51 protein-coding genes and 1 tRNA gene (2 of these 52 running past the window's edge) are annotated in these 57,671 nt (G+C 53.5%); 26 read left to right on the top strand and 26 right to left on the bottom strand.

Going from position 1 to position 57,671, the window contains the following annotated elements:
• A protein-coding gene (locus HG15A2_RS19240; protein ID WP_145062383.1) for a sulfite exporter TauE/SafE family protein crosses the window boundary here: on the bottom strand, positions 1–630 show its 5' portion. Its footprint begins 120 nt before the window's first position; 630 of the gene's 750 nt are visible here — the first part of the coding sequence; it begins with the start codon at positions 628–630; its stop codon lies off the left edge, out of view.
• Positions 631–718: 88 nt separating this feature from the next.
• Positions 719–1,894, bottom strand: a complete 1,176-nt coding sequence (locus HG15A2_RS19245; protein WP_145062386.1) for a TIGR03032 family protein — start codon at positions 1,892–1,894, stop codon at positions 719–721.
• Between the two features lie 78 nt (positions 1,895–1,972).
• Between HG15A2_RS19245 and HG15A2_RS19250 the strand changes: the two genes are divergently transcribed.
• Both HG15A2_RS19250 and HG15A2_RS19255 read left to right on the top strand, forming a co-directional pair.
• Entirely contained in the window at positions 1,973–2,209 is a 237-nt protein-coding gene (locus HG15A2_RS19250) for a hypothetical protein (RefSeq protein ID WP_145062388.1), read from the top strand.
• Positions 2,210–2,437 carry a type II toxin-antitoxin system RelE/ParE family toxin gene (locus HG15A2_RS19255; RefSeq protein WP_145062390.1) on the top strand — a complete coding sequence of 76 codons (228 nt, stop codon included), beginning with the start codon at positions 2,210–2,212 and terminating at the stop codon, positions 2,435–2,437.
• Positions 2,438–2,556: 119 nt separating this feature from the next.
• Here HG15A2_RS19255 and HG15A2_RS24240 read toward each other — a convergent pair whose 3' ends face one another.
• Positions 2,557–3,078: a PH domain-containing protein gene (locus HG15A2_RS24240; RefSeq protein ID WP_218932101.1), complete on the bottom strand. Its 522-nt coding sequence runs from the start codon at positions 3,076–3,078 to the stop codon at positions 2,557–2,559.
• 549 nt (positions 3,079–3,627) lie between these two features.
• Here HG15A2_RS24240 and HG15A2_RS24245 point away from each other — a divergent pair.
• A complete protein-coding gene (locus HG15A2_RS24245; protein WP_218932102.1) occupies positions 3,628–3,843 on the top strand; it encodes a hypothetical protein in 216 nt (71 codons plus the stop codon).
• 8 nt (positions 3,844–3,851) lie between these two features.
• Entirely contained in the window at positions 3,852–5,006 is a 1,155-nt protein-coding gene (locus HG15A2_RS19265) for a sterol desaturase family protein (protein WP_218932103.1), read from the top strand.
• Positions 5,007–5,029: 23 nt separating this feature from the next.
• Here the strand turns inward: HG15A2_RS19265 and HG15A2_RS19270 are convergent, their stop codons facing one another.
• The 5 genes from HG15A2_RS19270 to HG15A2_RS19290 all read right to left on the bottom strand — a co-directional run bounded on the left by HG15A2_RS19270 (position 5,030) and on the right by HG15A2_RS19290 (position 17,675).
• Positions 5,030–6,343 (bottom strand): Gfo/Idh/MocA family protein, encoded by a 1,314-nt coding sequence (locus tag HG15A2_RS19270; RefSeq protein WP_145062395.1) that lies wholly within the window; start codon positions 6,341–6,343, stop codon positions 5,030–5,032.
• A 273-nt stretch (positions 6,344–6,616) separates the two neighbouring features.
• Positions 6,617–8,881: an ankyrin repeat domain-containing protein gene (locus HG15A2_RS19275; protein ID WP_145062397.1), complete on the bottom strand. Its 2,265-nt coding sequence runs from the start codon at positions 8,879–8,881 to the stop codon at positions 6,617–6,619.
• Positions 8,882–8,989: 108 nt separating this feature from the next.
• Positions 8,990–10,339 carry a DUF1552 domain-containing protein gene (locus tag HG15A2_RS19280; RefSeq protein ID WP_145062399.1) on the bottom strand — a complete coding sequence of 450 codons (1,350 nt, stop codon included), beginning with the start codon at positions 10,337–10,339 and terminating at the stop codon, positions 8,990–8,992.
• Positions 10,340–10,402: 63 nt separating this feature from the next.
• Positions 10,403–12,802: a DUF1592 domain-containing protein gene (locus HG15A2_RS19285; protein WP_145062401.1), complete on the bottom strand. Its 2,400-nt coding sequence runs from the start codon at positions 12,800–12,802 to the stop codon at positions 10,403–10,405.
• A 595-nt stretch (positions 12,803–13,397) separates the two neighbouring features.
• Positions 13,398–17,675 carry a PQQ-dependent sugar dehydrogenase gene (locus HG15A2_RS19290; protein ID WP_145062403.1) on the bottom strand — a complete coding sequence of 1,426 codons (4,278 nt, stop codon included), beginning with the start codon at positions 17,673–17,675 and terminating at the stop codon, positions 13,398–13,400.
• Between the two features lie 358 nt (positions 17,676–18,033).
• Between HG15A2_RS19290 and HG15A2_RS24250 the strand changes: the two genes are divergently transcribed.
• A complete protein-coding gene (locus HG15A2_RS24250) occupies positions 18,034–18,180 on the top strand; it encodes a hypothetical protein (RefSeq protein WP_218932104.1) in 147 nt (48 codons plus the stop codon).
• A gap of 327 nt (positions 18,181–18,507) precedes the next feature.
• Here the strand turns inward: HG15A2_RS24250 and HG15A2_RS19295 are convergent, their stop codons facing one another.
• The 3 genes from HG15A2_RS19295 to HG15A2_RS19305 all read right to left on the bottom strand — a co-directional run bounded on the left by HG15A2_RS19295 (position 18,508) and on the right by HG15A2_RS19305 (position 29,175).
• Complete coding sequence (locus tag HG15A2_RS19295; protein WP_145062405.1) at positions 18,508–27,588, bottom strand: FG-GAP-like repeat-containing protein; 9,081 nt, start codon at positions 27,586–27,588, stop codon at positions 18,508–18,510.
• 343 nt (positions 27,589–27,931) lie between these two features.
• On the bottom strand, positions 27,932–28,474 hold the full coding sequence (locus HG15A2_RS19300; RefSeq protein WP_145062406.1) for a DUF421 domain-containing protein: 543 nt from the start codon (positions 28,472–28,474) through the stop codon (positions 27,932–27,934).
• Positions 28,475–28,506: 32 nt separating this feature from the next.
• Positions 28,507–29,175: a hypothetical protein gene (locus tag HG15A2_RS19305; protein WP_145062409.1), complete on the bottom strand. Its 669-nt coding sequence runs from the start codon at positions 29,173–29,175 to the stop codon at positions 28,507–28,509.
• A gap of 328 nt (positions 29,176–29,503) precedes the next feature.
• On the opposite strand from HG15A2_RS19305, the gene HG15A2_RS19310 reads away from it, so the two are divergent.
• The 7 genes from HG15A2_RS19310 to HG15A2_RS19335 all read left to right on the top strand — a co-directional run bounded on the left by HG15A2_RS19310 (position 29,504) and on the right by HG15A2_RS19335 (position 34,145).
• Positions 29,504–30,799: a DUF1002 domain-containing protein gene (locus HG15A2_RS19310; RefSeq protein WP_145062412.1), complete on the top strand. Its 1,296-nt coding sequence runs from the start codon at positions 29,504–29,506 to the stop codon at positions 30,797–30,799.
• Positions 30,800–30,901: 102 nt separating this feature from the next.
• Entirely contained in the window at positions 30,902–31,036 is a 135-nt protein-coding gene (locus HG15A2_RS24860; protein ID WP_261342136.1) for a hypothetical protein, read from the top strand.
• A 58-nt stretch (positions 31,037–31,094) separates the two neighbouring features.
• Positions 31,095–32,093 carry an NADP-dependent oxidoreductase gene (locus HG15A2_RS19315; protein WP_145062414.1) on the top strand — a complete coding sequence of 333 codons (999 nt, stop codon included), beginning with the start codon at positions 31,095–31,097 and terminating at the stop codon, positions 32,091–32,093.
• Positions 32,094–32,345: 252 nt separating this feature from the next.
• A complete protein-coding gene (locus tag HG15A2_RS19320) occupies positions 32,346–32,534 on the top strand; it encodes a hypothetical protein (RefSeq protein WP_145062416.1) in 189 nt (62 codons plus the stop codon).
• 309 nt (positions 32,535–32,843) lie between these two features.
• Positions 32,844–33,047, top strand: a complete 204-nt coding sequence (locus tag HG15A2_RS19325; protein WP_145062418.1) for a CsbD family protein — start codon at positions 32,844–32,846, stop codon at positions 33,045–33,047.
• A 119-nt stretch (positions 33,048–33,166) separates the two neighbouring features.
• A complete protein-coding gene (locus HG15A2_RS19330) occupies positions 33,167–33,733 on the top strand; it encodes a PRC-barrel domain-containing protein (protein WP_145062419.1) in 567 nt (188 codons plus the stop codon).
• A 115-nt stretch (positions 33,734–33,848) separates the two neighbouring features.
• Entirely contained in the window at positions 33,849–34,145 is a 297-nt protein-coding gene (locus HG15A2_RS19335) for a GlsB/YeaQ/YmgE family stress response membrane protein (RefSeq protein ID WP_218932105.1), read from the top strand.
• Positions 34,146–34,345: 200 nt separating this feature from the next.
• Here HG15A2_RS19335 and HG15A2_RS19340 read toward each other — a convergent pair whose 3' ends face one another.
• The 11 genes from HG15A2_RS19340 to HG15A2_RS19390 form a co-directional block, all read right to left on the bottom strand.
• Positions 34,346–34,504 (bottom strand): hypothetical protein, encoded by a 159-nt coding sequence (locus HG15A2_RS19340; protein ID WP_145062421.1) that lies wholly within the window; start codon positions 34,502–34,504, stop codon positions 34,346–34,348.
• A gap of 20 nt (positions 34,505–34,524) precedes the next feature.
• Positions 34,525–34,812, bottom strand: a complete 288-nt coding sequence (locus HG15A2_RS19345; RefSeq protein ID WP_145062423.1) for an L-histidine N(alpha)-methyltransferase — start codon at positions 34,810–34,812, stop codon at positions 34,525–34,527.
• A 32-nt stretch (positions 34,813–34,844) separates the two neighbouring features.
• Positions 34,845–35,912, bottom strand: coding sequence for a CBASS cGAMP-activated phospholipase (locus HG15A2_RS19350; RefSeq protein ID WP_145062424.1), 1,068 nt, complete (start codon positions 35,910–35,912; stop codon positions 34,845–34,847).
• A gap of 70 nt (positions 35,913–35,982) precedes the next feature.
• Positions 35,983–36,729 (bottom strand): flavodoxin family protein, encoded by a 747-nt coding sequence (locus HG15A2_RS19355; RefSeq protein WP_145062426.1) that lies wholly within the window; start codon positions 36,727–36,729, stop codon positions 35,983–35,985.
• A gap of 62 nt (positions 36,730–36,791) precedes the next feature.
• Positions 36,792–37,970, bottom strand: a complete 1,179-nt coding sequence (locus HG15A2_RS19360; protein WP_145062428.1) for an NAD(P)-dependent malic enzyme — start codon at positions 37,968–37,970, stop codon at positions 36,792–36,794.
• An 82-nt stretch (positions 37,971–38,052) separates the two neighbouring features.
• Positions 38,053–38,274 (bottom strand): hypothetical protein, encoded by a 222-nt coding sequence (locus tag HG15A2_RS19365; RefSeq protein ID WP_145062430.1) that lies wholly within the window; start codon positions 38,272–38,274, stop codon positions 38,053–38,055.
• Between the two features lie 9 nt (positions 38,275–38,283).
• Positions 38,284–38,688 (bottom strand): hypothetical protein, encoded by a 405-nt coding sequence (locus tag HG15A2_RS19370; RefSeq protein WP_145062432.1) that lies wholly within the window; start codon positions 38,686–38,688, stop codon positions 38,284–38,286.
• A 13-nt stretch (positions 38,689–38,701) separates the two neighbouring features.
• Entirely contained in the window at positions 38,702–40,213 is a 1,512-nt protein-coding gene (locus tag HG15A2_RS19375; protein ID WP_145062434.1) for a mercuric reductase, read from the bottom strand.
• Positions 40,214–40,257: 44 nt separating this feature from the next.
• Positions 40,258–41,031 (bottom strand): TVP38/TMEM64 family protein, encoded by a 774-nt coding sequence (locus HG15A2_RS19380; protein ID WP_145062436.1) that lies wholly within the window; start codon positions 41,029–41,031, stop codon positions 40,258–40,260.
• A 318-nt stretch (positions 41,032–41,349) separates the two neighbouring features.
• Positions 41,350–42,111 carry a hypothetical protein gene (locus HG15A2_RS19385; protein WP_145062437.1) on the bottom strand — a complete coding sequence of 254 codons (762 nt, stop codon included), beginning with the start codon at positions 42,109–42,111 and terminating at the stop codon, positions 41,350–41,352.
• A 69-nt stretch (positions 42,112–42,180) separates the two neighbouring features.
• Entirely contained in the window at positions 42,181–42,672 is a 492-nt protein-coding gene (locus HG15A2_RS19390; RefSeq protein WP_218932106.1) for a DUF302 domain-containing protein, read from the bottom strand.
• 388 nt (positions 42,673–43,060) lie between these two features.
• On the opposite strand from HG15A2_RS19390, the gene HG15A2_RS19395 reads away from it, so the two are divergent.
• From HG15A2_RS19395 to HG15A2_RS19410, 4 genes are all read left to right on the top strand, one after another.
• A complete protein-coding gene (locus tag HG15A2_RS19395; RefSeq protein ID WP_145062442.1) occupies positions 43,061–43,912 on the top strand; it encodes a PP2C family protein-serine/threonine phosphatase in 852 nt (283 codons plus the stop codon).
• A 166-nt stretch (positions 43,913–44,078) separates the two neighbouring features.
• Positions 44,079–44,618: a hypothetical protein gene (locus tag HG15A2_RS19400; RefSeq protein WP_145062444.1), complete on the top strand. Its 540-nt coding sequence runs from the start codon at positions 44,079–44,081 to the stop codon at positions 44,616–44,618.
• 37 nt (positions 44,619–44,655) lie between these two features.
• Complete coding sequence (locus HG15A2_RS19405; protein ID WP_145062446.1) at positions 44,656–44,838, top strand: carbon storage regulator; 183 nt, start codon at positions 44,656–44,658, stop codon at positions 44,836–44,838.
• Between the two features lie 76 nt (positions 44,839–44,914).
• Positions 44,915–46,003: a DUF3179 domain-containing protein gene (locus HG15A2_RS19410; RefSeq protein WP_145062448.1), complete on the top strand. Its 1,089-nt coding sequence runs from the start codon at positions 44,915–44,917 to the stop codon at positions 46,001–46,003.
• 148 nt (positions 46,004–46,151) lie between these two features.
• Here HG15A2_RS19410 and HG15A2_RS19415 read toward each other — a convergent pair whose 3' ends face one another.
• On the bottom strand, positions 46,152–47,264 hold the full coding sequence (locus tag HG15A2_RS19415; RefSeq protein ID WP_145062450.1) for an inorganic phosphate transporter: 1,113 nt from the start codon (positions 47,262–47,264) through the stop codon (positions 46,152–46,154).
• Positions 47,265–47,938: 674 nt separating this feature from the next.
• Here HG15A2_RS19415 and HG15A2_RS19420 point away from each other — a divergent pair.
• From HG15A2_RS19420 to HG15A2_RS24870, 10 genes are all read left to right on the top strand, one after another.
• Positions 47,939–48,784 (top strand): DUF547 domain-containing protein, encoded by an 846-nt coding sequence (locus HG15A2_RS19420; RefSeq protein ID WP_145062452.1) that lies wholly within the window; start codon positions 47,939–47,941, stop codon positions 48,782–48,784.
• Positions 48,785–48,946: 162 nt separating this feature from the next.
• Entirely contained in the window at positions 48,947–50,110 is a 1,164-nt protein-coding gene (locus tag HG15A2_RS19425; RefSeq protein ID WP_145062454.1) for a methyltransferase domain-containing protein, read from the top strand.
• Complete coding sequence (locus tag HG15A2_RS19430) at positions 50,101–50,925, top strand: TIGR04283 family arsenosugar biosynthesis glycosyltransferase (protein ID WP_145062456.1); 825 nt, start codon at positions 50,101–50,103, stop codon at positions 50,923–50,925. Before HG15A2_RS19425 ends, HG15A2_RS19430 begins: the two co-directional genes overlap by 10 nt.
• Positions 50,870–51,922, top strand: a complete 1,053-nt coding sequence (gene arsS / locus HG15A2_RS19435) for an arsenosugar biosynthesis radical SAM (seleno)protein ArsS (RefSeq protein WP_145062458.1) — start codon at positions 50,870–50,872, stop codon at positions 51,920–51,922. Before HG15A2_RS19430 ends, arsS begins: the two co-directional genes overlap by 56 nt.
• Before the next feature lie 102 nt (positions 51,923–52,024).
• Entirely contained in the window at positions 52,025–52,774 is a 750-nt protein-coding gene (locus HG15A2_RS19440) for a sigma-70 family RNA polymerase sigma factor (protein WP_145062460.1), read from the top strand.
• A 16-nt stretch (positions 52,775–52,790) separates the two neighbouring features.
• Positions 52,791–53,051, top strand: coding sequence for an anti-sigma factor family protein (locus HG15A2_RS24255; RefSeq protein ID WP_218932107.1), 261 nt, complete (start codon positions 52,791–52,793; stop codon positions 53,049–53,051).
• 568 nt (positions 53,052–53,619) lie between these two features.
• Entirely contained in the window at positions 53,620–54,087 is a 468-nt protein-coding gene (locus HG15A2_RS19450) for a hypothetical protein (RefSeq protein ID WP_145062462.1), read from the top strand.
• 45 nt (positions 54,088–54,132) lie between these two features.
• The gene (locus tag HG15A2_RS19455) at positions 54,133–55,134 is read left to right on the top strand and encodes a hypothetical protein (protein WP_218932108.1); all 1,002 of its coding nucleotides are present in this window, start codon (positions 54,133–54,135) and stop codon (positions 55,132–55,134) included.
• A 107-nt stretch (positions 55,135–55,241) separates the two neighbouring features.
• Complete coding sequence (locus tag HG15A2_RS24865; protein ID WP_218931927.1) at positions 55,242–55,913, top strand: ISAs1 family transposase; 672 nt, start codon at positions 55,242–55,244, stop codon at positions 55,911–55,913.
• On the top strand, positions 55,873–56,385 hold the full coding sequence (locus HG15A2_RS24870) for an ISAs1 family transposase (protein ID WP_145057890.1): 513 nt from the start codon (positions 55,873–55,875) through the stop codon (positions 56,383–56,385). Before HG15A2_RS24865 ends, HG15A2_RS24870 begins: the two co-directional genes overlap by 41 nt.
• Positions 56,386–56,457: 72 nt before the next feature.
• On the opposite strand, the gene HG15A2_RS19470 is transcribed toward HG15A2_RS24870, so the two are convergent.
• The 3 genes from HG15A2_RS19470 to HG15A2_RS19480 all read right to left on the bottom strand — a co-directional run.
• Positions 56,458–56,530: transfer RNA gene (locus tag HG15A2_RS19470), tRNA-Glu, on the bottom strand.
• A gap of 69 nt (positions 56,531–56,599) precedes the next feature.
• A complete protein-coding gene (locus HG15A2_RS19475; protein WP_145062467.1) occupies positions 56,600–57,541 on the bottom strand; it encodes an ABC transporter ATP-binding protein in 942 nt (313 codons plus the stop codon).
• 108 nt (positions 57,542–57,649) lie between these two features.
• Positions 57,650–57,671, bottom strand: partial view of a hypothetical protein gene (locus HG15A2_RS19480; RefSeq protein ID WP_145062469.1) — the 3' portion only. 2,279 nt of this gene lie beyond the right edge of the window; the window shows 22 of its 2,301 coding nt (coding positions 2,280–2,301); its start codon lies beyond the right edge, outside the window; it ends in the stop codon at positions 57,650–57,652.

The following is a 57,671-nucleotide window of genomic DNA, read 5'->3' on the forward strand; positions in this document are numbered from 1 at the left end:
CGCCGCCATGATTAGCCCCGGTCGCCAGCACACTTGCCCGTAGTAGATGAATACGCCCAGCGCTGTTGCGGTGACGAAAATGGCAACTGCATTCTTCACGGCATTCGCGTTCACCAATTCGCGCGCGTGGAATAAGCCGATGCACAGGAGCATCAGTAGCCCCATGCCGGCTTGAATGAAGCCTACATAGAGGCCGAGCAGGAAAAACATGCCTGCTTCCAGTACAGGCGACTCGATTGCTTGGCGGTCTGCCTCCATCAAGAGCTGCGGCTTTCGCCACACGACTAGCGCCATCAACAAGAACAACACGCCGAAGGCCCGTTTGAACAAGAGCGGATCAAGACTGGCAGCCATCCACGCTCCGGGGATCGTGCCGAGCAGCACCGGTAAAGCCAATCGCCACGTGAGCTGGCTATCCCAATGACCATGTTTGCGAAAAGTGGTGGTCGCGGAAATGTTCGAGAGCAAAATGGCAACGCGATTCGTGCCATTGGCGATTTGCCCGTCGAGCCCACCGAAGAACATAAGCGCCGGCAAAGTGAGAAACGACCCACCTCCGGCAATGGTATTAATCGCGCCGGCCGCAAAGCCCACGGGGATGAGCAGGAGTTCCCAGTGCCAAGGTTGCATGTTGCCTCGAAAAATAGTGTGGCACGACTCTCCGAGTCGTTGGTCATTGGCCGCTAACATACGACTCGGAGAGTCGTGCTAAAATAAACTAACTCCGCAAATCCTCGGGCACATCGGCCAGTGCGGCGTCGTCGAGCACATACGCGCTACCGACAATCTTCGGATCGTGGTTCACGAGGTCCGGGAAACGGATGCCGGGCAGCACTTCGACGGCAAAAATTTCTTGCACGCCCTCTTCGAATTGGCAGAACGCAACGGTTTGGCCCGTTTCGATGTTGACAACCCACACGCCGCAGTTACGTTCTTCGGCTTTTTCGAGCCGTTCGACTAGTGGAATGCCGCTGAACACGGCCGACTCACGCACCTGCGAAAGCCCCACGAATGCCAGTGGTCCGATGAACGATAGCCCGCGCGTGAAGCCGGGGAATTGAGCGACTGGCTCGTACTTGCCACTCGCTAGATCGACGGTGCCGATGGTACCCTCGCCACTTTCCAGCAGCCAGAGCTTCCCGTTGTACCAACGCGGCGAGTGAGGCATCGACAGGCCACGCAGCAGAATTTCTTGCGAGTCGACATCAATTAGCAATCCGCCGTTGCGCTTATTCTCTCGCCACCCGCCTGGCGCGTTGGTCTCGCCAAGAGCCGTGACGTGACTCACTCGCCCGTCGAGTGTCGCTAACCCGTTCAAGTGGCAACAGTCACCGGGGATATAGGAATCGATGAACGAAGGCCGCCAGACTGGGGTAAAACTATTCTCCTCGCTGCGTTTTGCGAGGCAGGAGAACGTCGTGTTAACGAAGACCAAGTCTACCTCCTCCTTTTCCCTTCCTCCTTCCCCCTTGGAAAACGCCATTTCGTGAATCTGAATGTCGCCGGTGCAGTGCGAGCGGCGCGGCAAGAAACACGCGTCGTGCTTGGCACTACTGGCGGGGTAGTCCTCATTCTCATCGAGCTTCGCACACACCGCTGGCACATTGTGGAACTCCCACACGTCTACACTGCACCCGACAACAAGGCGCCCACCCGACAGCGCGAGCCCCATCGGTTTGTGCAGATTACGAAAGTGCGTGTTGAGTACGCCGCCATCATTGCGAAGGACAACCAGCTTACCGGCTTGGTAGGTGGTTACGAGGACCGAGCAACCGAGTTCGTCGAGCACCTGTGGGAAGCTGGTGGTGTGGACACTGCGCAGGGGTTCGGTTGTGGGGTCTGCGGGGGCCGCTTCTTCAGGTGATTCGTTGATGGGTTGGGGGGAATCGCTCATGAATCATATTGTGGAAAATCAGATAGAGATTTCGTAGAACCTGTTGAGTATGATAGTCTATCGGAAGGAGGATTTGCCATGAACATTGAACTACCTGAAGACCTGATTACCCGGCTGCAAGAACGAGCAGCGACTAATCAGAATGCTAATCCGGCTGAGATTATCCGCAAGGCACTCGATTCCTTGGACTGGGCTGAGCAAGAACGCGCAGCGATTCAAGCAGGTGTCGACGCTTGGAAAGCTGGAGAGGTGCAGGACTTTAATGAGTTAGATCGCGAATTCCGTGAGAAAAACAACATTCCTGCGGACGCCTAGATGTTTCGGGTCGTTGTCACTGAACCTGCTAAGGACGACCTTCAGGCGGCTCACGATTGGTGGGCCGAGAATCGCTCGGCTGAGCAAGCCGCTCGGTGGTACGTGGGAATTCATAAAGCGATCAAGACGCTCATGAGAATGCCCGAGCGTTGCTCGCTTGTGACAGATTACGCGAAAACTCTTGAGTTACACGTTCCGACAGGTTTATTGCCACGGAGTGGCATCTGATGATAACCCCGGCTCACAATACTGAAACATGGATCCCGGGGCTATTAGCAGTCGGTCTCTCTGGGAAGATCTTACAAAGTGCCAAAGTATTTGGCGGAGGAAGCGTCGGTGCTACACGATTATCCTCGGTAGCCGTCTATGGTGTCTTTCACATGCGCTGGGCCTTTAATCCCTGATACCATGATTTCCACTTCCCCATGCCCAGCACTCGCAACTGAGAGTGTCCCAGTACCCATCATGCGCTGAAACAGCGACTGTTGAACTTCTAATAGTCGTACGTCCGAGTGACGAACTTCACGAGTCCCTCTTGAAAGGATTCCTCTACGCAGCGTTGTTCGTCGATTGCTAACTATAAGAGTGGTCGTCATCGCCTGAAGGTACCAGATTGCCAGAATCAGAACTCCCAGGATTGGGGCTAGTAGCAAGCCAAGATTAGGAGTTTCAAGAAATGCAAACAGAATGGGGGGAATTAGGATCATGAGCACAACCAATGAAAAGGCAACGGGCTTGTTGCGGAATATCTTGGGATGAGTCACAAGTAATTCTTGCTCTGGCGAACTCCCGGCGGGGGCTGTTGCAGCAGGGGAGACAGTCGCGGCGGCAGTCGCAGCTAAAGCTGCTCTCCTGAGTTCTGCATCCAAAAATTCACCGCAGTGTTTGCACTTCTTCGCGCTCGCTAAGATTGGTTCCGAGCAGAAGTCGCAAGGAATCGTTGCTGGTTCAGGAGGTCGTTCAGGCGAAAGGGGTGAGGCGGTTGATTTCGTATCCGATTTGGCTTTCGACGAACCAGACGCTGCTAGTTTCTTTGCTTTGGGCGTTGCAGCCTTTTCCCGAGCTGGGACAGTGATGCCTTCACCACACCCCGGACATTTAGCCTTCTTCCCTGCGTACTTGCTAGGCGCGCTGATTGTTTTTGAGCAACCAGGGCATTTGACTCGAATCGGCATGCTGTAACCTCAGAGGAGTGTTGTTAGAACTACTCTAATCGGTCCAGCGTCAAAAATAAAGCTGTGCGAATACCCAAGGTCAACGGTCTATTCTCGGACACCTTCTGGCCGAATTGTACAAGCGCTTTTGGCCACCGTATCCGTTAAAATAGAGTCGCTAAAATACATCTGCCGCAGCTTCTGTCCGTCGTGTGATGGTAGCCGAACGAAGCTACTACTCAGGCCGGAGGCACCGAGCTACTTTTGCTCTCGACTATTGCAAAGCAAAAGTCGCTGGTAGGCTTGCTGGTCGATTCCCGCAAGTCGTTACTTGGCAACGAGTGTGGGCGGGCGGCGGGGGAAACGCTGCCGGACTTTTGCTCGTTAAAACGTGTATTCAGTGCAAAAGTGCTAAGCGGTATCCTAGAACGCTCTGCGATAGAAATCCGCGCGGTAGCGACCACTAGTCTTGAGGAATGAGCAGACCGATGGGACCTTTGAAGAGTGAAATGGATTCCGACCATCGCCAGTTCGGCAGCGGTTGGATTAGCGGCATGTTGAGCTCAGTGCTCGCTTTAATCGGGCTGGCGACTGTGCTCTGCTTGCTCTATCCGCAGTTGCTAACCGTGGCCGATGTACGTGGCTATTACAATGTCGCCCTGGTGCGTGTGGCGTTGCATGCGGTGCTCATCGCCGCGTTCCTCATGGGCGGCCTGAGCGCGACCTTGCGGCAAAGCAAACTGTTAGGCTTTGCCGGCATGACCACTGTGTTGGTGGCAACCCTGCTGGGCGGCTCGCGAGCAAGTAGCCAGATGCAAGGCGAGAGTGATGTTTACTTTGGGCTCGACTTTTTCATGCTCAACCTGATTTTGCTCGGGACGTTGTTCATCCCGATTGAGCGACTGTTCAAGAAGCGCAACCAACCGATCTTTCGGGCTGAATGGCGCGAAGACTTGTTCTACTTCTTCATCAGCAGCCTACTGGTGCAATCGCTCACGTACCTTTCGCTGACTCCTTCGATGACAATCCTGGCCAGAACCGAGTGGGCCGGAGGCATACGGGCGGGCATCGCTAGCCAACCCGTGTTGGTGCAGTTCCTAGAAATCATGTTCCTCACAGACTTGGTGCAGTACTGGTTTCACCGGGCGTTTCACGAGTTTCCTTGGCTTTGGCGATTCCATGCCGTGCACCACTCGGCAAAGCATATGGACTGGATCGCCGGTTCGCGAATGCACTTGGTCGAAATCATTCTGCTACGCGCTTTCACGACAATACCAATGTACGCCTTGGGGTTTGGAGAGCCGGCCCTCTATGGCTATATCTTCTTTGTGTATTTACTGTCGGTATTCGTACACTCGAACCTGCGTTTCCACTTTGGCCCTTTGCAGCACGTGCTCGCCACGCCGCGATTCCATCACTGGCACCACGGCATCGAGAAGGAAGCAATCAACATCAACTACGCCGTTCACTTCCCACTGCTCGACCGGCTGTTTGGCACATACCACATGCCAAAGGACCAATGGCCCGAAGGTTACGGCATCGCCGGCCATCCCGTTCCGTTGGGCTACTGGCAGCAGTTTTGGTACCCGTTTAGTCGGAAAGTCGAAAACCAATCAGACGACGAAACTAAGGGGGAGAGTTAAGGCGGAGTAGCCGGCCGCTCACCTCACAGTGACCAAGGCGCACGCATTTCTGGCGTGAGCAATGCGCTTACTTCGTCGTCGTTGGAACGCTCGGTCGTGGGATCCCAATCGAACCCGCGGCCTAGACGCAACGCGATGTTGTTGAGGTGACAGATCGTGGCTGTGCGGTGACCTGCTTCGGCGGGGGCGACTACCGGAGAGCCTGTTTTAATTGCTTCCAGGAATTCGCGGCGGTGCTTTGCGTAGGGTGGTTCCTTGGGAACCTCGACCCCTTGGAGTAGCGAGGCAGGCTCGGCCGTGAGCTCTGCACCGTGGACGGCTACAAAGAGTTTACCTTCGCTACCCTCGAACCACACGCCGCGGGGGCCCTCGTTGTTGCCGATCATTTTCAGGCCGTCGGCCCAGTGATTTTCAAACTTGAAATCGAGGCACGCATCGTACAAACAATCTTCCGCTGCCGGTGTGCCGGTGGCTTCGATTTTGGTCGGTCCGGTTGCATCGTTGTTCAAGATGTACTGAGCCAGGTCAATCACGTGACAGCCGCGATCGGTCATTTCGCCACCACCATAGGAGCTAATGAATCGCCACCAGAAGTGACAACGCTTCTCGGTATACGGCACCTCGGGCGTGTAACCGAGCCAGAAGTTGTAGTCCAATCCTTCCGGCACGTCGGTCGCCGGCGGGGTGCCTTGGAAGTCCTTGACCGATTGCAAGTGCGGCTCGTCGGTAGGGAGTTGAATGCGCACGGTATGAATTTTTCCGAAGCGACCTTCGGCGATGAGCTTCTTGGCAACGCCCGCACCAGGATTGGATCGCTCGTGAGAACCTGTTTGCAGAACCACGTTGTGAGCTTCGACAGCCTTGCACAGCGAGCGGCCCTCGCCGATGGAATTGGTGAGCGGCTTCTCGCAGTAGATTGCTTTACCAGCACGCGCGGCAGCAATCGCTGCGAGCCCATGCCAGTGATCGGGCGTGGCAATGAGCACGGCATCGATTGAATCGCTAGATACCAACTCGCGGAAGTCGCTGTAGGTTTGCTCGTCGTTGATTTTGAGCGATTCCTTGGCAGCAGCAACTCGCGAGGCATCCACATCGCACACGGCTGCAATTTGTACGTCGGGCTGTTGACTGAACCACTGGAGATGATGACTCCCCATGCCCCCCAGACCGATGAAGCCGAGGTTGATGCGTTCGCTGGGGGCGACCTTTCCCTGCTCGTCGGCAAGAGCAAACGGTGCGCCGAGCGCAGTCGCACCAGAAGCCAATGCTGCCTGCTTGACAAAACTACGGCGAGAGACGCCTCGAGAGAGTGGTATTTGCGACGGACGTTTCGACATGACGTTTTTCCCTGAGGAGTTGGACTACCACCGAATGTAACGCGCAGTCGACCGCGAGCAAGCGAATTTAAGGGAACCATCGTGCGTTCTTCGCTTTGCAGTAGCGGTACCCGCAGTGTTTGATGTAGTTTCGGCACTCGTGACCAAACTGTAGCCGATGTGAAATTGTGAAAAACAATCTCACGAATGTTGCCAGGTGCCGAGTGGCAACACGGCTACCAAAACATGCAAATATTGCTCGCGAAAATGTTGTGGTCTGCGGCGCGAGATCTCCTATTGACCATCTTTGGCTCTTAGGTGCCGCTCGTAAAATTGCGTTACCAACTCGATGCGTCGCTGGTCCACAAACGCCTTGCCACCATGAGCGCCGCCATGCACAACTTCGAGAGTTGCTTCGCGGCCAACCTGTTCGAAGACACCCAAGAGTTCGTGCGACTGATTGATGGGCACTTGAGGGTCTTGGTCGCCATGAATGATGAGAATCGGCGGATCGGTCGCTTCAACATGCGAAACAGGGCTGGCGAGGATGGCGAGGTCTGTTTTCTCGTCGGGTTGACCACCCAAAAGCAATTGCAGCGCCGGAATCCGTACTCCTAGTCCATGGGGAGTCGACTGCTGCAAAATCGTTTGGAAATTCGTAGGCCCATAATAGTCAACGACCGCCTGGACGTCTGACGAAGCTTCCAAGTAAGCGCCAACTCGTCCCTCCAATTCGGTGTGACCATTGGTGACGGCCAGAAGCGCGGCCAGATGACCGCCGGCAGAGGCTCCAGCAACGCCGATTCGCCGAGCATCGTAGCCGAAGGTTTCTTGTTCAGCACGCAAATAGCGGATAGCAGCTTTGCAATCATGAATCTGGGCCGGAAATTTCGCGACGGGCGAAAGCCGATAATCGACGCTGGCGATTGCAAATCCTTGCTTGAGGAGAAAACGAATTGGCACACTACGTTTGCTACCGCCGCGCCAAGCACCACCATGTACCCACACGATCAGTGGCGGCTTGCTGGCATGATGCGGCAGGTAGAGATCGAGCAGCAGCTTGTGTTCGCCAATCTGTGCGTACTCAAGGTCGCGCTGGACCTCGGCCGTAAATTCAGGCAGATACTCGATGCCAGCAGCTTGCAGGGAATCTTGCACCGCGACGATTGTTTCTTGGGACGGTCGAAAGTTACCCGGTCGGTTGCCTTCAGCAATCATGAGCGGTGTCCAACCACGCTTGTTCTTGCGATTCCAAACATGAACGTTCGCACCGTTGTCAACGAGAAACTTGATCAACTTCGTGTAACTCTTGTAGGCCGCCCCGTGCATCGCCGTCGAGCCGTTATTCGCCACTGCGTTGATGTCGGCTCCTCGTTGGAGCAACAAGTTGACAGCTGCAATCGTCTCATCTTCGGTTCCGGCTGCTTCGTCGCCATCGCCGAGCACGCCGATACCGGCCGCAGCCAGCAAGGGAGTACACTGGTCCACATTCGCTAGGCTGGGATCTGCCCCTAACTCAAGAAGCAGATGCATCAACGGCAAATCGGCTGTCTCGCTTGCCAAGAGAAATGGCGTAGCCTCCGTTTTGTTGAGGCGATCACGTGCTGCATTTTGCTTCTTATGTCGCAGATTGACGTCGGCTCCATGTTGGACAAGCTGCCGAACCAACTCCAGGCTACCAATTTCCCCCGAGCCAATCGGTGCCGGATTTCCGTCGCCTCGAATCGGCTTGCGTACCCAGGTGAGCGCGTGCAGCGCAGTGTAACCGCTGCTTCGATCATTCGGATCTGCGCCGGCTGCCAACAAGGCTAATGCCAACTCGAAGTGACCGTTCTCAACTGCGAGCACCAACGGGCTGGTGCCTTGCTTGGGGCTTTTGCCTGCCACTTTGCGTGGTTGCATCGTCTCGTTGACGTCAATTCCGGCAGTTAATAACTCAGAAACAACCTCCGTGTGTCCCTCGCGAATCGCGAAAAAGAAAGGTGTATAGCCTGACTTGAGCGGCGTACGAACATCGGCCCCGGCGGCTAGCAAGGCTTTGACGACCTTAGTATGTCCCTCGGCGGCCGCCCACATACAGGCCGTTTGCCCCTTTCGCTCTGTGGCATTGACCTCGGCACCACGGTCAAGCAATGCTTGGAGCGGCCCTGGTTTACCCGTGCGGGCAGCAGTCATCAGCACCGTTTCGCCACCTCGCAGTTTGGCATTGGGGTTGGCTCCTGCCTCCAGCAACAAAGTCACGATTTTGGAGTTGCCGTTTCTCGCGGCCAACGAGAGCGGCATGACGCCAAAGTAATTCAGTGCCTCCGGCTCAGCGCCAGCGTCCAAGAGCAGTTGCACCGACGCGACATCGTCAAGAAAAACGGCCCAGTGTAGCGCTGTCATTCCGTCGGGTTGCGGCGCATTGACGTCAGCGTCTTGATCGAGCAAAGCGTGCAACGCAGCGCGATCGTTGCTCTCGGCAACATCAGCTACTTGCGGAGCCGATTCTGCTGCCAATGTCTTGGAGATTACAACCAACGCTAGGCACGTGGTCGTAGCGATTTGCCTGATACCCATCACTGACTCAATTGCTGAGATTACTTTAGTGGGGTGGAATTTTGGCACATAACCGTGTGCTGTGAGTCCCTCTCCGTCCCGCCTGGGTGGCCATAGGCTCACAAATAGTCAAACGTCTAGCGGTTCGAACAGCCCTTCGACATGGCCTTGGCTATCTGCAAATGAGTCAAGCTTAACGCCAACCTTGTTGAGCAATGTCAAATGCAGATCGGCCAACGGTTTGGGGTGGTTGAATTTAATGTGGCGCCCACCCTGCATGTTGCCAGCCGCGCCGCCAGCCACAAGGATCGGTAAATTCGTGTGGTCGTGGACATTTGGGTTGCCCATGCCGCTGCCGTACAAGTAGAGCGAATGGTCTAGCAGCGAACCATTACCTTCCGGCGTATTCTGCAGTTTCTCCAGAAACTCAGCGAACAGCGACACATGAAACTGATTGATCTTGGCCACCTTGGCAATCTTCTTCGGGTTGTTGCCATGGTGAGTCAGCGGATGGTGGGGATCGTTCACGCCAATTTCAGGGTAAGTTCGATTGCTGGTTTCACGGGCGAGTTGAAAGGTTATGACGCGCGTGATATCACCCTGCATCGCCAACAGCTGCAAGTCAAACATCAGCCGGGCGTGATCCGCATAAGCAACCGGCACACCAACAGGACGATCAAGGTCGGGCAACGGATTTTCGGCGACATCGACTTCCGCTCGTTGGATGCGACGCTCGACCTCGCGAATGGTTTGCAAGTATTGGTCAACCTTGTTGCGGTCCTGGGGACCCAGTGTGTTCTGGAGCCGCGTGATTTCTGCGGTTACCGAATCGAGCAAGCTGGCCCGTTTTTTGATCGCTGCTTGTCGATCTGCCGCGCTGCCGCCGGCACCGAACAACGATTCGAAGACGATCCTCGGGTGGGCTTCGGCGGGCAATGGTGTCGTTGGCGACGACCAAGAGAGATTGTTCTGATAGACGCAAGCGTAGCCGTTATCACATTGGCCAACGACCGACAGCAAATCCATCGACATCTCGAGCGAGGGCAACTGCGTTGATTGACCGATCTGCTGCGCAGCAATCTGGTCAACCGTCGTCCCCAGATAGTAGTCTGAACTCTCAGTCCGCTTGGCTTCCGCGGCACTCAAAAAAGCAGCGTTCGAAGTCGCGTGCGTGCCGGGGTAAGCGTTTTGCAATTCCATGTTGGTGATTGCCGTGACCTGCTGCTTGACCCGGGACAGCGGTTGCAGCGTAGGCGAAAGCTCATCGAGTGTCTGCTCGCCAGGAGGCGTCCAGCGCGAGACGTCGCACCCCATTGGCATGTAGACGAAACCGAGCCGCCGCAGCTGAACAGGATTGGCCGGTGTCGATGCCAGGGCCGTCATTGAGGGGATCATGGCATCGAGCAACGGTAACGCCAACGAGGTTCCCATCCCGCGGAGGAACGTCCGACGTGGCAGCGACTTTTTCGTGACGATCATTTGGCTACCCTTTTCGGCTGTGACCATTGACCCGAGCTGCAAGTGCGCCCTGCAAGCGAACGACTACTTACCCGTACTTCGCATTCGGAAAGGAACGCTCTTGACGATTTCAACCAGTAGCGATGAAAAGCGGTAGTGCTCGCGTGCGGACTCTCGAACAATTTTGCGAACCGCCGGCCCGTCGTAAGGTTCGATACCGCGACCTAAGGCATACGTGAGAAGCTTCTCGGCCATTGTACCAACAAATAGCTCAGGGCGATTGAGCAATCCGGCCTCCAATCCATCAATTCCTGTAAACTCGCTGCCGTCGGGCAGCCCTCCTGTCGCGTCGACCGGCTGGCCACCCTCGATTTCGCGCCAGCGGCCCAAGGCATCGAAGTTTTCGAGGGCAAATCCGGGAGGATCCATAAAGTTATGGCAACTTGCACAGGCCGGGTTTGCACGGTGCTCTGCAAGTCGTTCTCGCACAGATAGATTGGCCGCGACGGTATTGTCCTTCAGGTCGGGCACGTCTGGTGGCGGTGGCGGTGGCGGGGTGCCGAGTAGATTTCCCAGGATCCACTTGCCGCGGATCACCGGAGAGGTTCGAGTGGCGTAGGATGTGACTGTCAGGATACTACCTTGCCGTAACAATCCTCCGCGATGGCTCTCTGGTTCAAGTGACACGCGCCGAAACCGACTGCCGTAGACATGGGGAATATTGTAATGCTTGGCGAGCCGCTCATTCAGATAGGTGTAGTCGGCCTGCAGCAGATCCAGCACACTGTGGTCTTCGCGAATGATACTTTCGAAAAACAGCTCGGTCTCTTGTCGAAAGGCTTGTCGGAGGTTGTCGTCGAAATCGGGAAACAACCGCGCATCGGGCGTCGACGCGTCGAGATTTCTCAAATGGAGCCACTGCCCCGCGAAGTTGCTAACCAGCGACTTTGCACGCACATCAGCCAGCATCCGTCGGGTCTGCGCTACGAGCACCTCAGGATCGCTTAGCTCGCCGCGCTCCGCTACTTCTAGCAACTCCTCGTCAGGAATGCTGCTCCACAAGAAAAACGATAGGCGCGAGGCCAGCTCCAAGTCGCTGATCGCGTAAGCAAAATCAGCAGCGAGATCGTCAGGCTCTTTCTCGACGCGAAACAAGAACTGCGGATTGACTAAGATCGCGCTCAGTGCCCACTCTATGCCAGTTTCAAAGTCAGCTTGTGCTCGGCCTTCGGCATACAACCTGAGGGGGACCGTCAAGTCACTCTCTTCGACCGGTCGACGATAGGCACGACGCATCAGCTGAGACACAATTTGCCTGGCACATGCTTCCTCATCGTCGCTGGTTTTCGGTTGGCAGGAAAGAACGCGTTCGCGACTGGGCGAATGACCAGGTCCGGCGACTTTAAAGGGTCCCGTTATTGAGACCTCGTAAATCGCCGGAGTCAGCCGCGGATGTCGGTTCATGTTGTAATGAACATTGAGCGGTTGCCGCTTCGTTTCTAGCAGCGACGAAGCGTTCTTGCGAAAGGTCACTCCCAGCTGATGCGAGCCAGCGGCCACGGTGACAAGCACTTTAAGATGACGGTCTACATTTGCATGCGAGGAAAGGTCGTACTCGGCATCTGCGCTACTTTCCTTTCGCTGCGGCGGCTTCACGGTCAATTGTTTGATAGGTTTTCTGTCGAGCAGAATCTCAAGTTGATGCGGCTCTTTGAGTCCTTCGACGTGCTCGTTGCGGTCGCGTGCCAAACGAACCTGTATCTCGTACTCCCCATCTTGCGGGAAGTAATGGGAAGTCAGCAAACCGCCACGAGTACCGAGCGGCAATCCGGCGACTCGCTCTTCTTGGGTCGTATCCGGAGAAATGCGGATGACACGACCAGTGGGCGACGGGTGACGTCCGCCAACGGCCAGGCGGCTAATTCTCTCAGCCGCCGCAATGTATCGATTGAGCAGCGTTGGCGAGAGCATGCCGACCGTGACGTTGTCGAATCCGTGACTCGACTCGTCGGCGGGCAGTAACCGAGTCGCGTCGATTTCCAAGGCCAAGAGGTCGCGGATTGCGTTTTGATACTCGAAACGGGTCAGTCGTCGGAAAGTCTCAACGCGTCCCGGACGAGGATGACTCGCCGCCTGAGCTTCGAGGACTTGCCCCAGGGCATGGGACGCCGTAGCGTATGTCATTTCATCCGGTTGTCCATAATCGCTAGGCGGCATCTGCCGAGCGCGCACCTTCCTTAGAACCTTTTCCCAAATGTCAGCGTTTTGCTCGAAGGGTTGTGCTTGGATCGACTCCAGATCCAGCTCAGCGACCTTCTCGTCTGGATTATGGCAATCGTAGCAATAGTCGCTTGCAAGCTGACGAACGATCAACTCAGGCTGTTCGACGAGTTGCACTGGCTCACTGCACTGCCCGGCCATCGGATGGACGCAGACCAGAAAGATGACCATGTGGGGCAGCAATGACCACGTCGGACAAAGCATAATAGTCGACCCGAATGAGAGAGAAGAAGCGAGCTATAAAGAAGTTCTCAGGTGATGGTGCCAGTATACTCCCAGGCTTGCAATCCGACGACCTTAAGCTGGCGTGTCCTTTTTTCCGTTAGGCCCGTCGATTTGGGGTTTACGAGGACAACTAATTCTTAATGTCCGTGACTTTGACTGCAAGCTCTCGTCACTGTAAGACACGGCCAATCACTTCTTTACAATCCCCAGTTTGGCGATGTTTTGCTGAGTTTTCCAGTTGCAGGCACGAATTCCTCGTGGGATGTTTGTGCATCCTTCTATTGGCATTGAAACGAAGGGTTTTTTGGAAGGGCGGCTAAAATCTGCGCAGCCTCGCCCACCCGCTACTGCCTGCCGCCACGGCCATCGCCCACGATGTTGAACTCTCACAGCGGTGCCAACTGCTGCCGGTCTCCGGATTGAACCTGTCGGGCAATAGTACCCTGCTGCGTTTACTCGGCTTAGATGTTTAACGCGCGTGGACAGCTCAGGGCGATACGAACTGTTTTTTAGCGCGGAATGCGATGCAATATTACGCAATGTGAACTATCGCTTGTGCTTCACAAGTGACGTCTTACCTGCATCTTCGCGAGCGGAACGAAGTAGCTAGAGCAAGCCCTCCGATAAGTAGGCAAAGCGTTGCGGTTTCCGGAACTGCAGTGGCAGAGGACCCGCTAGCTGCTTGGTCGAAGAAGCTCGAGCGCCAAACGTCGTAGTCCTCTGCGATCACAATCCCGGGAGTGAGATCGTTGGGAAGTATGACCGACACGCCCAGATTGTCCCGCCAGAGGGTGTAGTCCGCTACAGTCAATGCACCGTCGCCGTTATAGTCGCCCGGGATGCCTACGGTAAGCGAGACAGCGTTCGGTTCGTAGAGAAGATTCCACATCAGGTTGGTGGCAAGCGTGGGTAGAGCGGTGGTAGCAAACGTGCCCACCACGCCCTCTGCGGAAGTCATGAACTCAAAAGAGTCACCGGCTCTGGGTGAGAATCCATCCAAGAGCGAGACATTCAGCACTCCGCCTAGCTCTGCCGTTCCGGCAATCTGCAGGACATCGAATTCTGATCCTGACACGGACCCGCCAATCTCAATTTCTAAGTTGGCCAATTCACCGATATAAACATTGCCATCAAACAGCTCTAGCCCAGGACTGCTGCCAGGTGTGATATCAGCCTCAAAGTAAACGTCGCCGCCACCAGAAACTCCGAACCCTGCCTCGCCGAAAAAGGTAGCTGAGGATTGGGAGGAAACTTGAAATGAGGCGCCTGTGTGGAATACGTCGTTCCAGAAAGTGACGTTTGCTCCACCGCTGACGATCACTCGTCCGGCATTCTGATTCTGTAAGTCCCCAAAGAAATCGCTCTGGCCGTTCGAGTAGGTCAAATCCCCTTCGTTAATCAGCCCGAGTCCATCGACAACTAGTGTACCGCGACCGAGAATGTCGCCGTCCACGCCGTTGGTGAGTGCTTGCGAATAGTGAATGGTTCCGCCTAGGAGAGAGATGCGGCCTGAGTTGATCCCGTTGGCACCAGTCAGCATGATCGTGTTGTTTTGATCAATGCGAATCTCTCCTTGGGCCTCATTGGTAACCATCGCGGTAATTCGGCCATTCCCGCGGAGCACGCCACGGTTGGCGATTTGCGTTCCTCCGAAGAGGGAAGTCGTGCCACCGAGAATGACCGATCCATTGTTTTCGAGGAGCCCCGCGCTGGCGGACGAACCGTTCTCCACAACCAGCACTGAGGAACTGTCGATGAAGAGCGTATTTGTCACGGAGAGATGCTGGCCATTCTGCAAGGCGACCGATTCGCCTAGGAGTCCGTCGGCTGCGATATTCAGGCCGCCCGCGCTCGTAATTGCGAGCAAGCCCGCATTGAAATTCAGCGATCCGCTATTGACCAACTCGCCGACTGAGAGCTCACCGCCAGCCAGGGTCAAGGTGCTGAATGCCGCGATCGTGGCGATGCCTGTTGTAGCCAGTGCGTCGTTGGGTTGAAGCGTTAGATTGTCGCTGGCGAACAGCCCTGATAGCCCAATCGTCAGGTCACTATTGGTGGAGAAGGTGCCCCGAGTGAAGTTCACAGCTCCCGCAGCACCTTGTATTTCATCCAGCACGATGGTTCCGCCATCGAGGTTGACACTCGAGTTGGGCCCCATTTCTAAAGTGCCCGCAGTCTTGGTGAAGGTTCCTCCCGGCAGTATGTGAAGCACGGCACTCCCGGCACCAGGGGTGGAGGAGAACTGCGAATCGTCAGGATCGTTCACGGTAAGCCTCGAGCCTGCTCCACTGACGGTCAACGTTGTAGTTCCAGTGCTGCCAGGGGCTACCTTCCATTGTCCTTCGAAGCTCAGCTCAGCCCCACTAGTGACGTCGACGACCACAGCGCCTACGCTATCAGCACCCAGGTTGACATTGGTCAAAGTGCTTATTGATTCGTTGCTGAACGTGGCGGTCGAGTCGGCACCGCTATCAGCGGCCCAAGAGGATTCGCCGGCGCCACCTGCTACGAGTTGGCTGTCCAGGCCATCCACCAGTACAGTCGTCGATCCGCTAGCCGCCACCAGATCGAAGGTTCCCGCCATTTGGTTCACTGTCCCCCCGTTGTCTACCACCAACGAGTTGCCAATGGTCAGATCACTACTAGTGGAAAATGAACCGCCACTGGTTATGGCGATGCTTTTGTCGCCCGCAAAGAGGAACTCGCCGCCAGCTGTGTCGACCAATCCAGCGGTGATGGTGACATTGCCATGCGTTGTAAGCACACCGCCATTAGTTGCTGAAATCGAGCCGCCCTGTAGTTCTAACGGCCCATTAATCGTAGAGCTGCTACTGCCGTCGATGTTTACGTTGCCGTTAGCATAGATGGTTGTGGTACCGTCGCCGGTCGTGAGTTGACCACCTCCAGCAATAACTAGGTCAGCCGTATTATCGCCGTTGCCGTTTCCGATCGTGAAAGCTCCTGCGGTGGATTGCGTTAGAAGGCTCCCCACGCCGTCTATCGTTAGACTTGCCGATAAACCTGAGCCTGCCCCGAGTTCGATGTCACCCGACACCGTGACCGTTGCTCCGGAAAGAACTTCCAAGCTACCTGTTGTGTTGTTGTCCGTACCGCCTACGATTTCCAGACTTGATGCAAAAGCAGCGTTTGCTCCGTTGCTTATGCTTAACGCGCCAGCGTCTCCCTTGTTGCCAACTTGGGCAAGTCCCGTCACTGTCAACGCCGACCCACTGCCGTTGACAACCAGCGTCCCATTGCCCGATGAACTAGCGCCCAATTCAATTGAATCGGCATCTACTGTGGAACCATCTCCCACTGTTAGCGTCGCCCCACCGGAAATGAGAAGCTCATCAGCAGCAGCCAAATGGACGTCGAAAGTTGCGCCGTCGACTTGAGCGAGGGACAGACTACCCCCATCAATCACGATGTCGTCATCTGCCTGGAGCGTTGCATCGGCCGTAGTGCCGCTCACGCGGAATGTCACATTGCCAGCACTAACGGTGAGATCAGCAATAGTTGTGCTCGTGCTGGAGAATGCGACCGTCATCGTTTCGGGGAGACTAAAGCGGGCCCGTTCTGATAGGGGATCGTCGGGGACATTCTCTGGATTCCAATTGGCGGCCGTATCATAGTCTCCTCCAGCAGAGTTGATCCAGTCAGTCGTCTGGATCTCATCGGCAACGATCTTGAAGATGTCGCCCAACACGCGATCGAAGAAATAGAGCTCTCCCTCGGAGTCTTCAGCGAAGCTGACGATACCGTTATAGCTCCCTGTAGGCGTTAGAGGATTGAGCAATTCGCTAGAGCGATCAACAAACTCGCTCACACTCGTTCCGTCATAGCGAAATGAACCAAATTCGTCTCGCACCACGTCTGCGTAGAAGTAGGCGCCATGGAGGTCAGGAATAGCCGAGCCGCGATAGACGTACCCCCCAATTACTGCTGCAGTGGACCCATGAGGATAGCTAAAGATTGGGGGAATCGCATTTGGGGGATGGGGATCACTATTAAAGGGAACATCGACGTCTCCTTCGAGAGCACGCCAACCGAAATTTTGACCACCCGTTGTTCCCGCTGGAATGAAGTTGATCTCCTCGTACTGTACCGAGCCAACATCACCTAGGAACAGGTCGCCGTTGGCTCGGTCAAAGCTAGCGCGGAACGGATGTCTCAAACCGTAGGCGAATACTTCAGGTGCACCGCCGAGGGTCGCAAACGGGTTGCTCGCCGGGATTGCATAGTTGCGGCCGCTGTCGGTGGGGAAATCGTCGCCATCAACATCGATCCGTAACACCTTTCCTCGCACATCAAACGTGTCTTGGGCGGGAAGACCCTTGTCGGGCCCAGCAAACGTGCCACCATCGCCGGTGGCTATATACAATTGGTTATCGACGGGGCTGAAGCCGAGCCAGCCACCGTTATGACTTCCGGTGGGATTCGGGATCGTGAGAATTTCCCGCATAGAATTCATGTCTGCTACCAACGGATCCGAGACCGATCTAGTAAACTCGATTATCTTGATGTCATTCGTATTACTGTCAAAGAGGTTAAGATAAACTCTTCCGTTATTGACATAGTCTGGATGAAAAGCGAACGTCTGGAGGCCCGACTGCGTTCCTGCGAAATCTTCTAAGTCGAGAAAGGTCGATGACTGCTGGGTCTGAAGGTCGAGGATGCTGATCCTCACTGCGTTCTGTTCGCTGACATAGAGTGTACCACTCTGTCCAGGTGCCGCTGTTCCAAAGACGGGATTCGAGAAGCCCGTGGTGATCACGGGCTCCGCTCTCAAATCGACACCCCATGCGACTTGTTGTGAATGGGGCAGCATCGCCGTCACAAACGCGAGCCTCATTGCCCACGTTGCGCCTAGCTTTCCGACCTGAGAGTCTCGCCAAACAAAATCACAAAGAACCGAGCCAATAGCATGCACTCTAATAGCATTCACTGGGCACTTCCAATCCTTGCTCGAACGCTGACACTTTAGATATCTCAAGACTTCTGGCAGCCAACAGCAAGGGCTAGTCTCATCCCACCGCAGATTTATCAACGTGAGAATTTTTTTGTGCAATTTGCAATGCTCTGTTGCAAACTGCAGCGCAGTACCGCGGCTGGCTTGCACCAGCACGGGCGATGCCGATCAGGCAGATAGACCAGTTACTCTTATTGTTAGAAGGTACAGAAGCCGCGTCGCGCAACATGCACGACGACCGATGCCAGCCACAGTTTCCGCAATTCACGGGCCGAAACCGATGGTCAAGCTAACCGTGGCCAGAACTGCTTACGAGAATCAGCGACCTAAACGCACAGTGCTGCACAATCACGGCACGGCACTCAAAAGCACAGCAGCACGGCCCTGAATCGGTTTGCAAGGCGTTGCAAGAGAAAACCGGCGAAGGGGAGAACCCCCTTGAATTGCAAGAGAGTGCATCGAAGAGCGTCTGCGAGCTACAGACACTAGTACCCCGTAGGGGAGTCGAACAAGGGGCTTCAAACCCGGAAGAAACCGCACTTCCTGATTCCCGCGGCGCAGAATGCGGCGCAGTTGGCGCACAATCGGGAGTTGAAGATTCAGAGTTGAGAGCGTTAATCGAACGCTGGGCGGACCTGAGTGAAGCCGTAAAGGCAGGCATTATGGCGATGGTACGAGCCTAGGGAATTCATGCGAACGTCGTACTTGATGATTCTTAACCGAAGATTTCCTCTAGTAATTGATCTGACAGCCAAGGCTCTTCCTCTGAGTCCGAAGGGGATTCGGGATTGATAATCTCTGAGTCCTCGGCTGAAGCGAGCGTCGGGTTGGCTCCAGCTTGCTCTAACGAAACTGGATAGCTATGTGGTTCGATCACGTGGCCTAGATCTAGTATTTGCGATTCTTGGCGTGAGGCCTTCTTGTCGGTCCACTCAAACGCCAATGCGACATCGATGAGGGAGGCTTTGCTCGGGGATAAGTTGATAGCAGAAGCAGGCTCGTTCTCTGTTAGCGTGGCGTTTGCGCTAGTGGCACTTGCCAAGGCAAACGAACTATCAACTAAGGACTCTTGAGCCCCGTAGGAACTTATCCAAATAGCTAAGTCTTGCCCGTCAACAGCTCTATCAAGATTGGCGTCGCCAGCGGTTCGTCCCGCGCCAAAAGAAATCGTCGTTCCGCGCTGCCAAGTGAGGAAGTCGTGGCCGTCGACCCCATTGTAGGAATTAAAATCCGCCGAAGGCTGCGGCGCTTCGTATCCATAGGTGCCTCGCCAGTCGTTGAGATCGTCCGCTTCCACATCACCATCGGCGTCGGCATCCCCTTGCTCACGAGTGGCGTTATCCGACGTGCCGTGGCCGCGCTGCCATGCCAGGAAATCAAACCCATCAATCGTCTCGTTGGAATCAAAGTCACCGGCATCTGGGGCGATGTTCTCGTGCCAGACGACTACTTTGTCAGCGGCACGAACGGTCAGAGCGTCGATGTCACCATCGATGTCAAAGTCAGCAAGCACAAGCGAATCATAATAAAAAGCGTCCGTCTTGAGCTCGTGCTCAAGGTTCAAGCGAGGGGTAGCGGCACCGTCGTTAGAATACCATGAGAAACTTCCGCTGCTCGGCAAAGCGTAAAACCAATCCAGGTCGGAATCGCCATCCACGTCAAGGGGTATTAAAGAACTCTCGAAGGGACTGTTCGAAGGAATCGAACCCGAATGCACGAACCCACCTTCACCATCACCTGAGATCCAGCCGGGAAAGCCGAATGAGGTCGTGTAGACCAAGTCTAAATTTCCATCCCGATTCTGGTCTACTAGCTGGGTTGAGTTGACCCTCGATGGCAACCATACGCGATCAGTACCCGGAAACGTTGGGGTGATCTCATGTCGAGCAAAGTTTCCTTGGCCGTCGTTCTCATACCAATCTAAGCCACGACCGAAGTCATCGGTAGGACCCACAACGAGGTCCGGGTCCCCATCATTGTCGAGGTCACCTACAGCCAAGTGTTCTTCCGCAAATGGGTAATCGTCCAAGGTGGCAATCTGGCGAGTCTGGAAGTTGCCATCACCCAAGTTCTCATGCCAAAGTGCTCTAGCCGGTAACGAGTTAAAGCCAAAGCTATATTCTTCAGTCGACAAAACATCAAGGTCTCCATCATTGTCGATATCGACCGCCATCAGATTGCTTGCACCCCGCGTGACTTCGGCGATCATGTGCGAAGTGAACGTTTGCGAGCCATCATTCTCAAACCAGACATATGAGATACCAACCGCCAGGACATCCAGGTCGCCGTCGCGATCAAAATCGATCAACTCCATTTCGCTCGGGCTGAACGCTTCCGGAGTGATATCGTGGGTAACGTAGTCACCATTGCCAACATTCTCATGCCACTGGAGTTGTAATTCAAATCCTGCAGTCACCAAATCAAGATCACCATCTTTGTCCAAGTCAGCAGCCTCCAAGATTTGGCCCACGATTGGCGAATTGCCTACCTGCCCTTGGTTACTAAAGGCGCCACCACTGCTTGCCGGGGGAAGCAGGACTACTTGATAGTCCTCGACTTCACCATCCGCCGCGAAGCCCGTGGGAGAGTGTCCCCCCTCGGTACTCAAGCGGAAGCGAGCATAGGTGCTACCGGAATTGATACTCGTCGGGACGCTGAAGCGGACAAGATTGTCGCCCTCGATGACATCGAGACGAGCTGCAATGAGTTCATGAGCCCCATTGAAAGTCCCATCGCCGTCGAAATCAAACCAGGCATCAAGTCGCGCTCCTGTCGGTGCGTTTTGCACGTTCACGGTGACCGAGGCATCCACTTGACCAACTCGAATAGGAGAAAAAGTAACACCATCCTCGTCGGCCCCGTCGCCATCGGAAGCAACACTGGGCTGACCGTTGAGTTCCGCGTCGCGAGTCAGTCCCAGAGTCGGACCAATCGGTGCATGTGCCGCCGCTTGGAGATCGTCGGTGGAATAGCTTCTAGGGGCGTCGCCATAGTCGACGGGTTCGTCGCGTAGGATGATGATTGTGGGCTGGACAGCGGAGAGGTCTTGGCTGAAAGGTATCAAACCTGCAATATTTGCAAGCTCTAAAGTCACGGTTTCGTGATCCTCAAAATCGTCATCAGATATCGGTATAATCATAATCTCGGCAGTAGCCACAGCCGCCGCAAAAGTAACTATCCCCGACGATCCGGAGTAACTTGTCGCGCCCGAGACTTCGTAGTCAACTCCGTATTCTGCTGTACCACCTACCTGAAATTGAAAATCAACTTGTTCCTTTAGATTGACCGTGCGCGTAAAAATGAATTTCGCTACCCCACCGGAGTCTTCTGTAATTGACGTTTGGGTGACACTAGCTAAGACGCCATCGGGGATACTTTCATACCATAATAGCTCATCTTCAAATCTAGGCGCGGCCAGTAAGTCCAGGTCGCCATCTTGGTCGATATCTGCCGCTATCGCATCAACGAAATCGCGTTCGTTGTTTTCATCTGGCATTATGACAGGTACGAGCAAGAACTCATGCGAATTCGCATATTGCAGTATTGAGACGCCACTCCCATCCTTTGAAGCGACCAGGAGATCTAAATCTGCGTCTCCATCGATGTCCGATACAAATAGTGACGTAGGCCCATCAATCTCAGTGGTTATCAAATGCTTAACAAAGTCCCCCGCGCCATCGTTCTCCAGTAAATAAATCTTGTCTGAATTTTCGCTGATCGTAATGACATCGAAATCCCCGTCTCGGTCATAATCGATTACCTCAAATGCGGTATGATCCCTGGAGTTGTCTATTGTTCTTTCTGTGAAGTCGTGCAAGCCATTATTCTCATACAAGGATACTTTTCCGAAGAATCCGTTCGATCCTGCGATGAAGTCGAGATCGCCATCTCTGTCCATATCTCGTGCTTGTACTTTATAGACTTCATCGGTATCAAACGTGCTGCTGAGCGATAGCCTTAGGCTGAAATTCTGATGGCCATCATTTTCATACCATCTGATACTGCTCCTACTTGTAGTTACGGCCAGAACGTCCCAGTCTCCGTCGTTATCAATGTCTGCAACATCTAGCGTGTGAACGCTAGGGTAACTTGACTGGTTGTTTTGGCGAGTGAAGTTCTGTTCGCCGTCATTTTCAAACCATCCGACATCAGTTACGAAATCAAAGTCGCCATCTTTATCAAGATCGACCACTCTCACCGTGTCAGCAGAGTAATTGAACGCTAAATGCTCTACGAATTGCCCTGCTCCAAGATTCTCAAACCACACCACTGGCCCGTTTACTCTTGACACGATATCAATGTCACCATCCCTATCGACATCCGCTGGAATTATGAACTCGGCGGTTCCATTGCTAGAGGGAATCAGATTGGGTGAGGGGCTCAATCCCACGACAGTCAACGGTGTGTTGATGGTAACTAAGTAGTCCTCGATTTCTCCATCGGTTGCTAAGTCTACTATTCCTAACCCACCTGATGTGCTGAGCCTGAAACGCGCGTAGGTCTCACCTGACATCGCGTTCGACGGTACGCTAAACTGCACAACATTTTGTCCATTCACGACCTCTAGACTACCAGCTATCCGCTCACCGGCACCTTGCCAGGAGCCATCGCCGTTGAAGTCAATCCAGGCATCAAGCCGTGCCCCTTCGGGTGCATTCTGTACTTCGACAATAGCGGTGGCTCCAGTTTGGCCCACGTGGAGTTCGCTGAAAGCCACTCCATCGTCGTCGGCACCGTCGCCATCGGCGTTTACTGAAGGCATGCCAGTCGTTTCGGAATCACGCAGTGTCCCCAGAGTTGGCCCAAACGGAGTGTGGCCCGTCGGTACGTCGGTTGGGTAAGGAAATGGTGCGTCGCCGTAGTCGGCAACTACGTCTGTGTTCTCTTGAACCAGATTCAGCGATACGGTCGTTTGATCGCCGAGAAGATAGTTCTTGTTCTCTTGTTCAGGTATCGTAATTTGTAGGTTCTTAGCGAGTTCCAGGAAGTCGTCGGCGATCGACGTGATCTGCAAGGAAATACTTGCTTCGTTTTCTGGAAAAGTAATCGTTCCTTCCTTGCCGGAGAACACGGTTGCACCCAAGACCTCGTAGTCGACTCCATATTCGGCGTTTCCGTCGAATTCAAAGGCAATAACTGCTTCTTCTGTGAGAATGCCCGCGCGAGTAAATGTAATAGTTGCTGAATCCGTTGAATCTTCTGACAGTTCAGAGATATTGCTTTGAAGCCCCAGCGTGAATAAGTAATTCTCAAACCACCTGACCCCTCGATTGGCGCTATGTCCGGTTAATAGGTCCAAATCACCGTCACTATCAACGTCCGCAACGCGGACTTCCCTCGCACTTAGGCCGGGAGGGAAAGAGATATCAGTAAAGTTCTGGCTGCCGTCATTCTTGTAATATCCAAGAGCGCCGGTATCTTTCTTTGCTGCAAACACGTCAAAATCACCGTCGCCATCGATATCCCCCAGCCGTGCTGAATCTGCTCCACCAGCTGTCGACGTGATGAGTTGCTTGGTGAATATTTCCTGGCCATCATTTTCGTACCAGAAAATGGAATCGCTGGCAGATTCGGCGAAGAGAAAATCGATGTCTCCGTCTCGGTCTATATCAGCGACTGTCGTTTGACCAGCGCTGACGACGGTGTCATCGATCAATCGTAGGGTAAAGTCCTCATGTCCGTCATTCTCAAACCAGAGAATTTGGTCATCAGGAGCGTTAGAGACGCCGTACTGTCCTAAAGACGTTAGAAGGTCCAAGTCACCATCGCTATCAACATCAACAGCGACCGTGGAGACTGGGCCATCGACCGTGGCCGTCACAGTCTTTTTCGTGAATATTTGCTCGCCGTTGTTTTCATACCATTCGATAGTATCTCCCCAAAAAGCGGACGCTATCACATCCATGTCGCCGTCGCTGTCGAAGTCCACGACATCGACAGAGCTAGCACCATCAAGATTTGAGGATAGAATCTGTTCTTGGAAGTTCCCTATCCCATCGTTTTCGTACCATGCAACGACATCGCTATTGTAGAAGCTAGCAACTAGGTCCAAGTTGCCATCACCGTCAATATCGGCAGTTTTCAAGGAGCTTGGGCCTCGTAGTGTTGAGATGACTGTCGTATTCGAAAAGCTTTTCTGTCCGTTATTCTCATACCATGCGATTCTTCCAGAGGTACCGTTTACATACCCCGAGATTACATCGAGATCGCCGTCCCCATCCAAGTCACCGAATTCCAGAAGATTATGTGATCCAGTTAGAGTCGTAATCGGTGATTCAATAAGAGCTTCAGCTGGCGTTGCTTCTGGCGGTAGAGTCGTCAAAGCATAGTCTTCTACCTCCCCATCATTGGCGATACCTCCCGGTGCCAAACCACCTTCTGTACTGAGGCGAAAGCGAGCGTACTTCCTACCGCTGAGAGAATCGGCGGGCACATCGAATTCCAGCATATTGTCTCCTTCGACAACACTCCAGCTCGCTGCAATTTGCTCGCCCGCACCTCCCCAACTTCCATCATTGTTCCAATCGATCCAGGCCTCGAGCTTTGCACCCGCAGGGGCGTTCTGCACATTGACGGTTGCTGTGGCGTCAAGTTGGCCGACTTGGATGGTGCTGAAGGTGATGCCGTCGTCGCCGATGTCGGTAGCAGCATTTGTCGAGGCTTGGCCGTCTAGCTCGTTACTTCTCACAGCGCCTAACTGGGGCCCTTGAGAGCGATGGCCGGCCCCGTATTCAAATTTAGAGGTAGGGTACGGCAAAGGGGCATCGCCAAAGTCCCCAACATCGTTGTCCGTAATGGAAACTACGAGCGTGGAGTCCTCAGCAGGTGCAGAATCCGTCGGTACAACTTCCAAGTGAACAAGTTCTGTAACGTTCTCCAATAGAGTATCGTCGACTACGACAAAATCGATAGTTATTGAATCGACGTTACTGGGAAAGTCAACAAGGACATGGCCATTTCCAGAATTTGTAATCCCGGCAAGTGTGTAGTCTTCCCCATAGATAGCAGTCCCACCTAATTCTATCCTTGCTGTCGTGGGTTCTGTGAGATTACCCTCACGAAACAGCGTTACAGAACCCGCTTCATTCTCCTCTGACACGGCAAGTCCGCTCGGGCTGATTGAAATGGCAGAGTTCGCTTGTAGCGATAATTCGATTCCCTCGCCGGCGTCATTAATCTGAGCAATGTCGAGATCCCCATCCCCGTCGAAGTCGGCGTGGACTAGCTGAAGCGGTGTTGTACTAATCCCTGGATAATATCTCGTATCGGAAGAGAAGTTTTGATTTCCGTCATTTTCAAAGACTATATAATGTGAGGGATCAATCCCTGTACTTTGGACAAGGTCGAAGTCTCCGTCTTGATCAAAGTCAACTGGATCGAGCCTTGGACTCGATCCAACAATCGACCAGACACTATGCTCAACAAAACTAAGTTGCCCTCGATTCTCAAACCATGAAGAACGCGGAGCTTCGTCAGGTTCGCCGGAAAGGCCCGGATAAGTGCTCGACAGGATGTCAAGGTCGCCATCGCGATCTAAGTCCACGACCGATACGTGAAGGGATACAAAAGGCGTGATCTGGTGCGATTCGAAATTCAGGCCATTTGTGTGTTCGTACCAGTAAATTCCTTCGTTGGTACCAGAAATGAGATCGTTGTCGCCGTCCTGATCGAAGTCGACAGTCAAGAGAAAATCGATTTCGGAATGGCCGGCGACTACAGGGACAGGATCAAAGTAGCGCCCGCTAGCTATTGTTTGAGGGAGAATCTCTACTTCATAGTCTTCGACCTCACCGTCATTCGCTGGTCCGACAGGGCTAAGCCGGGTGTCTGTGCTGAGTCGAAACCTAGCGTAGGTTGTACCAACTGCGGCATCATTGGGAACGTCGAAAGTCAATTGATTGCTTCCGCTAGTTACTGGCGCTCCTAATACGATCCACTCTGCAGCGTGTAGCCATTTGCCGTCGCCGTTAAAGTCGATCCAGCCATATAAGTAGGCCCCGTCTGGAGCGTTTTGAACTTCGACGTCGACGGTAGCACCTAGTTGACCGACCCTCATGGAGCTGACCGTTATCCCATCTTCATCTGCGCCGTCGCCGTCGGCTGTCGAAGAGGGAGTGCCATCGGCTTCCGCATCTCGTGTTGCACCTAGCGTTGGGCCGACGGCTGCATGTCGTGCTCCAAACTCGAAGAAAGTCGTCGGATAGGGAGAAGGGGCGTCACCATAGTCAGCAGGGCCGTTATTCTCAAACCAAGCGATCGTGTCGTCGAATGCAGACGCACTGAGCACGTCCAAATCGCCATCGCCGTCAACATCAGCCACAAAAACGCTTTGCGCAGTACCAGCGGAGGTGCTAATCGTGTGCTTGGTGAAAGTCTGGTTGCCATCATTCTTGTACCAGGCAATCGTGTCGTCGGATACAGACGCACTGAGCACGTCCAAATCGCCATCGCCATTTAAATCTGCCGCAAACACGCTGTGTGCTCCATCAGCGGAGGTGCTGATCGTGTGCTCGGTGAAATTCTGGCTGCCGTTATTTTCGTACCAGGCGATCTTGTCGTCGCTGAACGAAGCGCTGAGCACGTCCAAATCGCCATCGCCATCCACATCAGCCGCAAACACGCTGCGTGCCCCATCAGCGGAGGTGCTGATCGTGTGCTCGGTGAAATTCTGGCTGCCGTTGTTCTCGTACCAGACGATCTTGTCGTCGCCGAACGAAGCACTGAGCACGTCCAAATCGCCATCGCCATCTAAATCTGCCGCAAACACGCTGTGTGCTCCATCAGCGGAGGTGTTGATCGTTTGCTCGGTGAAGTTCTGGCTGCCGTCATTCTCGTACCAGGCGATCTTGTCGTCGCCGGACGAAGCACTGAGCACGTCCAAATCGCCATCGCCATCTACATCTGCCGCGAACACATCGCGTGGTGTGCGGGCACTGGTGCTGATCGTGTGCTCGGTAAAGTTTTGGTTGCCGTCGTTCTCATACCAGGCGATCGTGCCGTAGAACGAAGCGCTGAGCACGTCCAAATCGCCATCGCCATCCAAGTCTGCCGCAAACACGCTAAACGCCACATTAGCAGAGGTGCTGATCGTGTGCTCGGTAAAGTTCTGGTTGCCGTCGTTCTCGTACCAGGCAATCTTGTCATCGGCGGACGAGGCACTAAGCACGTCCAAATCGCCATCGCTATCGAGATCCGCTGCAAATACGTCGGTTGCTCCGTCGGCACTGGTGCTGATAGGTTGCAGGGGGCTGAATTCTCGATTGGCTGTTGTAGGACTGGTGACGAAAACCGCGTAGTCCTCAACCTCGCCATCGTTGGCTGGGCCGGTAACGCCCAGTCCTCCTGCCGTGCTCAACCGGAATCGGGCATAGGTGGTGCCAGCAATAGCATCACTGGGAACGTCGAAAGTGAGCAGGTTGTCTCCGACGACGACGTCATGAGAGGCGAAGACTCGTTCTCTTGGACTACCCCACGAACCGTCCCCGTTGAAGTCGATCCAAGCGTCAAGCTTGCCAGCCCCTCCTTGCACGTTGACGGTCACCGTTGCGTCGAGCGCCCCGACCTGGATCGTGCCAAAAGTGACTCCATCTTCGTCCGACCCATCGCCGTCAGCTACCGGTGAAGGGGTGCCCTCGGGTTCCGAATCCCTTGTCAATCCTAGCGTTGGTCCTACAGCTTCGTGCTCCGCACCACCATCCGCCAGCAACGTATCGTAAGGCTCAGGGGCGTCGCCGAAATCGCTCGCTAAGAGAAGGCGGCGTTCGAGTTGTTCTATTTTCAGTCGGCGCTGGATCATGGTGTCCTTACAGCGTGTCCGTTATTGATCATTGAGAGCTCCATCGCTGGAAGAGTTCAACCGATGGTCGGCGGGAAGAGGCGATGGGCGAGCTATTGAAACCGGTCGCATTTGCGGATCACCCCATTCTAATGGGGGGCTTCGAGCTTCGCAATCAATCTGTGCCGCGGGTTTTCAACTACCGCGTGACAATACGCGGAAAATCCCTGCTTACGAGCGACTTCTTCAACCCAAGCTCGGCCCCTGTTGATCGTAGCCCATTTCCTTCTCGTACTCCTGCCGTCTCTTGAGGTTGCCGAGCAGACGGCGCATTGACTGGCATGAGCGAGTTCCAGGCGATTGGTTAAGTGAGCATTTCGGAACCGATGACGTTCTGAATGAAATCTGGTTCTAGCGTCTGATTGTCGGTGGTAGTGTGCAAAACGGAAACGTCTCCGGTAGTCTCAAATACCACAGCCAAAATTTGGTCATAGTTAAGGGCATTCGCCTCTCGAAGCTTGCCGAACAGATCAGCTCGTGTAACATTTGCTTTGTCTAAATTCTCATCCAAGATCGTGCTACCACTCATTAAAAGGAGTGGCTCGTTATCAACCAGCTTACTGAAAGTTTTGGATTTCCGCCTTAGCCACGCCAACAACCACTGACCCAAATAGAGCGAGGCAATAGCTAGTAATCCTATCAGCAAAGAGGGGTTCTTGAGAGCGATAGTGGAAGCGAACAACGAACCCACAGCAATCGTCATTGCAAAGTCGGAAGCTGACATTTTTGAGAAACTTCGCAAGCCTACTACTCGGGTGAGTACTAGAATCGTTGCGTAAGTGATCAAAGCAGTAAAAAGCATCAGGGGTATATTTGCCCACTCAGCCGTGATCCATTCTGTGTTCATTGTGTTCCTTACTTTTTGAAATGAAATTTAGTCTAATAGGAACTGCTTTCCGACTCAGTTTCTGAGGAGTCCCGGACAAGGCCTGTATCCTCCTCTAGGCCAAACGTGTGGATGATGTCACGGATCGCCGTGTAGAGCATCATCACGATAGATATGACCGCACCGGCCAAGATGGCAGAGAGAGTCAGCACAGTGTAGTAAGCGGTGCTGTACCACCAAGGGGGAATGTCATCCGATTTGGTAATCGGGATGCAGTGGATCACTAAAAACAAAATGGCCATAATAAGAACAAGCATGTCGTAAAACGCAATTTCTTGGATGCGTCGGTAGAACAAAGGCTTCATTTGCAAATCTGAGTTGATCGACATCCCTAGCAAAGTAAGCATCAAGGCTAAAATCGTGGCAGCGGCGGTCATTACCGCCGAACACATAAAGCGACTCGTCGGCAGGATTGCTTCAAGGAGTACGCGTGCTTCGTCACTCGTCACACGGCCAATCATAAAAACAACTCCTGCCATTAGCAGGGTTGCTACCAGACCAGAACCGGCCGCCACGCTCGCGTCTCTTTTCCAGCGCGAGTAATCTGAAGCTTCGCTCATCGTGAACACGCCAATTCTCTGAATGTCTAAGTGCGGCATCAATGCATAGAAATAGCCTGATCGCCGGTACAGCGATGCTGTAGCAACCGTAAGGTTCGGCATAACATGCTAATCTCGGACCGCTCCGGCTGTGGAAGCTAACTCCTCATCGGACGGCGACTCTATCCCTGGAGCCGTCGAATCGGCATCACTCAGAGAAATCCTGATCAGACATTTATTTATTTCTCATAAATATCTAATGCCGACTATTTCGACTGCATGGTCAAAGAACCACCACCCTGGGGTCAGCGAATCCACGCTCTGCTGGGTTAAGTAGACCTCTGACGCTCTCATTAGAGCTGCATCGTCGGGCATAGCATTTGCAAGCATCTCTTTCACAGCAATTTGTCTGGACCTTCCATTTCTCAACCTCGACCCCGCTAAATTTTCCATGATTGAAAGCCACCACGACGAACATTCCTCTCACGAACACGGACACGCCGTTGCCGCCGACCACGAGGAGGTCGTTACGAATCTCGACCGCCCCCCGCTTCTAAGTTGGGGCGCTATCCTCGGCGGGCTGGCTTGCATGCTGGCCCTGAGTTGGCTGCTCGGGCTCTTGGGGCTCGCCCTCGGTGTGAGTATTGCTGACGTTACTGATGGAGAAGCCGTGGGACAGGGAATGCTCATCGGGACTGTGGTATGGCTGGTTCTCACTGCGCTAATTGCCTATTTCGTTAGCTCTATGTTGGCGGCCCGTTTGAGCGGGAAAGTTGATGATACCGTTGGTATGCTCCACGGTTTTGTCCTCTGGGGGGTCGCAACTACCGTGGGCATGGTGCTCGGCTACTACGGCATAAAGGGCTTGCTGCAGACTGGTTACAGTGCTGTTGAAACAACGACAAGCGTCGTTGCAACGACTGCTTCGGGGGCAGCTAGTGGGGTGTTCAATGCTGGCGCAGCCGTAGTAGATGCCGCTGATACCCCCTTGGGAGACAACATTCAAGCCAGGCTCAAGCGACGAGCCGCCTCGGTGGTCGCTGAATATGAAGCCGAGGGTGGCGTGGAGGTCGATTCTGAGGAAGTAGAGAGCGCCATAGAGTCGCTCAGTGCGGATGACGTCCAAGAAATTGCCACCTTGCTAGTGCAGGGCGAGATAACTGCCGCACGAGAATCACTTGCCGATAAAACGGATCTCTCCACTGCTGAAATTCGAGAAATCGTGGAAGGCATATCGAATCAATTTGAGGAGCAGCTGGGTACCGACGAAAACAAGACGGAATTAACTGGCGATGTGGCGAATTCGATAAACCGCCGAACTGCAGATTTCATAGCAGATTTGGATGCTCGGGGTGGTGCTGAAGTTTCTCAATCCGACGTATCCCAGGCCCTTGAAGGACTAACACCCGAGACGCTTCGCAGAGTCAGCATCAGGTTGTTCAACGGGAATTTGCAGAGTGCAAAGGATGTACTGGTGAATAATACCAATCTTACAACGCGCCAGGTGAATGACATCGTCGATGGCGTGAATGCGGACGTGTCGCGCAAAATTGAAGAATACCAAACTCAAGTATCCGAGGCCGCTGAGGCCGCTTCCACCTACGCCCAATCCATACTCTGGATCGAATTCATCGCCGGTGCCCTTGGTCTAGCAGTGAGTATTTTAGGAGGTTGGCTGGGTGCCGAAACCTCCCGAACGTTGTATGCGGAAATTCACCATAACCCGCGTTTAGAATCGAGAAGTTAGCCTGACCAATATCCTACAGTAACAAAGCACACCCCTCTTGTGACGATGTATGCAAACCGCGGATAAGTGCGTCGCAATCAACTTCAACACGAAAGTTTTCTCATGCGTTTCGGAATTATTGGCCTCATCGTACTGATTCTCATTGTCGCCGCCATCATGAAGAGTGCCGCGGTAGGCGGCCTCGGCGGAATATTGCTGTTGGTACTGATTGTCATGCTACTCACGGGACGTCTATGAAAACATTCTTAAGAACTGAGATGAACCGAAGCCAAGCTCAAAATTGCTCGTTGCTGATATGAAAAGTCGTGAAGTCCATTTGCAGTCTCGCCCTCAAGGGATTCCCAAAGAGAACAATTTTGTGCTGACTGAGGCAACCTTGCCTAATGTGGGCAAGGGCGAATTCCTCGTTCGCAACGAATGGTTCTCCGTTGATCCCTATATGCGCGGACGCATGCGAGAGGGCGAGAGCTACGTTGAACCGTTCGAACTCAATCAGCCCATGGAGGGCGGCTGCTTAGGCAAGGTTGAAAGCTCGAACAACCCTGATTTTCAGGAAGGTGACTACGTTCTGGGCAACCAAGGCTGGCGTGAATGCTGGATCTCCGATGGTGAGGGAGTCATGAAAATTGATTCTTCAGCAGCTCCCCCGCAAGCTTATCTAAGTGTACTCGGAATGACCGGCATGACAGCCTATGTGGGGCTCACTCAAGTCGGAAATCTTCAAGACGGAGAGCGGGTATTTGTTTCTGCGGCCTCTGGTGCTGTGGGGTCGATTGTCTGTCAAATAGCTAAAGCTAAGGGATGTTTCGTTATCGGTAGTGCTGGATCGACGGGAAAAATTGCCTGGCTGAAAGAGAATGCCGGCGTGGATAAAGCCTTCAACTATCACGAGACCAATAACATTTCTCAGGAAATCGCTGAGCTATCTCCTGACGGGATTGATCTCTACTTCGATAACGTTGGCGGAGATCATTTGCAGGGCGCTATCGACAATATGAACGACCGAGGCAGAATCGTTTGCTGCGGAATGATTTCGACCTACAACGAACAAGACCCCGAACCTGGGCCAAACAATCTGTTCAAAATAATTGGCAAGCGTATTCGGATGGAAGGATTTATCGTTCGAGACCACATGGACTTGAAAGATGAGTTCGTCAAAGCCATGCAGAGCTGGATTCAGTCTGACCAGATTGTCTGGAAAGAAACCATCACCGAAGGCCTGGAGAATGCCCCACAAGCGTTCATTAATTTGCTTAGTGGGGAAAAGCTCGGAAAAGCCCTGGTAAAAGTCTGATTAATCCCTCGAGAACTCCAGGACCAGAGAATTGGCATCCAACTTGCTCTTACGAGATTCAAGGTTTTAGAGAGACTTGGCTCTTGATTGCAGCAGGTTCCGTATTTCCGCCTGACCTACGGAAACTTGTTGTAGCTTGAGCTTGCAGTCCTAGACTGCAAACCTGCGATGTCAGGAGGCGCTGTGCCGAGACAGTTGCTTCCTGGCGTCGCTTTTTGTTTCCCACTGCCAAACATTACCTAGAGAACCATCATGAAAACTCTTTTAGCGAAGTTCGGCATCAGTAGCATAGCGTTCGCACTTTTTGCCGCTCTCTCGATTTCCCTAGCTGGTTGCGATAACGAAAGGGAAGTCTTAGACGTTGAAACGCCTGATGGCGAAGTGGAAATTGATCGCGATCCAGACAATGGTGATATCGATGTCGAGACAGAGGATAACTAGCAGTATTGCCCGCCGTCTCAATAGTAAACTCATTCACTGTGGCGAAGCCCCCGGCTTCGCCACTTTTTTCTTGCGCGTGCCTTATTAACGGTGAGACGAAAGCGGGAAGTTGATTGTCTAGGCACCACTCTGGTTTCCCGTCGTTCATTACAAGCCACCGTCTACATCGAAAAGATTATTGACTAACAGCAGGATAGCCCGTGTATGGGAGCAATTACCTACTTGGCACAAGGGTTGCTGACTATATCAAGTAGAGAGATGTACTAGAGGGCAGGACCGACTTGCAATATGAAACCTAAGGAGAAAGCTATGAATTGGGACCAAATCGAAGGCAAATGGAAACAAGCAAAAGGACAAGTGAAAGAAAAATGGGGCGACCTGACTGACGACGAGGTGGACCAAATTGCCGGCAACCGTGATCAACTTGTTGGTAAAGTCCAAGAGAAATATGGCATCGCCAAGGAAGAAGCTGAGAAGCAAGTTTCACAGTTTGAAAGCTCTTGTAATTGCTGAATGGTTTGACGACATGCGTGGCGGCTATCTGGCCGCCGGCTAAAACGTCTCGGCTACCCTATCGCGGGATGTTCCTGCGGATGAAGACGAATTAGCTATTTAAGTAGAAGGAATCAAAGATGACAATTTCGAACCTACTTCCCGGTGGAATCGCATTAGGACTCTGCACATTGCTAGCTGTCGGAAGTGTGATAGCCCAGGGCAATGCGACTCTCAACGAGCGTAATGTCAAGCAGCGCAACACAAATCGGCTGGATGGCAACAAGGTGGATAAGAAAATGCAGGGCAATATGGTTCGTGCGAGCCAGCTAACCGGCATGAATATCTACACACCTAACGGTGAAAGCCTGGGTGAGATTAACGATATCGTGCTCGACTGTCACAAAGGAAAAATCGCCTACGCTGCGGTAACTTATGGTGGATTCTTAGGGATGGGCGACAAGATGTTCGCCGTACCTTTTGAAGCCTTTAAGACCCGCACCGATCCGGATGACCGCGACGAGACCATGCTAACGCTCGACGTGACCCAGCAGAAACTGGAAGGTGCTCAGGGGTTCAACCAGGACAACTGGCCTAATTTTGCGGACAAGAGCTTCGCAATGCAGTTCGATAAGCGTTACGGCGTTGATCGCAAGAAGATGCAAGTGGAGCGTCACCGCCAGCTTAATAACAACGACGACAACTAACCACGGTACTAGCACGCTTCGTGTTTGATGCGAGCTACATTATTTCGATTCCACCGCGGGTTACTCAATTTGGGTAGCCCGCGGCATTTTTCCAACGATTGGAAGTATTGCATTTATGATTGGCAACATTATCGGGTGGTGTGTGTTTGGGCTGATCGTCGGAGCGATTGTCCGCGCACTGTCTCCCAACGACAATGTGCAAGGTTGCCTGCCTACGATTGCTGTCGGGGTGGGCGGATCTTTCACGGGGGGCATGATCTGGTACCTGTTGTTCGGTTCTGAAGAAGTCGGCATACAGCCGTCAGGATTCATCGGGGCTATCCTCGGCGGGTTAGTTATGTTGTGGGCCCTCCGCTGGTTCACTCACCGCCAGATTAACTCTCGTGGGGACTTCGAATCCCGCGAGGACTGAGTCGTCCTTTTTAAAGATAAAAGCCACGCCTGAATGGACGGCGAAGGATAAACGACAATATGAGCACGTGAAAAAGAGCGCGCTGGAGCAAGGCAAGTCTGAACAGCAAGCTGAGATAGGGCCCAAACGCGCGCCAAGGATTCTTCCCGTCGCGATCTTCGAGGATTCGTTGTTGTTCGGCATTCATGATTGAGTATTTCTTAGCGAGTCCACGCCAGCCATTTGTGAAACATTGACTTTACGAGCGGTGTGAGCCGGGTGCGGTTGTACTGATCGCCGAGCTTGCGGATTGCCTCGGCCTGCGTCGGATAGGGATGGATGGTGCTCGCAATCTTGCCAAGGCCGAGCTTGTTGGTCATCGCCAACGTCACTTCGGAAATCAGGTCTCCAGCACTTCGAGCAAGAGTCGTGTCTTTATCGAACTGCCGCTGCCGTATTCAACCAACTTCACGTTTCGATCTAGCTGCTCTGCACTTTCGACGGCATTGGTACTCATGATCCCGAGTTCGGTGCGAGTCAAGTAGTACTCGTCGAGTTCACCGATCTTATCAAATAGTTGCGAGCCCTTTTCGTCATAGAAGTACTTGCAAAGCAATTCCTTTTTTCGCGCCACTCCCTCGGTGGCCTCTGCAAGGAAATCTTCGGTGGCTAGAGTCTGCTCAATCATGATATCGTCTCGGAGATTTCTGGTGGCACAGGCTAATCGAAACCAAACTCATCAAGGTCAATGGCGTCTTCATCGGAATCGAAGGGGACAAATTGATCTCGATGATGTTGCAGGAAGGAATCGCTTACCCAGTCAAAGGTTTCTTCAGCACGCTTTTCACCCATGGCGAACAGCGCTGGAATATTTTCGACTTCGGCGAGACCCCACTGGCGTTCCATCGGAAAGTTGACGTGTCGGTAGCGGTCTCCCAGCAAGTACTTCAACGGCAAGTGAAGCCCTTGGACTTGTGAGGTACTCATCAAATCGGCAACTCGCGGTGCCCAAAACAACACGCCCGCGTCTGCGCCGGGTGGTTCTAGTGAGTATTGAGCTCGGCCCGTGCCAATCGAAAGTAGATGAACCTCTTTGGTGCTGTACGCTGGATCCATGCCTTCACGCGTGCAGAATTGCTGAATCCGCATGGTTTCGGAAAACGCCAGCATACTTGGGTCGGCAGCCCAAACACCTCCGTCTACAAACGCCTCGTCGCGAATCTGTCGATGTGGAAAATACGTAGGCGCTGCTGTCGCTGCGATCACTACGTCGGAAACTTTCAAGTTGCTGTCGCGAACTCCCAAGGGCAGATGCCGCGATCGGAATATGTGAGGCTCTCCGCGGCTGAGATTGACCGAAGGAATAATCAGCCTTGTAAATTCAACCGACTTGAGTGTTCGATCTCCAAAACCCTCATCGAAAGCGGTCTGCAAGGCATGTGGGCAGTATCGAGCCCGGAATGCCGAGTCCAACCCGCTGCCAGTTTTTTCCCGGAAAACCCAATTCGCGACGGGAAAGATAAATCGCATTAGCCGCTTTGCCTTGTAAGGTGGCCTGGGCGTAAATATCTGCTCGCCATATCGGACGTAGAAGTCATGCATTTGCTCGGCCGACATCCCCAGAGCCAATCCGGCTGCAATGATCCCTCCCGTTGAGGTACCGGCAATCAGGTCGAACGATTCTGCGATGGGGCGACCGAGCTTTTGTTCCAGTTCCTTCAAGTAGGAAGTGATAAATGCGCCGCGGATGCCTCCGCCAATTAAGGAGAGGATTTGAAAACGAGCCATTGTGATTCCGTTTGCGTTACATTCAGGTGTTTGACTGCCGACTACTCAATTCGCAATACAGATGCTCGATCTACCGATGTTCGGGGTTCTCGTAGTCGAATCGGCAGCCGGCGTCCCATTGAGAGCGTTGGTTGCCGTGAGCGGGAATTCCCCCAGCGTCCTTAATCATGCGAGCCAAATGCATGAGGTTCCAAGTCATGAAAGTCGTATTGCGGTTGGTGAAGTCGTTCTCAGGGCCGCCGGAACCTGGATCGAGATAGGACGGGCCGGGACCTGCTTCACCCAGCCATGCCGCGTCCGCCTGAGGGGGAATCGCATACCCGAGATGCTGTAGCGAGTAGAGAATGTTCATCGAGCAGTGCTTCGCACCGTCCTCATTGCCTGTGATCAGGCAACCACCGACGCGCCCGTAGTAGGCGTACTGGCCTTGCTCGTTCAAATCACCTGACGACGAGTAGAGACGTTCAATCACTTGAGTACAGACCGACGATTTTTCACCCAGCCAAATCGGCGACGTGATTACGAGGATGTCCGCTGCTTTGACTTTCTCGTTAATCTGGGGCCACTCGTCTTGATCCCAACCTTGCTCAGTCATGTCGGGGTAGACGCCGAAAGCTAAACTAAAGTCCACGGGCCGCAGTACCTCAACAGAAACGCCATTGGCTTCCAGAATCGTCTGGGAAATATCGATCAGACCTTGTGTATGTGATTTGTCTGGCGACTTCTTAAGTGTGCAATTCAGAAATAGAGCTCTCAGGTCGGAAAAATCCCATTTGCTTTGCGAGCACATTTGCTGTTGTTGTTCGTTGAGCTCCATTTTGGTCTCCAGGCGATTTGCGCAAGTTTGAGGAAAAAGTTTGTCGTTGTTCTAGTCGGGGGTTAGCTGTCATTTCTTTGTGCCGCCTCGGCGACTGCTGCGGCTACGCGAGGTGCAACACTACGATCCAATGGGTCGGGCAAGACACGTTCCGGAGACGGCCTCGACGTCGCAGAGGCTAAAGCATGAGCTGCCGCTATTTTCATTTCTTCGGAAATTACACTGGCACCTGCGTCCAACGCCCCACGAAAGATGCCAGGAAATGCCAGCACATTATTGATCTGATTGGGAAAGTCACTCCGCCCGGTACCGACCACTGCGGCGCCTCCGCGTCTCGCATCGTCCGGCATGATCTCCGGTGTTGGATTGGCCATTGCCAAAACGATCGAGTCTGTGGCCATTGTTGAGACGTCGTCCGAAGAAAGCAAGTTGCCTTTGCTGACGCCAATAAAGACATCGGCTCCGTCGATCATATCTTGCAGCGTCCCCCTGCGATTCTCGCGATTCGTGTAGGAAAGCAGTTCGTGCTTGTAGTTGGCCAAATCGCTACGGCTGTTGTGAATCGCGCCTTTAGAGTCACACACGACAACATCGTCAACTGGGATGCAGACATTCGGGCTGTGGCCGACACAACGCAATAGACGTGCGATCGCTGTCCCGGCAGCACCGGCGCCGTTGATCACGACTTTCATTTGAGTGATGTCACGTTCGAGTACTTTTGCGGCGTTGAGTAGCGCGGCCAACAGGACAATCGCCGTGCCGTGTTGATCATCGTGAAAGACGGGGACGCCGATATCCTGCAACTGCTGCTCGACGGCAAAACAACGTGGAGCCGAGATATCTTCCAGGTTGATACCGCCGAAAACCGGTGCAATTCGCCGCACCGTGGCGACTATTTCGTCAACGTCCTGTGTGTCGAGGCAAATGGGCCATGCGTCGATGTTGGCGAACTCCTTGAACAGCAACGACTTGCCTTCCATCACGGGGATGGCTGCGTGTGGGCCAATGTTTCCGAGTCCCAGCACTGCCGATCCGTCAGTCACTACCGCAACCGAGTTTCGCTTGATCGTCAACTCACGAGCCTTGTTCTGATCACTCGCGATGACTTCGCACGGGCGTGCGACACCAGGTGTGTACGCCAGCGACAGATCATCGCGGCTGGCTATCGGCATCTTTCCAACGACGCCAATTTTTCCACGGAGTTGTTCGTGGATAAGGAGACTTCGCTCAAAGAAATCCATTGTCGGTTTGTCCTTTCTCAAGTCTGGTTACAATTTCGCCAAAATCGAATGTATCGGTTGAGTCTCGGCCAATGGCATGTGGCTAAACAACGCCGTAGGCCAACATGGAGTCAGCGACCTTTATGAAACCCGCGGACTCCGTCGCCTCGGGCCCCCGGTTGTGAACCGTGACCTTCACATGAATATCCTCGGCATCCGCTTTCACGTACTCAACAAAGACATCGAAGTAGCGGTCATCGTCAAAAGCATCCGTGTCGATCAACTCAACTTCGGGTTGATCCTTGCCCGTCTGGTTCCGCGACACCAGTTCGTCTTACGGAAACCCGCGCTGTGGATATTTGTAGAGCGTTTTCAAATAGGAGTTCGTCGGCGTGCCGTCGAGGTAATAGTAGACCTCCTTGACATCTTCACCATGATTACCTTCGTTTCCCGTTAGCCCGAACATTCGCTCTTTCAGAACGGGGTCTCTACCGTTCCACATTGCGAGCGACAGACAAAGTCGCTGCTTGTCGTCGCAGAAGCCCGCGATTCCATCCTCGCCCCAACGGTAAGCGCGACTGCGTGACGCCTCGTGGCTCACGTATTCCCAGGCCTCGCCGTGCTCACTATAGTCTTCGCGCATCGTTCCCCATTGGCGCTCGCTAAGGTAGGGCCCAAACGCGCGCCAAGGATTCTTCCCGTCGCGATCTTCGATGAGTCGTTGTTGTTCGGCATTCATGATTGAGTGTTCCTTAGCGAGTCCACGCCAGCCATTTGTTAAACATTGTCTTTACAAGCGGTGTGAGCCGGGTGCGACTGTGCTGATCGCCGAGCTTGCGGATTGCCTCGGCCTGAGTCGGATAGGGATGAATTGTGCTGCCGATCTTCGATAGACCAAGGCCATGTGTCATTGCCAGCGTGATTTCAGAAATCATGTCGCCAGCGTTGCGGGCCACGATAGTCGCTCCGAGGATTTGGTCCGAGCCCTTCTTGGTGTGGATCTTCACGAAGCCTTCGTCCTCACCTTCGAGGATCGCGCGGTCAACATCGCTGAAGTGCTGCACGTACGTTTCGATCTCGACGCCTTGTTTTTCGGCCTCATGCTCATAGAGACCGACGTGAGAAATTTCTGGAGACGTATAAGTACACCACGGAATCGTCAGGGCGCTTGACTTCTTGCGTCCTTTGAAAAGTGCGTTCTGAATTACGATACGAGCCATGAAGTCGGCAGCATGCGTGAACTGGTACGGCGAACAGATGTCGCCTGCCGCAAAGATGTTCGGATTGGTCGTTTGCATCCGGTCGTTGACTTTGACACCTTTCTTGTCGAAGTCCACGCCGACTCCTTCAAGGTTCAGGTTCTCAACATTCGGTGCTCGGCCAACTGCGACTAACAATGCATCGATCGGTTCGTTGTATTCCTGACCATGCGACTCGACGGTCAGTCGAATACCGCCTTCGTTCTTGATCTCTAGGTTGCGTCCGCAGCAGAGTAGCTTGACGCCGTCCTGCTCCATTGCCTTCCGAACGATTTCGGCAGCTTCACGATCTTCTCGCGGTAAAATGCCGTGCTCCGACTCCACGAGGTAGACTTCGGAGCCAAGCTGTGCGAACGACTGGGCCATCTCACAGCCGATGGGTCCGGCCCCGATGACACCGAATCGCCGAGGCAACTCCGTCAGCGAAAAGACGCTTTCATTCGTCAGATACTCGACGCTGTCCAGTCCGGCAATTGGCGGAGCAGACGCGCGTGCTCCCGTTGCAATGACAGCTCGTTTGAATTCGAGCTTCGTGCCATCGACATCAATGCTATTGGAGTCAATAAACCGGCCCTGACCAAAGTAGACATCAATGCCAAGGTCGCTGAATCGTGTTGCCGAATCGTTTGGGCTAATGCGGGCACGAAGCTTTCGCATTCGCTCCATGACGTTCGCGAAATTGATATTCACTCTGTCAGGAACTTCAACGCCGAATTCGGAGGCGTGCTTCACCGTTGCGGCGACCCGAGCCGCACTGATCACGCCCTTTGATGGAACGCAACCGACATTCAGGCAATCACCGCCCATCAAGCTGCGTTCGATCAATGCGACCTTCGCTCCCAGCCCGGCGGCACCGGCAGCGGCAACCAAACCAGCAGTTCCGGCCCCGATCACGACCAAGTTGTAGCGGCCGGCTGGAGTCGGGTTGCTCCAGTCGGGTGGATGCACATTGGCTTCGAGTGCCTGGTTGTGCTCGTCATTGGGTTGTAATTGAACTAGCGTCATTTTGCTTTCTCGGTTGATTCGGAGTGTTTATGTGCTTCAGGCGATCACTTCGATAATACGACGGGGGTGGTCTGGGAATTCGGCGCGGCCGACAGTTTGCCATTCTCGTTCTGGGCGACTGCGGGGTGAAGTCGCTGCATCGCCTTTTTTACCACCAGTGGAAAAACACCCAGCAACACGAAGGCAGCGATCAGTTGAGGAGTCAGGATACCACTGGCTCCTTTGTCGGCGAGCGTCGTCAGGTTCGGAACACTTGATCCGGCGTATACGAAGACTGCAGTACCGGGCAGCATGCCGAGTTGGCTGACCCACCAGTACGATCGCGGTGGAATCGGCGTCAGTCCCATGACTGCATTGACAACGAAAAAGGGAACTGCCGGAATGAGCCGCAAGGTAAACAGATAGAAAGCCCCCTCGCGCTCAAGCGCCTTGTTGAACGCGGTTAACCGATCCCCGAAGCGATGCTGTATCGTGTCGCGAAATAAGTAGCGGCTGAGGAAGAACGCTAGTGTCGCTCCAGTCGTCGAGGCAAAGCTAACCAGCACTACGCCACGCCAAAAACCGAAGTACCATCCGAATAGCAAGGTCAAGCCGGCAGCTCCCGGCAACGACAATCCAGTGATCACCACATAGACCAGGAAAGCAACCGCGTAGACGAGGACGGGATTATCGACTTGGTACAGCCGCAGTTCAGCTTCTCGACTTGCAAGGCTACCGAGCGATAACGAGTCGCCAAACTGCGTGTAACCAACTGCGATGGCCACCACTACGACCGACAGCACGCCGACCTTTGTCCAAATGCCTTTTGAGTGTTTCATCTTTCGCTCTCCATGTTTGTATTCGTTTGGTCAACATACCAGCCCAATGCTGATCAACTTTTCCGACCCGCTACGTTCCGTCCGCCCTGGATCCATTTCACCGCGACAGGGGTATCGAAGAGCAAGGACACGCCGTCGATCACGAGTATTGCCCTGAGAAATATACGGTATACTCTCGTCGCTTCCGGCCTTGCAAACAGGACGAGGCCCACTAGCAATATCCACGGGAGCGGGTGCGGGATTGCCATGAGCTTGGAAAACCGCAGTCGTAGAACAAGATCATATAGCAATCAATTTCTGAACGGGACGTAACTAAAGTCAGCGATCGACCGCATGGGCTACCTCGCACGTACGATTGTTTGCAGTTATTTGGGGAGGCTGTGATTGAGCATGCCTAGCAGTATCGCTGCTCCGCTTTGAATCCAGCGAGGCATGAAGAAGCCACCCGCCGTGACGGATCCAGCGGCGGCACAGGATTCCCAAGATGATGCCATAAGCCAAGTGGGCCAATGCCACGGTGATGGGCATCTTCGGCATATCTAGCCCCATGAATCCCACGCCGAGGGAGTTGACGGCCGGGCTCAGGAGAAAACCGACTCCGATCAATTCCCCATAGATAACGGCGCTTCGTAGTGAACCACGGCCAAACAGCACGGCAAAGATGATTCCAAAAGCTGCACCATTCCAGAAATGGTAGGTCCAACCAAGTACATCCGATAAGAGCGAGGGGCCCAGCATGAAGCGGTCGGTCATGAGAACACCGAGAAGGCGAGGTAGGTCTCCAGGCATTCCCTCGAACACATGAAAACTTGTTGCCCGTACGGCCTCCAGAGCCAAGGTGGCCACGATACCGGCTGCTGCTCCGGAAAGTATGCGGTTACTAAGTCGCCTGTGGCCCCGCCAACTTGCAAGGCAGGTAACTATCGCCAGTGCCAGCGAGGCTGGAAGCAGCAACCAAAGAGCGAGCACAGGCATGGTCGCAAGCCCAGCCTGGGCGGCTGGAAAGATATTCGGCGAGATCCCGGCTAGCAGCAAGACCATGCCTGACACTATCAACTCTTCTTTGTGGAACTTGCGCATCTTAGACTCCTAATCGTGCGATGGCTCCACCGGAGCCATCGCACGGAAAGTGGAAATACCGGGGTTAAACTATCGATTCAGCATCGCTGTCATGTTTGCCAGTTTCTCGTCCAGCATCATCCCGATTTTGTCAACCTTGGCATTCCCAAATTTATGGAGCTGCTGTGAGGGTGGGATGTAGGTTACATGGGTCCGTCCCTGGTGGTCGGAGTAGATGTTGATCCGCACAGGCACGACCAGACCAGCGCCAGGTTCGACAGTGAATAGCTGCTTGCCGACATTCGGATTTCCGACGAACAGCGTTTCCGACTGCAGCTTGAGTCCCGTCATGGCGAGTACTTTTCCTTGATTGATCTCGCCCATGACCATCATGCCATTCCCAGCAACCATCTTCTTTACAGCGGCAACGGTTTGCTCAACCGACCCAGTGGCCGGCACGACAACTGGGCCACTTTTCGGGGAGGTACTCGCGCCTTTTTTTCCGCTCTGCGCAAAAGCCGATGCACCGAGAGCAACAGTAAGTCCCACAACAACCAACGCGATCTTCGTTCTAGTAAACATCGCTACAACTCCTCTAGACTTGAATTCGCCCCTAATTGACATGGCTACGATGCGCAACGCTGCGCTGTTCGCTTTGGGTTGCCCGACGCGGATGGGGCGGTCACATCCGCGTGCCTATCTGACAAGAAAGACGAGCAGCAAGCCATATCCTTACATTTGGACTGGGAAAAACTTTGCCGGGCAGCCCCAGTGCCAAAATTAGTTAAGTCGTCATTGCTGGCACGTGGCTGATTTGCAGCGATTTTATTCCCAATGTGGCGTTGCCCACAGAACGGCAATCTTCAGTACTGATACGCTGATCGTATTGTCATCCGCACACGCCCACAACTTACGGCACTCGTGGGTCTAAGGAGGTTGGTTCAGTCCGGCATAGAAGGAGCATGACTAGATGACGAGCGTTGAAAAAAAACAAACGACCGATGGATTGACCGAGACGGAACTCGTGAGTTTCTTGCGTGAAGAACTTGCGGAGTTAAGACAAGAGCTGTCTCACGAGAGGCACACTTTGAATCACGAAAAAGAGATTGCCGAGCGAGTTCATCGTAGCCTCTTGCCAATCGCCGTCCGTCATCAAAGTATTGATGTCGACGTTCGACATCTTTCTGTAGAGCCACTTGGAAATGACTACTGTCAGGTGCGTATTCCACAGGATGACCCGCTCGCGTGCTATATCTCCATGTGTCATGTGGAGGGGCGAGGAATCGCATCGGCTCTACTGGCGTCTCGAATTAGTAGTGAGGCACGCCATCTGATTGAAGGCCTATTCGGCCCTGCAGACATGGTCCATTCTCTGAACATGTTTATCTATGAATACTTCCATGAACTAGATATTCGGTCTTCGTTTATGGCTACCCGGATCGATCTCACACAACGCACCGTTTGTTTTAGCGGTGCTGATCATCCAGGTGGGTTACTGCTGCGCCCTAACCAGGGACTTGCACAGCGCTTGGCCAGCCAACACAGTTCGATCGGTCGGGGGCCGGACATCTTGTATGGCGATTCTCAAACAATGATCGGGCTTAAAAATGGCGACCGTCTACTCTTCTTTGCAGCTGGCATCACTCAGAATGTCAATTCGGCCGGGCAAGCGCTAGGCCAGTCGGGATTAGCCACCATCGCTGCTAGCACACTGAGCTTAGGTGTGTTTGAAATGCTGGATGAACTTATTGAGCAGGTAAAAAAACACTGTGGTGGGCCGTTGCAATACGACACAACGCTCGTCGCGGTAGAAATCAAGTGATTGTTCCGGAAATGGTGTAAGCGTGATTGGATCCATCCGTCGTACAGATGGAAGCTTCGCTTGGCAGACCAATAGGAGTCACCCAATTTCCCACGGTGGCATTGCACTGTAGGCAGCAGCTTCTATTTGATCAGTGAGCGTATCCAACGTTAGCGGGAGTAGAATTGTGAATACTCAATCTATTGGCAATCGCGTGATTACATTTCAGAACGGTCTGAAGCTTCTTGCTTGGACCACCATGCTACTCGCGTCATTGGCAGTCACGCAGATCTCTGGCGATTGGGGCCATTCCGTTTGCGGTCCGTGGGGCTGCGGTCCTCCAACACAGGCATTGGTCGGCTGCCATTTGGCATGGTTCGTCGTCCTGCTTCCCTTGGTTTTTCTCTCAAGTAATTCAAGCCGCCTAGCGGTCCAATCGCCCATTCAGCTTGGAATGATTTTGCTTGGCGCAGGTACGTTGATGCTGTTGACACTACTGATCTATCAAGGCGTCGTCTGGTGGCCAGAGGCCAGTGAATGGCAGCGCAACTTTTTCTGGCAGCGGTTTGGATTCTCAATTGCGACGAGTGTCGATATCCCCGCTCTGCAACTACTAACTGTCGGGTTCGTGATGATAGGGGTGGCGCGTGCTTCGTCCGCGCCCCCTCAAGAGGATACTGTCCTGACAACGGGCGAAAGGCTTAGTGGCCATCGCCTTGAGCACTAAGAATCGTCTTGGAATTTTGACCATTGGAGATATCAGCATGCTAGTTCTTTCTCGCAAGTGCAGCGAACGAATCGTCATTGATTTCAATGGCGAAACGATCATAGTCCACGTTCTCAAGATGCAAGGTAAGCAGGTGCGACTCGGCATTGAGGCGCCAGTACATATCGCTGTGCATCGCCAGGAGATCTCGGACAAGTTAGCAGCGGAGCGGGTGGCTTAGCACAGGTTGCTTGTGCAGGTTGTTCCCTACGTCGCTCGAAATCCCAAATGGCGAATTCTACAATCGGAGGGCAGCCATGTCACTTCTAAGCTACTTTTCGAAAATATGCCGACGTGTGTGGTTTGTTACCCATCGCCGGTCTCTTGGGTATGCCGGTATTGCCGCTGTTGCGCTCACAGCCTGGATGCTCTCCTTGGCCTACCAGGAAGTTCGCACGCAGCGAGTTCTTCCCAACAACGCCGAGTTTTCTCAATCCAGTCTGTTGCCACAACGGCAAACGGTGCAATTTGCGCGACAGCGTCCTACGACTGAATTCGATTTGTCGGCAAGCATCGTACCCAAAAACGAGCTGCATTCAGGCGGGCCTCCCAAAGACGGGATCCCGGCCCTGACTAACCCGAAGTTCATCACTTCCAGGGCTGCTACGTATTTGCAACCTGCGGACCGAGTGATTGGCGTTGTGGTGGCAAACCAGGCCAAAGCTTACCCGCTGAAAATTCTCAACTACCATGAAATCGTAAACGATCGCTTTGGCGATACGCCAGTGGCCGTGATCTACTGCCCCCTCTGTGATTCTTGTACCGCATTCAATCGTCGCACGGAGCAAGGTGAACTTGAATTCGGAGTTTCAGGTTTGTTGTACAACAGCAATGTATTGATGTTTGACCGTGGCGGTCAGCCAGAGGGTTTGTGGTCGCAGATCATGGCGCGAGGGATTACCGGACCGAGTGCTAGAGTTGGGCTGTTGCCCTTACCACTGGAACTTACCACGTGGAAAGAATGGCTATCACAACATCCGAATTCGTTGGTCTTGTCCTCTCAAACAGGACATCAACGCAACTACAATCGTAGTCCCTACGGTGATTACTTTTCCACGCCACGGCTAATGTTTCCGGTCAAGCAAACGGACAATCGCTTGCCGGCCAAAGCACGAGTCCTCGGCGTTTGGACGGATACGACTGCGAAAGCCTATCCGGAATCGTACTTCGCTCCAGGTCGTCAGCGAGTGGAGGATATAGTCGATGGCAAAAAGATTGTCATTCAATACAACAACGCCGCGAAAAGCATGCGGGTAGTGGAAGCCGATCAGGGTGTGCAATGGATGTACTCGCTTTGGTTCGCCTGGTACGCCTTTCATCCCGAGACTGAAATCGTTGGACGATAGCGAGACGGTTTGTGAGTGGGATAACCGCCTTGCGTTTAGCGCCAAGTACTTTCGCTTAGTCGCCTACAGGTGGCTAGGCAATCACTCGAGCCCAATGCTGCTTCTGCTGGAAATGAATCTGTCGTTGAAGTTCAATAAACGCCACGAGCTATAGTTGGGCCAGAAACCAATAACTGACTCCGGCTAATAAAGCCGCAGCTGGCAGCGTCACAAACCAAGCGAGCAGGATCTTCAGAATGGTCGTTTTCTGTGCTTGGCCTGTCGTTGCGCCGATTCCGAACAATGAGCCGCAACTGACGTGGGTTGTTGAGACCGGCAGACCGTAGCGACTGGCTCCAATCACAATAGCGCCGGCAACAAGATTCGCAGTAAATCCCTGACCGTGATTCATCGAAGTGATTTTATGACTCATCGTCTCAGCGACTCTACGAGCACTTAGTAAACCGCCAATTGCGATCACGGTACCAACGAGGACGAGGCTCGCTGAGACTCCCAGAAAGGGAGCGACGAGCAACATCGCGGCAATTTTGGGCGTATCATTGAGCCCTCGGGCAAAACTAACCATCCCTGCCGACAGAAAGTGTAAACGATCGAGAGTTTCTGCGGCCGAGATTCCCATTACCGCTCCCTGATATCGACTTTGGCACGTGACGGTATTACCTAACGTCGCGCTCAATTTCTCAGCTCGTTGCAGCGCCACCGCATGGTGGTTGTCTGCGAGGACCTCGACCGTTGCATTGCCAATACAAAGACAATGTTCGCGACCGATCCCGAGTCGAAGGCGACTCCAGCGAAACACTGGGTAAATCACGCTAGCCGCGGCGATTGCCAGAATGGGACTAAGGATCAGCGGAAGTAGGAATTTGGACCCAAGAATTCCCATATCCAAAGCCGAGCCGGCGAACAAACCGGTGCCAAGCAGCGCACCCACCAGACTGTGAGTGGTCGAGATTGGCATACCACCCCAGGTCGCCAAAAGGACCGTCAGTCCCGCTCCCAGCGCAACGGCGGCAGCAAAGGCGGGTTGCGTAGCGATCGTGTCGTCTACAAGGCCCTTGCCGCTGAAACTTTGGATAAGGTTTCCGGCAAGTAGGTATGCCGTCAGCGAGCCGAGGAAAGTTGTTCCTGTCGCCCAGATCAGCGCAGTCCTGAAGCTCGTCGTGCCACTGCCAAATAGTGTTGCGACCCCTTTGAAATTGTCGTTAGCACCGTTCGCGTAGGCGACGCATAGTCCAGCAAAAATGATGGCAAAAAAGATCATACTCGAGCTCGTATTTCTAAATGCTTGTGGTGCAGGGAGCAAACCGCAGTCGCTACTCGTGTTGATACCGAACGTTCTGGCAGCTCCGGTTACACGCGGCATCCTGGCTAATGTAATTCCACGCTTCGCCGGAGACGCTTAAGTCCTCACGGACCGTGGTCGATGACCGCTCGCCCAAGTATCGCCCCCACTTCCGGAAGTCGCCTTTGCGTACTCGATCGTTGACTAGCCGTCGTTTCGTAAAATTCTTGCCGTTGCCTCTCTTGCCGAGTGGATAAACTACCAATTCGGTAACGACGGTGTCGGACGTCCTTTCCTTACACGAGATCAGCAGAAAATTGCGCAAAGTACGAGAAAACGTACGGAGACCCCCGACTTCAAAAAATCTGGACCTGCTAAGTGTGAGTCCCACAAGATTTGCCTGGCAGGAATGGCGTATTCTCGCGGCCTCGGTACAAGCTAGCAGTAGGTCGATGATCGACATCTCAGAGCGTTTTTTTTCGGTCTGACAAAACTTTTCTTGAAATGCCCGTAAGGAATTCAGCGTGCCACCGTCATTTACCCATTGAAACGATGGGCGCGTTGCCTCGCACGTTGCAGGGGCCATTGGTCAGGGCCATCGAGGCAGTAACTTTCACCCACTTGGCCATTGTTAATCGAAAGGATTCTATCGCATGATCCGCAATTTCTTTACTTTGACATCTGGCGTTGTTCTCCTGCTGGGCTGCCTCGCACCCAGCGCGTCTGCCGGCTCGAAGGTCCATGTTGGCAGGAAATTTCCAGAAAGCCAGCAGGTTTCGATGGACCAGGTCGACCATCGCATCTGGCATCAACTGCTACAAAAGTACGTCGATTCAGACGGCCAGGTAAATTACCAAGCTTGGAAGGGATCTGCGCAAGACACTCAAAGTCTTGATGTGTATCTCAATTCGCTTTCGCAGGCTAGCAGGAAGGCCCGAGCAACTCGTGAGTCGCAGCTGGCGTTCTGGATCAATGCGTACAATGCCGTCACAGTGAAAGGAATCTTGAGAGAATACCCGACAGACAGCATTCGAAACCACACCGCAAAGGTGTTTGGGTACAACATCTGGCACGATCTCTTATTGACTGTCGGCGACAGCACTATCTCGTTAGACGACATGGAGCACAAGGTGCTACGGACGATGAAAGAGCCTCGTATTCACTTCGCTATAGTTTGCGCCTCCTACAGCTGCCCCCGCTTGTTAAATGAGGCATACACGGCTGAAAACCTAGATGCTCAACTTGCTAAGAACACCCAGGCATTTTTCGCAAACCCTGGCAATTTTCGTTATGACGTCGCAAAGCCGCGGTTCTACCTGTCGTCCATCTTGAGCTGGTTCGGCGAAGACTTTGGTAGCAACCAAGCCACCCAGCTTAAGACCATCTCATCTTATCTTCCGACAGAGGCAGCGCAGAATGCTGCACAAAAGAATGCTGTTAGCGTATCTTACTTGGACTACGACTGGAGCCTAAACGACCAGAAAACAAAACGCCAGTGACATCTGAGCCGACTACCCGATGCCTACTATTGTAGCCTTACGGCAATTGTCACTGTGTAGCTCAATTGACCAAAGTGATAGACGGTTCATCACAATAGACCGCTTCGAGAAAGTTCACCAGCGAGCGCCTATCGCGGAACGCTATTCAGGAAAAGGGAAAACATGACCGAGACATTGCAATACGAACAGTCTGTCAAAACTCGATATGAGGCTGCGGCCAAGCAACGGGAAGCGACCCTTTGCTGTCCCGTCGAATATCCGACGGAGCTATTGGAAGCTATTCCTGACGAGATTCTGCAGCGTGACTATGGATGCGGTGACCCTTCGCCATTCTTGAGATCAGGTGACACCGTGCTGGACCTTGGCTCGGGGGGCGGTAAGTTATGCTACATAGCCGCTCAAGTCGTTGGTGCGCAGGGGCGAGTGATTGGAGTCGATTGCAACACCGAGATGCTACAGTTAGCGAGAAAGTATCAGGCGGAGGTAGCCAAGTCTATTGGATTTGATAACGTGTCGTTTCGCTGTGGATTGATTCAAGATCTGCAGCTCGATCTACAGCTACTTTCTAGCGAGCTTAGCCGCAATCCCAAATCGGGTGTTGATGGCATCCTCGAACAACGTCAAATTGAGCAACGCCTGCGCCGCGAGCAACCGTTGCTTCCTAATAATAGCGTGGACTGTATTGTTTCCAATTGCGTGCTCAATCTCGTCCGTCCCCAAGACCGACAGGAACTATTCCGAGAGATGTTTCGTGTTCTCAAACCGGGTGGACGAGTCGCAATCAGCGACATTGTTTCTGATGAGGATGTCCCAGAGCACCTAAAGTCCAACTCAACTCTCTGGTCTGGCTGTATTTCTGGTGCTTGGCGTGAAGACGAGTTTATCGCTGAATTTGCGAGGGCCGGTTTTCACGGAATGTTCTTCGCAAAGCGGGAACAGGAGCCGTGGAAAACTGTGGAGGGCATAGAGTTTCGATCAGTTACTGTTGTCGGCTATAAGGGCAAGCAAGGACCGTGTCTCGAACGCAACCAGGCGTTAATGTACCGTGGTCCGTTCAATAAAATCGAAGACGACGACGGTCATGTATTTTTCCGTGGCCAGCGCGCTGCCGTCTGTGACAAGACCTTCCGTCTACTACAGGAACAACCCTACGCAGATTTATTCATCCCGATTGAGCCTTACGAGGAGGTCTCACTAGCACAAGCTGAGCCGTTTCAATGCCAACGTAACGCATCGCGACATCCGCGGGAGTCAAAAGGAATTGACTATAGCGTGACAAGCACAGAAATCAGTAACTGCGACGGGAATGAGGGTGAATGTTGCTAGACACTGACCCTTATGTGGAGTCCATCGAATCGAAGGCCGACCCAGGACTGACCATTTCTGTGATCATTCCTATGTTGAACGAGGCAAACAACATCGAACGCTCGGTTCGGTCAGCTTGGGCAGCGGGAGCTAGCGAAGTACTTGTTGTGGACGGAGGCAGTCAGGATCGTTCCGTACAATCGGCTGAAGCCGCCGGAGCAAAAGTGTATCGCAGTGTTCGTGGAAGGGGAGCCCAGCAAAACTACGGGGCAACCCATGCGAGTGGCGATGTGCTTCTATTTCTTCACGCTGACAATTGGCTTGCACCGGTTTGTGGCCAGCAAATACGTGAGGCACTACGTAGGTCCGATGTGATTGCAGGAGCATTTCACCAGCGAATCAACTCTGACAACTGGCGTTATCGGCTACTGGAGCATGGGAATGCCTTGAGAGCCCGATTTTGGGGAGTGCCCTATGGAGATCAAGGGATCTTCGTGCGTCGCTCCGAGTTCGAGAATGCAGGAGGTTTCCCCGAAATTGCTTTAATGGAAGATCTGATGCTGATGCGCACAATTCGCGAGATTGGAAAAGTGATGCTTCTGCCTGGCCCAGTTTGTGTTTCCCCAAGACGCTGGGAACAAGAAGGCGTGATTCGACAAACACTGCGTAACTGGTGTCTGATTGTATTTCGCAAGCTCGGAATATCGCCGAACCGGCTTGCGCATTTCTATCCTACACATTGCCAAGAAACTATGCTAACCAGCGAGGTGAATACCCCAAATGAGTGCCGCAAAGACATCAATGCTACACCGCAATGCTCCGCTAGCGATCGCTAGTACGCAATTGCAAGTTCTTTCCGCAAACCCCCGAGTCCCGACTTTCTCTGATCGGGTTCTGGACGCAGGAGTTGGCAAACTTGTTGCGAGTGGGTTAGAAGTGTTGCAGGTAAACCTCGGTAAACTATGCAACATGACTTGCTCACATTGCCACGTTGACGCCGGACCGGATCGTCGTGAAATAATGCAAAAGGAGACGATTGACCAATGCCTTGACGTTCTTCGCAGACACCCGTCAATCAAGACGGTTGATTTGACAGGCGGGGCGCCAGAAATGAATCCACATTTTCGTCACATGGTGCAAGAGGCTCGTTTACTCGGGCGGCATGTGATTGATCGGTGCAATCTTACAATCTTGTTGGCCAAAGGGTATGAGGGGCTCTCCGAGTTTCTTGCCACGCATCAAGTTGAAATCGTCGCTTCGCTCCCCTGCTACTTGGAAGAGAATGCCGACGCTCAGCGTGGCGACGGGGCATTCGCAAAATCGGTCGAAGCGCTGCGAGAGTTAAACCATCTCGGTTATGGCACTGAGGGTAGCGGTCTCACCTTGACTTTGGTGTATAACCCGGTCGGGCCAAGCCTTCCGCCGAATCAGGAGAAACTTCAAGCTACCTATCGCCGTGAACTGGAAGCTCGCTACGGTATCCGTTTCAATCAACTGTTCACTATCACGAACATGCCGATTAGCAGATACTTGGATCATCTGATCGCGACGAGCCAGTTTGAAGAGTACATGCAAATACTTGTCGAAGCGTTCAATCCGGCCGCACTGAGCGGGCTGATGTGCCGCAGCACACTGTCCGTCGGCTGGGACGGTCGATTGTTCGATTGCGATTTCAATCAAATGTTGGATATGGAAGTTGGCGACGGCTATCCATCGACCATTGATAGGTTTGCATACGATTCTCTTTGTCACCGTGAGATTGTGACGAGCCAACACTGCTTCGGTTGTACCGCCGGCGCTGGCTCAGGTTGTCAGGGGGCAATTTCCAACTGAGAAACTAGTTCTAACCGTAACAGCTCCCACGCGTTTGAAACTCGATACCAATTCTAAACCGCCGCCAATGGCCGCGGTGATCAACTTGACGAAACAAGGCACATGGGAGTCGGCAATGTTCATGACCCAACTCAAAGCCACTCAGGCTGGCTTTTTCACCATGTGCCGCGATTGACACTTGCGTATTGCAGGGACGACAATGGAGCAATCGGTCCGCAAGGGAAACCCATCCATTACGTTTTCGCAGTTCGCCATGAGGATGCCGTCATCGAAGAGCTTACGAATAAGATCGGTGGGAAGCTGAGCCCTGCTTCTTGGGTTGCTGAGCATGGCGATTTCCTCTACCGCTATGCACTCTCGCGACTTCGCGACGGTGACGCGGCAGAAGAAGTCGTACAGGAGTCATTTGTTGCCGCCTTGCGACACGTTGAGCAGTATAGCGCGACGGGGTCCGAGCGGGCGTGGCTGCTGGGTATTCTTAAACGAAAAATTATCGATCTTGTGCGCGCCAGAAATCGAACTGCCTCTCTAAGTAGTGAAGATTCCACAGATCCATCTGAAGCCCTGTTCGACCGCAGCGGATCGTGGCGGAAGGAAATCCGAAACGCCGGTTTCGCTCCACTCGACTCGCTTGAAAGTGAAGACTTTTGGCGTATTCTCCGAACATGCTTGGATACGCTCCCCAGTCGACACGCGGACGTTTTTGTTCTACGAGAGGTCGATGAGCTGGACACAGAAGAGATTTGTAAGGAATTAGAAGTCACCGCGTCAAACCTATGGGTAATTCTCCATCGAGCGCGTTTGAAGTTGTCGATGTGCATGAAAACCCGCTGGCTACAGGACGCAAGTTAACCTAGCGATACCAACGATGCTCAGCTGTAAAGAAATCACGAAACTCGTCTCTGAATCACTCGACCGTGAGTTGACTTGGCGGCAGCGCGTAGGTTTGTGGATGCATATTGGCATGTGTGGCATGTGTTGGCGTTTTCGGAAGGATCTCATTCATATTCACGAGGAAACACGGCGCCAAGCGAAACGAATCGAAGACGAGACGGGCGACTCCGCTGAGCAGTTGCCAATCGAAGCTCGCAATCGTATGAAGCGACTGCTGGAATCACACCAAGGCTAGCTTCTTTGATGTGGCGTTCGCATCGTGCGTTCCTTTCCAACCCAACTTCTTCGCAGGCTTCTTGCCTCGGCTTTTTGGTCTCCTGTCATTGCTGAAAGTTCGAGGATGCGTAATGGTCAATAACTTCAGGACACCTGCCCCGGCGGCTTCCGTCGACTTCAAAAGCCTTTCTCGCTCAGTGTTGGCGAGAAAGATCCGCCCTTTGGGGACGCGTTTCTGGACTCGCGCTCGGCGATGCGCAATAGGTGTGCCACATGTGTCAGGTAGGCGCAGGGTAGTGGCACACAATCTCACCACGAAACCAGCTCAAGCAAATCGAAGACTTACCATTCCTGACCAAACATTGAGCCAACCGCCGGCGCAACTGTGCGGTTTTGCCCATGAAATCGTGAGCGGCTGGTTAGAGATGGGCGGCCGCTTGCTTGAAGTGAGCACCGCTGGCAGGTACTTTCTAGTCGTTGCCGCGAAAAAAATGACGTGCCCCGAATTCAACGTTTGGTAAGGGCTTTGCGTCGGCATGTTCGCATCCAACACTTACCCAATCCGAAAGGCGTAACGGAATTTCAATATGAACGATCAATCAAAGCAGCTTGCTTCGACTGGCAGCGGACTCGAGAAGCCATTGGCAACCACACTATTACTTTTACGTCTCGGGGTGGCACTTGTTTTCTTCATGTGGACGCTCGATAAGCTGATGAACCCGGAGCATGCCGCCGGTATCTTCGAGCGATACTATCAAATGCCCGGACTTGGCTCGGCTCTGATGGTCGGAATCGGTGCCGCTCAAATGATCTTGGTCTTGGCTTTTGCGACCGGAACGATTCGCACAGTTTCATATGGGTTGATAACGGTACTACATGCAATTTCGACCGCTAGTTGCTACCCGCAATATTTGAATCCTTGGGAGAAACCAAATCTCCTCTTCTTTGCCGCATTCCCGATGCTTGCGGCCTGTGTCGGACTTTGGTTACTCCGCAAGTGGGACGTCTGGACAGTTGATGGGTTTCGCGAACGGGTGAAGAACGCTGAGCAATAGCATGAATTCCCATGTCATACAATCTTTTGTCAACTCGGAGAAACCATGAACCGTAATCGTATTGGCGCTCTAACTTCAACCGCAACTCTGCTCGCCATCTGCGCTGCAGTCCATTCGATAGCTGACGCGCAACAATCGAATGTGAAGTCAGATCAGCAACCTTCGTTTACCCAAGGTGAAGCACAAACAGATATCACCAAGCTCTACCAATGGACGGGAAACAATCCACGCACGGCTAATGTTGGAACGATAAAGTCGGCAGATGGCGCTGAATGGACGGTGCCTGCCAAGACGCATTTCAAATCGGCAACAAAAGCGGCAGACCTGTACAACGAAGCCAATGGGGTTGAGCCAGACGGAATTGCCGACGTTGATCTGGAAGCGATTCCGTTACTCGACGCAGGCGGCGACGAAATATTCACGGTTTACGTCTTTGGTGACAACTATTTCGAGTTCTACGTGAACGGCAAACTGTTGGCGGTCGATGCCGTTCCGATGACGCCATTCAACAGCAGCGTCATCCGTTTCAAAGCGAACCGCCCGTTCACGGTTGGGATCATGGGAGTCGATTGGGAAGAGCGTCTTGGACTGGGCTTCGAGAAATTCCGCGGTGCGTCGTTTCATCAAGGTGACGCCGGTTTGGTGGCGGTAATCAAAAACACAACAGGCGAAACGGTTGCGATAACCGATGCGAACTGGAAGGCCCAAACGTTTTACACGGCGCCGCTGAAGACGAAGAAATGCCTGGTGCTCAAGGGTGGCATCCGTGACAGTTCGAGATGCAGCACGGAGGACGCCGCAGACGGAACCTCTTACTTCGCAGCTCACTGGCCGATCCCCGAAAACTGGGCCGCAGCCGACTTCGACGATAGCGACTGGCCTAACGCTAAGACCTTCACTAACGAGTTTGTCGGCGTCGACAACAAACCGGCGTACACCAACTTCACCGACCTGTTCGACGACTCTAAAACCGATGCGCAATTCATATGGTCATCGAGTCTGGTGCATGACAATCTTGTGCTGATGCGAACAACCATTGGCAAGTAATAGGTAACAACAACCAGGGCTACGCAAAGAATGAACCTGTGTAGATCAGGTTGCGTACGTGTTTTAGAGCAACTAACGTTTCGTCCTTAATTTCAGGAGGTTTTACTGTGAATGCCGCTCACGCGGAGAGTCTGCTAGCTCACTTGCAGCAGATTCCCGACCCGCGTGGGGCTAAAGGAAGGCGCCACTCATTGCAGGCCATGCTGGCCACCGTTGCCTGTGCCGTATTGTGCGGTGCGCGAGGCTATGAAGCCATTGCCCAGTGGATTCACGCTCAAGAGAAGAGCGTTTGGTATCTGCTGGGGTACTTTCGCACGCCGCCCAAAGAAGGCGCGTTTCGTTACTTACTGAACATGATGGACCCGGAGCAACTCGAACAAGCCTTGCGTGCTTGGATCACTCCTCACGCAGAAGTCGACCCCCAAGCAATGGCCTGCCTAGCCATTGATGGAAAGACGCTTTGTAAGACCCTGGATCGGTACGGCAAGTCGGTCCATCTCTTGAGCCTGTTTGATCAGCAGACCGGCTGCGTACTCAGCCAAATGCCTGTCTCGGGAAAGACGAACGAGATTAAGACCGCCCCCGAAATTCTCCAGACGCTTGTCTTGGAAGGACGTGTGGTGACCGGAGACGCGATGTTCGCACAGACCGAGATTTGTAGGACCATTACCGATTCGGGCGGTGACTTCCTGATTGTCGTAAAAGGCAATCAGGGAAACTTAGAAGAAGACATCGCCGGTGATTTCTTACCGGCCTTTTCCCCCCGCCAGTCAGCATAAAAAAGAGGCGTTCCAAACCGAGGTCCGGACGCACACCAAAGAGCATGGTCGCGTTATCACGCGGCATCTTCAGGCCAGCACGCGGATCGTTCCGCACCTCTCTCGCTGGCCCGGACTTCGGCAGGTGATTCGCTTAGAGCGTACGAGTCGTCGCAACAACGAGACGATCACCGAGGTCCAGTATGCCATCACCAGTCTCTCTCCGCAGCGTGCCGATGCGGAGAAGCTGCTTGAGATCTGGCGTAGCCATTGGGGCATTGAAAACCGTTTGCACTGGGTTCGTGATGTCCTCTGGCAAGAAGACCGTTGTGGGGTCCGTCATCACCGTGGAAGCCAAAACTTAGCCTGCTTCCGCAATGCGGCTATCAATCTGCTCCGTTTAGCCAAAGTCCCCAGCCTCATCGGTGCTATCAGAGAAAACGCTTACCGAGTCGATAAGCTATTCGCCAAGCTGGGTATCATGAAACTTTGAATCGCCCTTGGCAAGAAGCTCCAGAATTGCAGGGTTGTGCGACTGAGAGCCACCCAGTGCACAAACGTACAGTACCCCGTAGGGGAGTCGAACCCCTGTCTCCGCCGTGAGAGGGCGGTGTCCTGGGCCACTAGACGAACGGGGCGTGAAGTGGGGCCTTAGATTCTACGGTCCGGCGGGTAGGTTGTAAATCGGCGGAAGAAATCATGTAGGGTCAGCTGGTAATACCCTTGGTGAGCGTCATAAACGCCGTTTCGAGGTCGATTTGCTCCTCGGTCAGGCGTGTTAAGCCGTGGCCGGCGTCGAGGAGTAGTTTGGCGAGCACGCTGACGTCGTGGTCGCCGACGACGAGGGTGACGCGGAGGTCGTCGGGGGTGACTTCCACATGCTCCACGATGGGGTGATCTTCTAACTGCTTGGCTGCCGCTTCGCGTTGGTTGGCGGTAGCATCGTTCACCACATTGATACGGAGGACCATTTGCTGGCGGACTTTTTTCATGACGTCAGCCACGGAGTCGTTCACTTTCAACTCGCCCTTCTCGATAATGCCGATCTTGTTGCAGATATCGGCCAGCTCGGGGAGAATGTGACTACTGACCATGATGGTTTTGCCCATATTGCGCAGCTCTTTGAGCAGGCCGCGGATTTCGATGCGGGCGCGGGGATCGAGCCCGGAAGCAGGCTCGTCGAGCAGCAACACCTGCGGGTCGTGCAGCAACACGCGCGCGAGACCCAAGCGTTGAGTCATGCCGCGGGAAAGGCTGGTTACGAGCGCTTCGCGTTTGTAGCCGAGGTCGACCAGTTCAAGCACTTCGTCGCAGATTTTCCGCCGCGCGGGGCCTTTGATGCGGTAGGCGGCCGCGAAGAACTCAAGGTACTCAATGACCTTCATATTGTCGTACACGCCGAAGAAGTCGGGCATGTAGCCGATGATGCGGCGGATTTCTTTCGGCTTGGTGTAAATGGAATACCCGCCGACGTACGCCTCGCCCCAGGTGGGGTTGAGCAGCGTGGCGAGGATGCGCATAGTTGTGGTCTTGCCAGCACCGTTGGGGCCGATGAAACCGAACACATCGCCCGCTTCGAGCTTAAGATCGATTTTATGGATGGCGAATAGATCGCCATATTTTTTTGTAAGGTCGCGGACTTCGATCATTTTTTGCGATACGAGTTGAGAGTGTAGGGTCCGCTGTGCGGACCGAGTACTTTGTTGCGACTTAGTGAGTGGAATCTTGCCTGGACTTTATGGTCCGCACAGCGGACCCTACGGGCCCAGCACTTCTAAC

The sequence above is a fragment of the Adhaeretor mobilis genome (assembly GCF_007741515.1).
GTDB lineage: Bacteria > Planctomycetota > Planctomycetia > Pirellulales > Lacipirellulaceae > Adhaeretor > Adhaeretor mobilis.

What these genes read in the sequence shown, in the direction of transcription:
- HG15A2_RS19245 (WP_145062386.1), bottom strand. Translation starts at nt 1,894, where the DNA reads ATGAGCGATTCCCCCCAACCCATCAACGAATCACCTGAAGAAGCGGCC.
- HG15A2_RS19250 (WP_145062388.1), top strand. Translation starts at nt 1,973, where the DNA reads ATGAACATTGAACTACCTGAAGACCTGATTACCCGGCTGCAAGAACGA.
- HG15A2_RS19255 (WP_145062390.1), top strand. Translation starts at nt 2,210, where the DNA reads ATGTTTCGGGTCGTTGTCACTGAACCTGCTAAGGACGACCTTCAGGCG.
- HG15A2_RS19265 (WP_218932103.1), top strand. Translation starts at nt 3,852, where the DNA reads ATGGGACCTTTGAAGAGTGAAATGGATTCCGACCATCGCCAGTTCGGC.
- HG15A2_RS19270 (WP_145062395.1), bottom strand. Translation starts at nt 6,343, where the DNA reads ATGTCGAAACGTCCGTCGCAAATACCACTCTCTCGAGGCGTCTCTCGC.
- HG15A2_RS19275 (WP_145062397.1), bottom strand. Translation starts at nt 8,881, where the DNA reads ATGGGTATCAGGCAAATCGCTACGACCACGTGCCTAGCGTTGGTTGTA.
- HG15A2_RS19280 (WP_145062399.1), bottom strand. Translation starts at nt 10,339, where the DNA reads ATGATCGTCACGAAAAAGTCGCTGCCACGTCGGACGTTCCTCCGCGGG.
- HG15A2_RS19285 (WP_145062401.1), bottom strand. Translation starts at nt 12,802, where the DNA reads ATGCTTTGTCCGACGTGGTCATTGCTGCCCCACATGGTCATCTTTCTG.
- HG15A2_RS19290 (WP_145062403.1), bottom strand. Translation starts at nt 17,675, where the DNA reads ATGAGGCTCGCGTTTGTGACGGCGATGCTGCCCCATTCACAACAAGTC.
- HG15A2_RS24250 (WP_218932104.1), top strand. Translation starts at nt 18,034, where the DNA reads ATGCCAGCCACAGTTTCCGCAATTCACGGGCCGAAACCGATGGTCAAG.
- HG15A2_RS19295 (WP_145062405.1), bottom strand. Translation starts at nt 27,588, where the DNA reads ATGATCCAGCGCCGACTGAAAATAGAACAACTCGAACGCCGCCTTCTC.
- HG15A2_RS19300 (WP_145062406.1), bottom strand. Translation starts at nt 28,474, where the DNA reads ATGAACACAGAATGGATCACGGCTGAGTGGGCAAATATACCCCTGATG.
- HG15A2_RS19305 (WP_145062409.1), bottom strand. Translation starts at nt 29,175, where the DNA reads ATGCCGAACCTTACGGTTGCTACAGCATCGCTGTACCGGCGATCAGGC.
- HG15A2_RS19310 (WP_145062412.1), top strand. Translation starts at nt 29,504, where the DNA reads ATGATTGAAAGCCACCACGACGAACATTCCTCTCACGAACACGGACAC.
- HG15A2_RS24860 (WP_261342136.1), top strand. Translation starts at nt 30,902, where the DNA reads ATGCGTTTCGGAATTATTGGCCTCATCGTACTGATTCTCATTGTCGCC.
- HG15A2_RS19315 (WP_145062414.1), top strand. Translation starts at nt 31,095, where the DNA reads ATGAAAAGTCGTGAAGTCCATTTGCAGTCTCGCCCTCAAGGGATTCCC.
- HG15A2_RS19320 (WP_145062416.1), top strand. Translation starts at nt 32,346, where the DNA reads ATGAAAACTCTTTTAGCGAAGTTCGGCATCAGTAGCATAGCGTTCGCA.
- HG15A2_RS19325 (WP_145062418.1), top strand. Translation starts at nt 32,844, where the DNA reads ATGAATTGGGACCAAATCGAAGGCAAATGGAAACAAGCAAAAGGACAA.
- HG15A2_RS19330 (WP_145062419.1), top strand. Translation starts at nt 33,167, where the DNA reads ATGACAATTTCGAACCTACTTCCCGGTGGAATCGCATTAGGACTCTGC.
- HG15A2_RS19335 (WP_218932105.1), top strand. Translation starts at nt 33,849, where the DNA reads ATGATTGGCAACATTATCGGGTGGTGTGTGTTTGGGCTGATCGTCGGA.
- HG15A2_RS19340 (WP_145062421.1), bottom strand. Translation starts at nt 34,504, where the DNA reads ATGACCAACAAGCTCGGCCTTGGCAAGATTGCGAGCACCATCCATCCC.
- HG15A2_RS19345 (WP_145062423.1), bottom strand. Translation starts at nt 34,812, where the DNA reads ATGATTGAGCAGACTCTAGCCACCGAAGATTTCCTTGCAGAGGCCACC.
- HG15A2_RS19350 (WP_145062424.1), bottom strand. Translation starts at nt 35,912, where the DNA reads ATGGCTCGTTTTCAAATCCTCTCCTTAATTGGCGGAGGCATCCGCGGC.
- HG15A2_RS19355 (WP_145062426.1), bottom strand. Translation starts at nt 36,729, where the DNA reads ATGGAGCTCAACGAACAACAACAGCAAATGTGCTCGCAAAGCAAATGG.
- HG15A2_RS19360 (WP_145062428.1), bottom strand. Translation starts at nt 37,970, where the DNA reads ATGGATTTCTTTGAGCGAAGTCTCCTTATCCACGAACAACTCCGTGGA.
- HG15A2_RS19370 (WP_145062432.1), bottom strand. Translation starts at nt 38,688, where the DNA reads ATGAATGCCGAACAACAACGACTCATCGAAGATCGCGACGGGAAGAAT.
- HG15A2_RS19375 (WP_145062434.1), bottom strand. Translation starts at nt 40,213, where the DNA reads ATGACGCTAGTTCAATTACAACCCAATGACGAGCACAACCAGGCACTC.
- HG15A2_RS19380 (WP_145062436.1), bottom strand. Translation starts at nt 41,031, where the DNA reads ATGAAACACTCAAAAGGCATTTGGACAAAGGTCGGCGTGCTGTCGGTC.
- HG15A2_RS19385 (WP_145062437.1), bottom strand. Translation starts at nt 42,111, where the DNA reads ATGCGCAAGTTCCACAAAGAAGAGTTGATAGTGTCAGGCATGGTCTTG.
- HG15A2_RS19390 (WP_218932106.1), bottom strand. Translation starts at nt 42,672, where the DNA reads ATGTTTACTAGAACGAAGATCGCGTTGGTTGTTGTGGGACTTACTGTT.
- HG15A2_RS19395 (WP_145062442.1), top strand. Translation starts at nt 43,061, where the DNA reads ATGACGAGCGTTGAAAAAAAACAAACGACCGATGGATTGACCGAGACG.
- HG15A2_RS19405 (WP_145062446.1), top strand. Translation starts at nt 44,656, where the DNA reads ATGCTAGTTCTTTCTCGCAAGTGCAGCGAACGAATCGTCATTGATTTC.
- HG15A2_RS19410 (WP_145062448.1), top strand. Translation starts at nt 44,915, where the DNA reads ATGTCACTTCTAAGCTACTTTTCGAAAATATGCCGACGTGTGTGGTTT.
- HG15A2_RS19415 (WP_145062450.1), bottom strand. Translation starts at nt 47,264, where the DNA reads ATGATCTTTTTTGCCATCATTTTTGCTGGACTATGCGTCGCCTACGCG.
- HG15A2_RS19420 (WP_145062452.1), top strand. Translation starts at nt 47,939, where the DNA reads ATGATCCGCAATTTCTTTACTTTGACATCTGGCGTTGTTCTCCTGCTG.
- HG15A2_RS19425 (WP_145062454.1), top strand. Translation starts at nt 48,947, where the DNA reads ATGACCGAGACATTGCAATACGAACAGTCTGTCAAAACTCGATATGAG.
- HG15A2_RS19430 (WP_145062456.1), top strand. Translation starts at nt 50,101, where the DNA reads ATGTTGCTAGACACTGACCCTTATGTGGAGTCCATCGAATCGAAGGCC.
- arsS (WP_145062458.1), top strand. Translation starts at nt 50,870, where the DNA reads ATGAGTGCCGCAAAGACATCAATGCTACACCGCAATGCTCCGCTAGCG.
- HG15A2_RS19440 (WP_145062460.1), top strand. Translation starts at nt 52,025, where the DNA reads ATGGGAGTCGGCAATGTTCATGACCCAACTCAAAGCCACTCAGGCTGG.
- HG15A2_RS24255 (WP_218932107.1), top strand. Translation starts at nt 52,791, where the DNA reads ATGCTCAGCTGTAAAGAAATCACGAAACTCGTCTCTGAATCACTCGAC.
- HG15A2_RS19450 (WP_145062462.1), top strand. Translation starts at nt 53,620, where the DNA reads ATGAACGATCAATCAAAGCAGCTTGCTTCGACTGGCAGCGGACTCGAG.
- HG15A2_RS19455 (WP_218932108.1), top strand. Translation starts at nt 54,133, where the DNA reads ATGAACCGTAATCGTATTGGCGCTCTAACTTCAACCGCAACTCTGCTC.
- HG15A2_RS19475 (WP_145062467.1), bottom strand. Translation starts at nt 57,541, where the DNA reads ATGATCGAAGTCCGCGACCTTACAAAAAAATATGGCGATCTATTCGCC.